The organism is Bacillus sp. JZ34 (genome assembly GCF_053903205.1).
This window is the reverse complement of the sequence record NZ_CP096403.1, coordinates 3,445,460-3,501,945: the sequence shown is the minus strand read 5'-3', so window position 1 is coordinate 3,501,945 and position 56,486 is coordinate 3,445,460. Positions and strand designations below refer to the sequence as shown.

57 protein-coding genes (2 of these 57 running past the window's edge) are annotated in these 56,486 nt (G+C 47.7%); 39 read left to right on the top strand and 18 right to left on the bottom strand.

The features are described 5' to 3' along the window. Positions 1 to 76: the beginning of a multifunctional 2',3'-cyclic-nucleotide 2'-phosphodiesterase/3'-nucleotidase/5'-nucleotidase gene (locus tag M1D90_RS17935; RefSeq protein ID WP_456282935.1), read on the bottom strand. It extends 4,262 nt beyond the left edge of the window; only the first 76 of its 4,338 coding nucleotides appear in the window; its start codon is at positions 74 to 76; the stop codon falls past the left edge of the window. Between the two features lie 229 nt (positions 77 to 305). Here M1D90_RS17935 and M1D90_RS17930 point away from each other — a divergent pair, with 229 nt between their 5' ends. After that, entirely contained in the window at positions 306 to 821 is a 516-nt protein-coding gene (locus tag M1D90_RS17930) for a type 1 glutamine amidotransferase domain-containing protein (protein WP_020450564.1), read from the top strand. 38 nt (positions 822 to 859) lie between these two features. On the opposite strand, the gene M1D90_RS17925 is transcribed toward M1D90_RS17930, so the two are convergent. After that, positions 860 to 1,042, bottom strand: coding sequence for a DUF1128 domain-containing protein (locus tag M1D90_RS17925; protein ID WP_031304963.1), 183 nt, complete (start codon positions 1,040 to 1,042; stop codon positions 860 to 862). 124 nt (positions 1,043 to 1,166) lie between these two features. Beyond that, positions 1,167 to 2,525, bottom strand: a complete 1,359-nt coding sequence (locus M1D90_RS17920; protein WP_023855866.1) for an alanine/glycine:cation symporter family protein — start codon at positions 2,523 to 2,525, stop codon at positions 1,167 to 1,169. A 183-nt stretch (positions 2,526 to 2,708) separates the two neighbouring features. On the opposite strand from M1D90_RS17920, the gene M1D90_RS17915 reads away from it, so the two are divergent. From M1D90_RS17915 to M1D90_RS17905, 3 genes are read left to right on the top strand one after another with little or no spacing between them, the layout of a single operon-like run. Next, complete coding sequence (locus tag M1D90_RS17915) at positions 2,709 to 3,179, top strand: low molecular weight protein-tyrosine-phosphatase (RefSeq protein WP_025810251.1); 471 nt, start codon at positions 2,709 to 2,711, stop codon at positions 3,177 to 3,179. A 23-nt stretch (positions 3,180 to 3,202) separates the two neighbouring features. Next, positions 3,203 to 3,553 (top strand): hypothetical protein, encoded by a 351-nt coding sequence (locus tag M1D90_RS17910; protein WP_026580656.1) that lies wholly within the window; start codon positions 3,203 to 3,205, stop codon positions 3,551 to 3,553. Continuing rightward, entirely contained in the window at positions 3,550 to 4,365 is an 816-nt protein-coding gene (locus M1D90_RS17905; protein WP_020450569.1) for a YihY/virulence factor BrkB family protein, read from the top strand. The genes M1D90_RS17910 and M1D90_RS17905 overlap by 4 nt, the downstream gene beginning before the upstream one ends. 211 nt (positions 4,366 to 4,576) lie before the next feature. Here M1D90_RS17905 and M1D90_RS17900 read toward each other — a convergent pair whose 3' ends face one another. Next, positions 4,577 to 5,755, bottom strand: coding sequence for an MFS transporter (locus tag M1D90_RS17900; protein ID WP_026580655.1), 1,179 nt, complete (start codon positions 5,753 to 5,755; stop codon positions 4,577 to 4,579). A 100-nt stretch (positions 5,756 to 5,855) separates the two neighbouring features. Here M1D90_RS17900 and M1D90_RS17895 point away from each other — a divergent pair, with 100 nt between their 5' ends. The 3 genes from M1D90_RS17895 (at position 5,856) to M1D90_RS17885 (ending at position 8,254) form a co-directional block, all read left to right on the top strand. Then, on the top strand, positions 5,856 to 6,236 hold the full coding sequence (locus M1D90_RS17895) for an OsmC family protein (RefSeq protein WP_026580654.1): 381 nt from the start codon (positions 5,856 to 5,858) through the stop codon (positions 6,234 to 6,236). 104 nt (positions 6,237 to 6,340) lie between these two features. Next, the gene (cax, locus tag M1D90_RS17890) at positions 6,341 to 7,396 is read left to right on the top strand and encodes a calcium/proton exchanger (protein ID WP_020450572.1); all 1,056 of its coding nucleotides are present in this window, start codon (positions 6,341 to 6,343) and stop codon (positions 7,394 to 7,396) included. A 66-nt stretch (positions 7,397 to 7,462) separates the two neighbouring features. Continuing rightward, positions 7,463 to 8,254: a YfkD famly protein gene (locus M1D90_RS17885; RefSeq protein ID WP_020450573.1), complete on the top strand. Its 792-nt coding sequence runs from the start codon at positions 7,463 to 7,465 to the stop codon at positions 8,252 to 8,254. A 28-nt stretch (positions 8,255 to 8,282) separates the two neighbouring features. Here the strand turns inward: M1D90_RS17885 and yfkAB are convergent, their stop codons facing one another. Next, positions 8,283 to 9,404 (bottom strand): radical SAM/CxCxxxxC motif protein YfkAB, encoded by a 1,122-nt coding sequence (gene yfkAB / locus M1D90_RS17880; protein WP_020450574.1) that lies wholly within the window; start codon positions 9,402 to 9,404, stop codon positions 8,283 to 8,285. Positions 9,405 to 9,547: 143 nt separating this feature from the next. Here yfkAB and M1D90_RS17875 point away from each other — a divergent pair, with 143 nt between their 5' ends. The 3 genes from M1D90_RS17875 to M1D90_RS17865 all read left to right on the top strand — a co-directional run bounded on the left by M1D90_RS17875 (position 9,548) and on the right by M1D90_RS17865 (position 11,912). Continuing rightward, positions 9,548 to 9,733 carry an SE1561 family protein gene (locus M1D90_RS17875; protein WP_003179806.1) on the top strand — a complete coding sequence of 62 codons (186 nt, stop codon included), beginning with the start codon at positions 9,548 to 9,550 and terminating at the stop codon, positions 9,731 to 9,733. A 109-nt stretch (positions 9,734 to 9,842) separates the two neighbouring features. Then, positions 9,843 to 10,634, top strand: coding sequence for a delta-lactam-biosynthetic de-N-acetylase (gene pdaA / locus M1D90_RS17870; RefSeq protein ID WP_026580652.1), 792 nt, complete (start codon positions 9,843 to 9,845; stop codon positions 10,632 to 10,634). Between the two features lie 174 nt (positions 10,635 to 10,808). Then, positions 10,809 to 11,912, top strand: coding sequence for a glycerol dehydrogenase (locus M1D90_RS17865; protein WP_026580651.1), 1,104 nt, complete (start codon positions 10,809 to 10,811; stop codon positions 11,910 to 11,912). 178 nt (positions 11,913 to 12,090) lie between these two features. Here M1D90_RS17865 and M1D90_RS17860 read toward each other — a convergent pair whose 3' ends face one another. Together M1D90_RS17860 and corA are read right to left on the bottom strand one after the other, a co-directional pair. Then, entirely contained in the window at positions 12,091 to 12,687 is a 597-nt protein-coding gene (locus M1D90_RS17860) for a hypothetical protein (protein ID WP_026580650.1), read from the bottom strand. Between the two features lie 58 nt (positions 12,688 to 12,745). Then, on the bottom strand, positions 12,746 to 13,708 hold the full coding sequence (corA, locus tag M1D90_RS17855; RefSeq protein ID WP_026580649.1) for a magnesium/cobalt transporter CorA: 963 nt from the start codon (positions 13,706 to 13,708) through the stop codon (positions 12,746 to 12,748). 134 nt (positions 13,709 to 13,842) lie between these two features. Here corA and M1D90_RS17850 point away from each other — a divergent pair, with 134 nt between their 5' ends. The 6 genes from M1D90_RS17850 to M1D90_RS17825 all read left to right on the top strand — a co-directional run bounded on the left by M1D90_RS17850 (position 13,843) and on the right by M1D90_RS17825 (position 18,627). After that, positions 13,843 to 14,706: a DNA-3-methyladenine glycosylase family protein gene (locus tag M1D90_RS17850; RefSeq protein WP_026580648.1), complete on the top strand. Its 864-nt coding sequence runs from the start codon at positions 13,843 to 13,845 to the stop codon at positions 14,704 to 14,706. A gap of 2 nt (positions 14,707 to 14,708) precedes the next feature. After that, positions 14,709 to 16,115, top strand: coding sequence for a 23S rRNA (uracil(1939)-C(5))-methyltransferase RlmD (gene rlmD / locus M1D90_RS17845; RefSeq protein ID WP_206761258.1), 1,407 nt, complete (start codon positions 14,709 to 14,711; stop codon positions 16,113 to 16,115). Positions 16,116 to 16,165: 50 nt separating this feature from the next. Then, entirely contained in the window at positions 16,166 to 16,636 is a 471-nt protein-coding gene (locus M1D90_RS17840; RefSeq protein WP_026580647.1) for a DUF6884 domain-containing protein, read from the top strand. 216 nt (positions 16,637 to 16,852) lie between these two features. Beyond that, a complete protein-coding gene (locus tag M1D90_RS17835; RefSeq protein ID WP_026580646.1) occupies positions 16,853 to 17,347 on the top strand; it encodes an RNA polymerase sigma factor in 495 nt (164 codons plus the stop codon). Then, positions 17,337 to 17,900, top strand: coding sequence for a hypothetical protein (locus M1D90_RS17830; protein ID WP_039073327.1), 564 nt, complete (start codon positions 17,337 to 17,339; stop codon positions 17,898 to 17,900). Before M1D90_RS17835 ends, M1D90_RS17830 begins: the two co-directional genes overlap by 11 nt. Before the next feature lies 1 nt (position 17,901). Beyond that, positions 17,902 to 18,627 carry a YfjL-like protein gene (locus M1D90_RS17825; RefSeq protein ID WP_020450584.1) on the top strand — a complete coding sequence of 242 codons (726 nt, stop codon included), beginning with the start codon at positions 17,902 to 17,904 and terminating at the stop codon, positions 18,625 to 18,627. 29 nt (positions 18,628 to 18,656) lie between these two features. Here the strand turns inward: M1D90_RS17825 and M1D90_RS17820 are convergent, their stop codons facing one another. Next, positions 18,657 to 19,232: a TetR/AcrR family transcriptional regulator gene (locus tag M1D90_RS17820; protein WP_025810226.1), complete on the bottom strand. Its 576-nt coding sequence runs from the start codon at positions 19,230 to 19,232 to the stop codon at positions 18,657 to 18,659. Between the two features lie 107 nt (positions 19,233 to 19,339). On the opposite strand from M1D90_RS17820, the gene M1D90_RS17815 reads away from it, so the two are divergent. The 6 genes from M1D90_RS17815 to M1D90_RS17790 all read left to right on the top strand — a co-directional run bounded on the left by M1D90_RS17815 (position 19,340) and on the right by M1D90_RS17790 (position 25,762). Next, positions 19,340 to 20,533 carry a macrolide family glycosyltransferase gene (locus M1D90_RS17815; RefSeq protein ID WP_026580645.1) on the top strand — a complete coding sequence of 398 codons (1,194 nt, stop codon included), beginning with the start codon at positions 19,340 to 19,342 and terminating at the stop codon, positions 20,531 to 20,533. Positions 20,534 to 20,833: 300 nt separating this feature from the next. Then, positions 20,834 to 21,154, top strand: a complete 321-nt coding sequence (locus M1D90_RS17810) for a YckD family protein (protein ID WP_023855883.1) — start codon at positions 20,834 to 20,836, stop codon at positions 21,152 to 21,154. Between the two features lie 103 nt (positions 21,155 to 21,257). After that, positions 21,258 to 22,463 carry an MFS transporter gene (locus M1D90_RS17805; RefSeq protein WP_026580644.1) on the top strand — a complete coding sequence of 402 codons (1,206 nt, stop codon included), beginning with the start codon at positions 21,258 to 21,260 and terminating at the stop codon, positions 22,461 to 22,463. 207 nt (positions 22,464 to 22,670) lie between these two features. After that, positions 22,671 to 23,186 carry a hypothetical protein gene (locus M1D90_RS17800; protein ID WP_026580642.1) on the top strand — a complete coding sequence of 172 codons (516 nt, stop codon included), beginning with the start codon at positions 22,671 to 22,673 and terminating at the stop codon, positions 23,184 to 23,186. Between the two features lie 314 nt (positions 23,187 to 23,500). Next, positions 23,501 to 24,877: a sucrose-specific PTS transporter subunit IIBC gene (locus M1D90_RS17795; RefSeq protein WP_020450590.1), complete on the top strand. Its 1,377-nt coding sequence runs from the start codon at positions 23,501 to 23,503 to the stop codon at positions 24,875 to 24,877. Between the two features lie 42 nt (positions 24,878 to 24,919). Continuing rightward, on the top strand, positions 24,920 to 25,762 hold the full coding sequence (locus M1D90_RS17790; protein WP_020450591.1) for a PRD domain-containing protein: 843 nt from the start codon (positions 24,920 to 24,922) through the stop codon (positions 25,760 to 25,762). Positions 25,763 to 25,796: 34 nt separating this feature from the next. Here M1D90_RS17790 and M1D90_RS17785 read toward each other — a convergent pair whose 3' ends face one another. From M1D90_RS17785 to M1D90_RS17765, 5 genes are all read right to left on the bottom strand, one after another. Then, positions 25,797 to 26,303 (bottom strand): carbonic anhydrase, encoded by a 507-nt coding sequence (locus M1D90_RS17785; protein ID WP_026580640.1) that lies wholly within the window; start codon positions 26,301 to 26,303, stop codon positions 25,797 to 25,799. 11 nt (positions 26,304 to 26,314) lie between these two features. Beyond that, positions 26,315 to 28,936, bottom strand: coding sequence for a DUF2309 domain-containing protein (locus M1D90_RS17780; protein WP_026580639.1), 2,622 nt, complete (start codon positions 28,934 to 28,936; stop codon positions 26,315 to 26,317). Beyond that, positions 28,933 to 30,465: an NADH dehydrogenase subunit 5 gene (locus M1D90_RS17775; RefSeq protein ID WP_095293037.1), complete on the bottom strand. Its 1,533-nt coding sequence runs from the start codon at positions 30,463 to 30,465 to the stop codon at positions 28,933 to 28,935. Before M1D90_RS17775 ends, M1D90_RS17780 begins: the two co-directional genes overlap by 4 nt. Positions 30,466 to 30,640: 175 nt before the next feature. Beyond that, the gene (locus M1D90_RS17770) at positions 30,641 to 31,015 is read right to left on the bottom strand and encodes a DUF2294 domain-containing protein (RefSeq protein WP_016886253.1); all 375 of its coding nucleotides are present in this window, start codon (positions 31,013 to 31,015) and stop codon (positions 30,641 to 30,643) included. Between the two features lie 267 nt (positions 31,016 to 31,282). Next, a complete protein-coding gene (locus tag M1D90_RS17765) occupies positions 31,283 to 31,834 on the bottom strand; it encodes a DJ-1 family glyoxalase III (RefSeq protein WP_016886252.1) in 552 nt (183 codons plus the stop codon). Positions 31,835 to 32,045: 211 nt separating this feature from the next. On the opposite strand from M1D90_RS17765, the gene M1D90_RS17760 reads away from it, so the two are divergent. The 5 genes from M1D90_RS17760 (at position 32,046) to M1D90_RS17740 (ending at position 38,559) form a co-directional block, all read left to right on the top strand. After that, positions 32,046 to 33,020: a thiamine pyrophosphate-dependent dehydrogenase E1 component subunit alpha gene (locus M1D90_RS17760; protein WP_016886251.1), complete on the top strand. Its 975-nt coding sequence runs from the start codon at positions 32,046 to 32,048 to the stop codon at positions 33,018 to 33,020. 21 nt (positions 33,021 to 33,041) lie between these two features. Continuing rightward, a complete protein-coding gene (locus M1D90_RS17755; protein WP_023855891.1) occupies positions 33,042 to 34,076 on the top strand; it encodes an alpha-ketoacid dehydrogenase subunit beta in 1,035 nt (344 codons plus the stop codon). Positions 34,077 to 34,098: 22 nt separating this feature from the next. Beyond that, the gene (locus tag M1D90_RS17750) at positions 34,099 to 35,226 is read left to right on the top strand and encodes a dihydrolipoamide acetyltransferase family protein (protein ID WP_020450596.1); all 1,128 of its coding nucleotides are present in this window, start codon (positions 34,099 to 34,101) and stop codon (positions 35,224 to 35,226) included. Positions 35,227 to 35,244: 18 nt separating this feature from the next. Further along, positions 35,245 to 36,621: a dihydrolipoyl dehydrogenase gene (gene lpdA, locus M1D90_RS17745; RefSeq protein WP_456282934.1), complete on the top strand. Its 1,377-nt coding sequence runs from the start codon at positions 35,245 to 35,247 to the stop codon at positions 36,619 to 36,621. A 102-nt stretch (positions 36,622 to 36,723) separates the two neighbouring features. After that, complete coding sequence (locus tag M1D90_RS17740) at positions 36,724 to 38,559, top strand: sigma-54-dependent Fis family transcriptional regulator (protein WP_023855893.1); 1,836 nt, start codon at positions 36,724 to 36,726, stop codon at positions 38,557 to 38,559. Here the strand turns inward: M1D90_RS17740 and M1D90_RS17735 are convergent. Next, positions 38,556 to 38,885, bottom strand: coding sequence for a YnfA family protein (locus M1D90_RS17735; protein WP_161513128.1), 330 nt, complete (start codon positions 38,883 to 38,885; stop codon positions 38,556 to 38,558). The two genes, M1D90_RS17740 and M1D90_RS17735, sit on opposite strands and share 4 nt — an antisense overlap. A gap of 182 nt (positions 38,886 to 39,067) precedes the next feature. On the opposite strand from M1D90_RS17735, the gene glvA reads away from it, so the two are divergent. The 3 genes from glvA (at position 39,068) to M1D90_RS17720 (ending at position 42,903) form a co-directional block, all read left to right on the top strand. Then, on the top strand, positions 39,068 to 40,417 hold the full coding sequence (glvA, locus tag M1D90_RS17730; protein ID WP_224146580.1) for a maltose-6'-phosphate glucosidase: 1,350 nt from the start codon (positions 39,068 to 39,070) through the stop codon (positions 40,415 to 40,417). A gap of 107 nt (positions 40,418 to 40,524) precedes the next feature. Beyond that, entirely contained in the window at positions 40,525 to 41,295 is a 771-nt protein-coding gene (locus tag M1D90_RS17725) for a MurR/RpiR family transcriptional regulator (protein WP_020450601.1), read from the top strand. A gap of 15 nt (positions 41,296 to 41,310) precedes the next feature. Beyond that, entirely contained in the window at positions 41,311 to 42,903 is a 1,593-nt protein-coding gene (locus M1D90_RS17720; RefSeq protein ID WP_026580632.1) for an alpha-glucoside-specific PTS transporter subunit IIBC, read from the top strand. Between the two features lie 149 nt (positions 42,904 to 43,052). On the opposite strand, the gene M1D90_RS17715 is transcribed toward M1D90_RS17720, so the two are convergent. From M1D90_RS17715 to M1D90_RS17705, 3 genes are all read right to left on the bottom strand, one after another. Then, complete coding sequence (locus M1D90_RS17715; protein WP_026580631.1) at positions 43,053 to 43,631, bottom strand: class I SAM-dependent methyltransferase; 579 nt, start codon at positions 43,629 to 43,631, stop codon at positions 43,053 to 43,055. Positions 43,632 to 43,737: 106 nt separating this feature from the next. Next, the gene (locus M1D90_RS17710) at positions 43,738 to 44,715 is read right to left on the bottom strand and encodes a glycosyltransferase family protein (RefSeq protein ID WP_456282933.1); all 978 of its coding nucleotides are present in this window, start codon (positions 44,713 to 44,715) and stop codon (positions 43,738 to 43,740) included. A 153-nt stretch (positions 44,716 to 44,868) separates the two neighbouring features. Further along, positions 44,869 to 45,207 carry a winged helix-turn-helix transcriptional regulator gene (locus M1D90_RS17705; RefSeq protein WP_020450605.1) on the bottom strand — a complete coding sequence of 113 codons (339 nt, stop codon included), beginning with the start codon at positions 45,205 to 45,207 and terminating at the stop codon, positions 44,869 to 44,871. 230 nt (positions 45,208 to 45,437) lie between these two features. Between M1D90_RS17705 and M1D90_RS17700 the strand changes: the two genes are divergently transcribed. From M1D90_RS17700 to M1D90_RS17685, 4 genes are all read left to right on the top strand, one after another. After that, a complete protein-coding gene (locus M1D90_RS17700; RefSeq protein ID WP_048350624.1) occupies positions 45,438 to 45,896 on the top strand; it encodes a DoxX family protein in 459 nt (152 codons plus the stop codon). Beyond that, positions 45,868 to 46,728, top strand: a complete 861-nt coding sequence (locus M1D90_RS17695; RefSeq protein ID WP_456282932.1) for a VOC family protein — start codon at positions 45,868 to 45,870, stop codon at positions 46,726 to 46,728. The genes M1D90_RS17700 and M1D90_RS17695 overlap by 29 nt, the downstream gene beginning before the upstream one ends. A 160-nt stretch (positions 46,729 to 46,888) precedes the next feature. Next, positions 46,889 to 48,487 (top strand): glycoside hydrolase family 43 protein, encoded by a 1,599-nt coding sequence (locus M1D90_RS17690; protein WP_095293027.1) that lies wholly within the window; start codon positions 46,889 to 46,891, stop codon positions 48,485 to 48,487. Then, a complete protein-coding gene (locus tag M1D90_RS17685) occupies positions 48,477 to 50,024 on the top strand; it encodes a glycoside hydrolase family 43 protein (protein ID WP_456282931.1) in 1,548 nt (515 codons plus the stop codon). Before M1D90_RS17690 ends, M1D90_RS17685 begins: the two co-directional genes overlap by 11 nt. Here the strand turns inward: M1D90_RS17685 and M1D90_RS17680 are convergent. Further along, positions 50,021 to 50,866, bottom strand: coding sequence for a helix-turn-helix transcriptional regulator (locus M1D90_RS17680; protein ID WP_020450610.1), 846 nt, complete (start codon positions 50,864 to 50,866; stop codon positions 50,021 to 50,023). The genes M1D90_RS17685 and M1D90_RS17680 overlap by 4 nt on opposite strands. Before the next feature lie 50 nt (positions 50,867 to 50,916). Here M1D90_RS17680 and M1D90_RS17675 point away from each other — a divergent pair, with 50 nt between their 5' ends. The 5 genes from M1D90_RS17675 to mprF all read left to right on the top strand — a co-directional run. Continuing rightward, entirely contained in the window at positions 50,917 to 52,389 is a 1,473-nt protein-coding gene (locus tag M1D90_RS17675; protein WP_145625014.1) for an extracellular solute-binding protein, read from the top strand. Positions 52,390 to 52,517: 128 nt separating this feature from the next. Continuing rightward, positions 52,518 to 53,111, top strand: coding sequence for an NAD(P)H-dependent oxidoreductase (locus tag M1D90_RS17670; RefSeq protein ID WP_145625012.1), 594 nt, complete (start codon positions 52,518 to 52,520; stop codon positions 53,109 to 53,111). Then, positions 53,108 to 53,719, top strand: coding sequence for an NUDIX hydrolase (locus M1D90_RS17665; RefSeq protein ID WP_048350617.1), 612 nt, complete (start codon positions 53,108 to 53,110; stop codon positions 53,717 to 53,719). Before M1D90_RS17670 ends, M1D90_RS17665 begins: the two co-directional genes overlap by 4 nt. Positions 53,720 to 53,733: 14 nt before the next feature. Next, positions 53,734 to 54,264, top strand: coding sequence for a YfiT family bacillithiol transferase (locus M1D90_RS17660; RefSeq protein ID WP_020450614.1), 531 nt, complete (start codon positions 53,734 to 53,736; stop codon positions 54,262 to 54,264). Between the two features lie 180 nt (positions 54,265 to 54,444). After that, positions 54,445 to 56,486 carry the 5' portion of a bifunctional lysylphosphatidylglycerol flippase/synthetase MprF gene (gene mprF, locus M1D90_RS17655; protein ID WP_023856445.1) on the top strand. 511 nt of this gene lie beyond the right edge of the window, so only the first 2,042 of its 2,553 coding nucleotides appear in the window; the start codon lies at positions 54,445 to 54,447; its stop codon lies off the right edge, out of view.

Below are 56,486 nucleotides of genomic sequence, written 5' to 3'. Positions count from 1 at the left end.
TGAGTATCATCACTGAGGTTAGCAGAATACGGAGAATGTTTTTCCTTGAAAACCGTCTTTTCTGTATTCCCACCATTTCTCCACCTTTCAGATTAGAGTAACAATTTCTATTGTAAGAACTTTTTGTAAAGTTTTGTAGAACTTTCGTTGCGAATATTGTAAACACTCAGAAAATGATTCCAAAGTCTGTCCCTGTCTGCCGGGTGACTTAGGTACTTTGTCGCGAGGAACGTGCGGATGTTTTATTTAGTGTGGCAGGGGGAAATGGATTTATGTAGACAGAAGCTTTTGGGAGGGTGATCAATATGAGCAAAAACATTGCAGTTGTTCTGACAGATTACTTTGAGGATTCGGAGTATACCGAGCCTGCGAAAGCGTTCAAAGACGCAGGGCACCAGCTTACGGTTATTGAAAAAGAGAAAGGCAAAACGCTGAAAGGCAAGCAAGGCGAGGCGCAAGTGGAAACAGATGCGTCCATTGATGAAGTCAGCCCGGCCGATTTTGACGCGCTGTTGATTCCGGGCGGATTTTCGCCGGATATTCTCAGAGCCGACCAGCGTTTCGTATCGTTTGCGAAATCCTTTATGGATGACAAAAAACCGGTGTTTGCGATCTGCCACGGCCCGCAGCTTTTAATCACCGCCAAGGCTCTGGACGGACGCAGTGCAACAGGCTACACATCGATTCAAGTCGATTTGGAAAACGCCGGGGTTCAATTTAAGGACGAGGAAGTTGTCGTCTGCCAGAACCAGCTTGTCACAAGCCGGACGCCTGACGACATCCCTGCGTTTACACGCGAATCTTTGAAGCTGCTCGGCTAATGAAAAAGACCGGAATAGATTTCCGGTCTTTTTTATGTTTATTTTCGGAGTGCAGCCAGTTCCTCTGCGATTGCCTGCATTTCGCTCGGACTGAAAGATTTCTTTTTCATCACCATTTTGTGCAGGTATTCAAGATCTTCAAGCTTTTCATTGCTGAAGGCTTCAGCTTTGATGACGCCGATGTTCAGCATGTTTAGTTTTTGCGAGATCTCTTCGATCATTTTGTTAAGCTCGGCTGTTTTCTGCTCTGACAAGAAGGCACATCCTTTCTCACTGATTTTGTAGTCTTTATTGTAACAGAATTAAGCGAGAAGAAAAGGACGGCTGTCAAAAAGCATCTCCGGCTTAAACGGATACGCTGTTTTGCTTTTCCGCTTTTTCGGCTTTGATTTTGGCAAGGATCTGTTTGGACTCATAGATGACAATCCCTGTCAAACCGAGCAGGCCAATCAGGTTCGGTATCGCCATCAGACCGTTCAGCATATCGGCGAGCGCCCAGACAAAGTCATTTTTAAAGACCGCTCCGAAAAAGACGGCGATCACAAAGATGACACGATAGACGATCGCATATTTTTCATTCAGCAGGTAGGTGAAGCATTTCTCTCCGTAGTACGACCAGCCCAAAATCGTCGAATAAGCGAACAGCAGCAGACCGATCGCAACGATTGTCGATCCCGCAGGGCCGAGAAAATGTGCGAATGTCATCGATGTCAGCGCGTCGTTTTTTTCTGTCAGATACATGTTTCCCATGACAATCGATATCCCCGTAATCGAGCAGACAATCAATGTGTCGATGAAAACCTGGGTCATAGAGACAAGTGCTTGGCGAGCCGGCATATCAGTTTTTGCCGCGGCTGCCGCGATCGGCGCCGAGCCGAGCCCTGCTTCATTTGAAAATACGCCCCGCGCCACGCCCCAGCGGATCACGGTTCCGATCGCGCCTCCTGCCACGGCCTGGCCGGTAAACGCGTCAGAAAAAATTAAACCGACCGCGCCTGGGACAAGTTCAAAGTTTGTGACAAGAATGATCAACCCGGCGATGACATAAAATAAAGCCATGATCGGCACGAACAGCGAGGTGACTTTGCCGATGCTTTTAATCCCACCGAGAATGACAAGTGCTGTAAAAATCGTGACAATGATTCCGGTTACCCAGGCAGGCACGGAAAATGTGGAGCTCATGACTCCGGATACAGAATTTGACTGAACCATATTGCCTATTCCGAAAGCGGCAAGCGCCCCGAATATGGCAAATAACACACCAAGCCACTTTTGCTTGAGGCCGTGTTCCAAATAATACATCGGGCCGCCTGACATTTCGCCGTTTTTGTCTTTCACGCGGAATCTGACAGCAAGCACCGCTTCGGCATATTTCGTGGCCATTCCGAAAAAGGCGGCGAGCCACATCCAAAACACGGCGCCAGGCCCTCCGGCAATGACCGCTGAGGCGACACCGACGATATTCCCGGTACCGACCGTAGCGGCAAGGGCAGTCATCAACGCCTGAAAGTGGGAAATATCGCCTTCGGAGGATTTATCCTGACGTCTTGAAAAGGCAAGCTTTAATGAGTAAGGCAAAAGTCTGATCTGCAAAAAAGCCAGCCTGAAAGTCAAATAAATACCTGTTCCAACAATGAGGATCAAAAGCGGAGGTCCCCATAAAAAACCGTTCATTGTATCTACAATATGTGAAATAAAATCCATAGGCGAAATATCCCCCTTTAATTTTGTGTCTAACTAGAATATTCTGAAAGTTTGTTAGATTTGTCAATAGCATTGTCATCTTTTCTTCCCAAAGTTGAAAAAAACAAAAAAATCTTTAGTATAAAAGCAAAAGTGTTTTTTCTTTCTGAAATGTGGGGAAAGAATAGAGGAGGCTCTTGTTTGATGATCAAAGTGCTATTTGTCTGCCTCGGCAATATTTGCCGCTCTCCGATGGCAGAAGCTGTATTTAACGACATGCTCAAAAAAAGCGGACTGGAGGACCGAATTGAAGCCGATTCGGCGGGGACGGGGAACTGGCATGTCGGAAAACCGCCTCATGAAGGCACACGGTCGCTGCTATCTGCAAAAAAGATAAGCTGCGAAGGCCTTTACGCGAGGCAGATTACCGACAAAGACCCGGAAGCGTTCGATTATATCATCGCGATGGATGCCGAAAACGCTGGCCATGTGAGAAGCCTTGCCGGCTACGGGAGCAAAGCCGTCATCCGGAGGCTGCTCGACTATGTCGAGGACTGTGAGACGGCAGATGTTCCTGATCCATACTACACCGGGAACTTTGATGAGGTGTACGAACTCGTCGCGAAAGGATGCAGCGAATTGCTAAAGGACATTCGAAAAGAACACAAATTATAAAAAAACGAAGGGAGAGATTTTTTATGAAAAACGACCGCGTTTTCATCAGAAATATCCTCCTCGGCGCTTCGGTCGGGGCGGTTATGTCACTGCTGCACAAACCGACCAGAGAAGCGTGCGGCGCAAAGCTTGACGCGTGCAAAAACAAAGTCCGCCTTTACCGCGCAAATCCCGGAATGTTCACCGAATGCGTGAAAGAAAAAATGGACGAAGCCAAAAAACTGACCGCTTCCATATCGGACGATTTAAGCTTCTTAAATCAACAGATGAAAGAACTGAAAGAGACGACGCCAAAAGTGATCGGTCTGATCGAGGAAACGAGGGATCACTTCACAGCTAAATCCAAAGGGCTTACGGAGCCGGAAAAAGAATGAGCTTTTTGAAAGAGCTGGCTTGGCGTTTTTTCCTTCATGAAGGGCCGAGCAAATCGGCGGAACTTGCCTACTTTTTCCTGCTGTCCCTGTTTCCGTTTATGATTTTCCTATTGACTTTGATCGGCTACCTGCCTGTCAAAACGGGCGATGTCATCGGGCTGATTGAACAGTATGCTCCAGAAGACACGATGTCCGTTATTGAAGAGACGCTCAATACAGGAAACAGGGGCCTGCTTTCTTTCGGGATCATCGCGGCGCTCTGGTCTGCGTCAAACGGATTGAACGCGATTGTCAGGGCCTTTAATCATGCTTATGAAGTGGAGGAAAACCGCTCATTCATCATGGTTCGGCTGACATCACTCCTCCTGACCGCCGCGATGGTTTTCACCATATTGGTCGCGCTTCTTCTTCCGGTATTCGGGAGGGCCATCGGCCATTTCATCGCCAATCTGGACGGTACGCCGGAAATGTTTCTAGCGGCATGGTCAGCGCTCCGCTGGGGAATCAGCCCGCTTGTGCTGCTGATCGTCTTTACGGCTTTATACTTTTTTGCCCCGAATAAGCGGCTGTCATTTAAATTCGTGCTTCCGGGAGCCGTTGCAGCGACAGCCGGCTGGATCCTCGTCAGCATGCTGTTTTCATACTACGTCAGTGAATTTGCAAACTACAGCGCAACATACGGAAGCCTCGGCGGCATCATCGTCCTGATGATCTGGTTTTATTTAAGCGGAATGATGATTATTCTTGGAGGGGAGATCAATGCCCTTTTACATAAACGTAAAATCATTCCTGAAGAAAATCCGCGGAAATGAGCAATCTATAAAAGAACGTTTCATGAGTTCAAAAGCGGAGGGATCATCATGACAAAACACACGAAAAAAGGCGGCAGCCATAATAAACAAAATTCAAAGCAAAGTTCGAAAAACAAAACGAGCGGAAGCGCCAACGGACAAAACGGATATCATTAAAACTGCCTGACGTTTTCGAAAAGGCCGGCTGCCTATAGTAAGCAGCCGGCCTTTTTTACATTGGCGCCGCCTCAGATTGTTCGAGAGCGCCGTTTTTCTTCGTTCTGCCAAAGAGCACCCCGATCCAGATCAACACCATCACGATTGTAATCAAATAAAACAGATTGCTGTTATGAAATGTCTGCATATACCAGCCGCCGGCAACCGGGCCGAAAATGCTTCCGAAGCTGAAGGTGATTCCGCACATCAAGTTTCCGGCCGGGAGAAGGCGTTTTGGAAGCAGGTCGGCCATAAAGCTGATGCCGAGTGAAAAAGTTGATCCAACAGCCATTCCGGCTATGAAAAAACATGCCGCAAGCAAGGGGACGGAATCGGAAAAGCCCGCCGCAAAGAAGCAGCCTGCCCCGACAGCCAATATAACAAGGAGCACATTTCGTCTTCCATACTTGTCGCTCAACACGCCGAGCGGATACTGAAAGACGATGCTTCCGATCGCAAAAGCCGGAAGAATAATTGATAGGCCTTCGACGGAAATGCCCGAGCGGAGCGCGTAGACGGGAAAATTGCCGTTCAGGGCGGTTTCCAAAAAGCCGTAGCCGAATGTCGGCAAAAACGCGACCCATCCTAGCAGAAAGGCTTGGACGAAGCGCTTCAAGCTGTTATCGCTGCGGCTTTCAGAGCCGCTTTTCTCAGGAAAATCGTTTTGAAGGCAAAAAATAAACAGCCACGCCAGCAGGCTGAATGCACCTGAGACGATAAACGGCAATGACGGGGCAATGTTGACAAGCGGCGTTAAAAAAGGACCGGCAGCAAATCCCAAACCAAACGAAAGGCCGTACAAAGAGATATTGCGGCCGCGGTTTTTTTCAGACGATAATGTGGTCACCCAAGTTTGCGTTGAAAAGTGCAGCATATGATCCCCGATTCCAATCAAGAGCCGTAAAAAGAACCAGACGATAAACGACTGAATAAAAACAAAGGCGAACAAACTCGCGCACACCATCAACCCGCCGATGACGATCAGCGGTTTAAAACCGAGCCTGCGAAGCGGTGCTTCCATAAACGGCGAAGCGATCAGGACGCCGATGTAGAGGCCTGTCGCATGTAGACCGTTCAGCGCAGCCGAATGGCCTTCCTGTTCGAAAATAACAGAGATGACAGGAAGGAGCATCCCTTGCGAAAAACCTGATATACTGACAATCAAAACGAGAATGAAAAAGTGAAATCTAGTCATCGGCCGATTCTCCTTATCCGTAATCCTTCTTTGATCGTACAACTTTCACAAGTTTTTAGGCAAGGCAATTTTTCTTTTTCTGTCAAAAGAGGTGTGAATCATGGAAATCGTGTGGAATCAGAACGGCTTTGAGGCTGATCTGGAATATGGAAAGCTTAAGATATCAGGCAATGAAGAAGCAGGATTCAGGCCTTATCAATTGCTGGCCGCTTCGATTGCGGCATGCAGCGGTACCGTTCTTCATAACATATTGGAAAAGAAAAGGATACAGCTGAAAGATATGACCATCGAGACAAAAGAAGAACGCATTTCCGAAGAGGCGGGCCGCATCAAAAGCATTCATCTTCACTTCATATTGAAGGGAGAAAACCTCGGTGCAGAACAAATTCAAAAGGCGCTGAAAGTAGCGATGAAAAATTGTGCCATGGTGAGGTCTGTTGAAAACAACATCAAGATCATCGAAACATTTCAGATTCGCTGATGTTTAAAAACCTGCGTTAATGCGGAATAGATCAGTATGCTGTATATAAACTGAAAAGTTCGCACAAAAATAACCTACACCAAAAAAGAAAAGAGGAATGAAAAATGGGCCGTTTTTTCTTTTGGATGATGGCTGCGGGAGTTCCCCTTTCTGTCGCAGGGAGCATGTTGCATTGGCCGCAGGTTTTATTGTTCATCATATACTGCCTGACGATTATCGCGCTTGCAAGCTATATGGGAAGAGCCACCGAAAGCCTTGCGATTATTGCGGGTCCGAGGATCGGGGGCCTTTTAAATGCGACGTTCGGAAACGCCGTTGAGCTGATCATTTCGATCTTCGCGTTGCGGGAAGGACTGACCGGCATTGTGCTCGCATCGCTGACAGGATCTGTCCTCGGCAACCTTCTTCTGGTCGCCGGCCTGTCGTTTTTCATCGGGGGCCTGAAATATAAGCGCCAGGAATTCAACGTGTATGATGCGAGACACAATTCAGGTTTGCTCATGTTCGCAGTGATTGTCGCTTTCGTCATCCCAGAAGTATTTTCAGCCGAAATGACAGAGCCGAGGAAGCTGTCGATGAGCGTCGGCATCAGCATCATCATGATTTTGCTTTACCTGGCAGCGCTTTATTTCAAGCTTGTCAGCCACCGCGGGGTTTACCAGACGAATCAAAATGAGCGGGAAGAATCGCATGAAGAACCGGAATGGTCGGGAAAGAGGGCAACATTGATTTTATTTTTGGCGACCGTTGCCGTTGCCTACATTTCCGAGCACCTCGTCCACACATTTGATACGGTGGCCGAACAATTCGGCTGGTCGGAGCTTTTCATCGGGGTCATCATTGTCGCGATCGTCGGAAACGCGGCAGAGCATGCTTCCGCCGTCATTATGGCCTATAAGGACAAAATGGATGTCGCAGTTGAAATTGCGATCGGATCAACGCTGCAGATCGCGATGTTTGTCGCACCCGTTCTTGTGATCAGCTCTTTGTTTTTTCCAGTGAGCATGCCGCTCGTCTTTACCTTGCCGGAACTCGTCGCCATGGCTTCCGCCGTCCTTTTGATGATCGTCATTTCAAACGACGGGGATACGAACTGGTTTGAGGGCGCGACATTGCTGGCTGCTTATATCATCATGGGAATCGGTTTTTTCCTTCTTTAAAAAAATTGGGATAAACGGAGAGCATCCGGAAAACAATAAGGGAAAAGAAACAGAAAGAGTGATAGTATGAAAAAGCTTTTGTGTTTTACGCTAACTGCGTTTTTATCCTTTAGTTTTTTCGCTGTACAGGAAGCAGATGCAGCCAAGCCGATCAAGATTCCAAGCTCTGTCACGAATATTTCCAAAGAGAACACATACCCTAACGCCTCCCAGGATCAGCCGAGGCTGCAGCCGAGCGAACTGGCCGAAGAGCTGCTGAAAACAACCGATATCGCAATTGAAAATCCGCATCTCATCAAAATGCTGAATGAGTCAAGCATTTCCGGCACACCGCTGGCAATCGGCTACAGAGCGACGATCTATTTGGGCAGATGGGCGCTCGGGTATACCTCGAATGAAACCGTTGCGAACTGGGAATACCGCAAAATCAACACGAACCGCTTTGACAACCGGGGCGGGAAAGCACCTGCCGAACTCACGTATTCCCAGGAACAGACGAGCAAAATCAAAGGCGGCTTAACAGCGAAAGTCCCGAAAGCGGACGATGTCAAAAACATGATGATGCTTGAAGCCATGGAAAAAACAAAGCTGCCGCTCGCCTTTGAAACAGTCGTCGGCGCCGGCACAAAACGCGATCAGATTTATAAAGTGCAGCCGAAAAAGCTGGGGAATTTACACGCCTATGCACCTGCCGTCAATGAAAAAGGGAAGGTCACCTACGGTGAAGTGTACATTGTATTAAAAGGCAACAAAAGAAAGCTGGTCGTCAAAAATATCACCTCGCAAGGAATCGGCGCCTGGATTCCTGTACAGGATCACCTCACATTCGGCTTTCAGCTCAGCCATCAGCCGAAATAAAAAAGCAAGCCTTTTGCGGCTTGCTTTTTCATACTCTTGCTGTTCTGGAAGTAAAATCAACATCTTGATAATAGCTGTTTTTGACGAGCACATTCGGCCCGAGGCATCGGACGTGCGGGCAGTGGCAGTTGAGCTCCTTGGCAAGCTCTGTTTTTCTCCACTTCGCATAGGCGCTTGGCAGGCTGTCGGTTTGAATGTTGCCGAGCGGCGGAGTATCTCCGAAATCGGTCACGATGATATTGCCGTCAAAAATATTGACGTTCAGGCGCGATCTGCCGTCAGGGTCGTTTCTGACCGTGACATTTTTCGCTTCGCGCAGCCGCTGTAAAAGAGCGTGGTCTTCAGGATCAGGGCTGCACGCGTAAAACGGCAGGGTGCCGAACAGCATCCACGTATTTTCGTCGCGAATGTCAAGAAGGCGGTGGATCGCTTTCCTCATGTCTTGTAAGCTTAAAGATTCAAGCGCGCTTGCAAAATCGCTCGGATACATCGGGTGAACCTCATGGCGCTGGCATTTCATGTCTTCGACAATTTGCCGGTGAATATGCTCGATGTGAGGAAGCGTCCGTTTGTTGAGCATCGTCTCGGCGGATACCATAACCCCTTCATCAACAAGCGTCCGGCTGTTTTCGATCATTTTTTCGAAATAGCGCGCCCGCTGGGCAAACGTCGGCTTTTTATCCATCATGGCGAAGCCGATTTCTGCAAAGTCTTCGACTGTTCCCCAGTTGTGGGAAATATGAAGCACATCAAGGTAGGGGATGATCAGCTCGTAGCGCCCGATATCGAGCGTCAAGTTTGAGTTGATCTGCGTCCGCACGCCGCGTTCATGAGCGTATTTTAATAAAGGAACGACATATTCCTTTACGGATTTTAATGAAAGCATTGGCTCGCCGCCCGTAATGCTTAAAGAACGAAGGCGGGGAATCTCATCAAGCCGTTTCAACAGAAGGCTGACGGGCAGCGCGTCCGGGTCCTTCGTCTGGAGCGTATACCCGACGGCGCAGTGCTCGCAGCGCATATTGCAAAGAGTCGTCGTCGTAAATTCAACGTTCGTCAGCTGTATATCTCCATATTGGTCAACGTCCATGTAGGCTTCCCAAGGGTCATATTCCGGGGTAATCGGACGAACCTGCGTTTTTTCTGTCATGACATATCTAACTCCTTTATGATAGGACATACTAATATAGCCCAACTATTCATTTTAGACCTGATCCTTGAGGCGTGCAAGTCATGGATGATTGAAAAAAGGCCGTTTATAGGCTACGATAAAGGAACAAAAGGAGGAGAATCATGGGTAACGCAGTACATGACAAAGAACAGCAAGTCAATTATTTAAAAAACAGATTGGATATGTTTATGTCAGTCATCGATTCTTTAGACCCGGAATCGACCGACCTTGAAGATATTGACAGACTGATCAGCATGCTCGACGACTTGGAAGCCAAATACGAGCGCTTTAAAAAAGACTGGAAATAAAACCGCCGCATTCTTTGCCGCGGTTTTTTTGTTTTCCAAGTGTTGCTTGGTATGAAAAGCTCAGCCCTTCTGCACAATAAGAAAAAATAAAACTGGGAGCGAGAAGATGATGAAACGATTCTATGCCTTATGCTGCGGATTCCTGCTGATGCTGGCCTTCAGCGGCAATGCTGAAGCGATTTCCAACAAGGCGATCCATTGGGGCTTTTCAAAAAGCAAAAACCATCGGCCGGCAGATGCGGGACAAGAGCTGAACAGCCTTTTGCAGCAGTACGACGCCTTTTATTTGGGCAACACAAAGGAAAAAACGATCTATTTGACCTTTGATAACGGCTATGAAAACGGCTACACCCCTAAGGTGCTTGATGTTCTGAAAAAACAAAACGTCAAAGCTGCCTTTTTTGTAACGGGCCATTTTGTCAAAGATCAGCCGGAGCTGATCAAGCGAATGGCCGAGGAAGGACATATCATCGGGAATCATTCCTATCACCATCCGGATCTCACGACGAAAACAAGCCGCGTGATACAAGAGGAATTGGAATCGGTCGATGAGGAGGTTTACAAAATCACAGGCGAAAAAAACAACCTCTACCTGAGGCCGCCTCGGGGCGTTTTCAGCGAGCGGGTGCTTGCAGAAACGAAAAAGCTCGGTTATCAAACGGTATTCTGGTCTGTTGCTTTTGTCGATTGGAAAATCAATGCCCAAAAAGGGTGGCGCTATGCGTACGACAATATGATGAAACAGGCCCATCCCGGCGCCGTCTATTTGCTTCACACCGTCTCGAAAGACAATGCCGAAGCGCTTGATCAGGCGATCACCGACTTAAAAAAAGAAGGCTATACATTTAAAAGCCTTGATGACCTGATGTTTGAAAAATCTATGATGCTAAAGCCCTTTTGAAAGAAATGCCCCGGACGCTGAGACGGGGTTTTTGCTTTGAGCGGAAAAGTTGATGGTTCAGGCTCTTTTATTTCCCCTAGTCAATTCCATAGAATAAAAATCCATTCTATATACATATATTACTAGATTTAAAAAGAAAATAGGTATATCATTGATAGTGAAGGGGGAATTACCATGTCAAAATTAGTAAAATCAGTCACATCGCCTAAAAAATTTATTACAGGAAAACGACTCCTTGAGAACTTGAACGATTACATTGAAGATTATGGTGATCACGCATATATCATTTGCGATGAATTCATTTTGGGACGCGCTCAAAAAGAAGCGGGGAATTCGATTCAGAAAGCCGGCAATCAAGCTGTTTTTGAAAAATTCAATTACGAATGCACACAGGAAGAAATCGATCGTAACCGGGAGCTTGCACGCAATGCAGGCGCTAATATCATCGTTGGGATCGGCGGGGGAAAAACGCTTGATACAGCAAAGGCCACCGCTTATTACGAGAAGCTGCCGGTTGTGATTTTCCCGACAATTGCTTCAACAGATGCTCCATGTACGGCCCTTGCTGTCATTTATAAACATGACGGATCGTTTGATCGATATCTGTTTTTGCCGACGAACCCAGATGTCGTTCTCGCGGATTCTGACATTTTGGCATCCGCGCCGCCGCGCTTTTTCGCAGCCGGTATCGGAGACGCCTTGGCGACGTATTTTGAAGCGCGCGCCTGCTTTAAAGCAAACGGCGACAACCTCGTGCTGATGAAGCCTTCAACAACTGGATTGGGACTTGCCCGCCTTTGCTATGATACGCTATTGGAAAACGGCGTAAAAGCGATGCAGGCGATCAAGCATGGCGTTTCTACACGCGCCGTTGAAGACACAATTGAAGCGACCATCTATTTAAGCGGCGTCGGCGCCGAATCAGGCGGTCTTGCCGCCGCACATGCGATCCACAATGGAATGACAGCCGTTCCTTCTCTGCACAGAGCTCAGCACGGCGAAAAAGTCACGTTCGGCCTTTTGGCACAGCTCGTTCTTGAAAACGCGCCGGCCGAAGAGCTGGAGACCGTGATTGACTTTATTAAAGGCGTCGGTCTGCCGTTGACATTAAAAGACCTCGGAGTCGACGAATTTGTCGAAGAAGAATGGCGCCAAGTCGCTCAAAGCGCTTGCGCAGAAGGCGACACAATGGGCAACATGCCGTTCCCAGTCACCCCTGACGATGTCTACAATGCGATCGTCGCCGCCAACGCGATTGCAGAATCTTATCGCGATTAATAGACGAAAAGCCGCTTCCGTGAAGGAGCGGCTTTTTTCTTTGAGGTTTGTCTATTAGTTTGTGAAGCGGCTGTTTGCAGTTCGTTTTTTCTGTATACCTTTTACTTCTAAACCTTCTCTTCCATGTAATATTTTTAAAAGTTTCCAAAAGCGTGCTGCTTGACTCGAGTGAAGTCGCTCATTTCACCACTTCAACCTTCATCCTCGGCTCTTCTTCTATCCCTGATTCATACACATCCTCATTTCCCGGAGCCTTAAAGGTGACGCTGTACGTCTCTTGTGAATGCGGAGACAGTTCCAGCTCTTCCGGCTGAAAGTCAAATTCGCTCGTTATATCAGGGATGAGCTGGATGCGTTCGGTCTTTTTTCCGTAATTGTTCACTTTCACCTCACAGTCCATGTTTCCTTCCTCCATATCGCTCTGATAGCTGCAAGTGCTTCTCTTTTTCATATATTCCACGGCATCATCGCCTTGTGCATTCCATTTTTGAAAGAGCATCAGCTGTTCTGTGACCAGCGGGTAAAATACTGAAATGCCGATAATAAACAAAAACAGCTTAAAGCGGATCCACGGTACTTCATAATAATGGCGCCACGCCATAATGAAGCCGATGATGAGCATCAACATGCAGATCAGAACCACTAAATTGCGGAAAGGCAGTCTGAAAAAGTCCGAAAGCGCGTCTGCAGCAGACACGCTTTGATGATTCTCGGCGCTAATCAACAAGCCGAGAACGATCAAGAAGATGCCGACAAGCCCTGTATGTACCTTCATTTCTTTCCCCCCCTCAGTTATAGAAATAGTCGAATAGAGAGGAAAAAGGTTTCCGGTTTTACTTGAAAATGTCAAACCATCCTTTATGCCGGAACCAGAAGATCATGCCGGCGACAACGGCTCCCATCATGCCGAGGATGAAAAAATAGCCGTAGCGCCAATGCAGTTCAGGCATGTTGTCAAAGTTCATGCCGTACACACCGGCAATGAAGGTGAGCGGAATAAAAATCGTTGAGACGATCGTCAGCGTCATCATAATGGCGTTCATCCGGTTGGAGTTGAGCGTCTGGTAGCTGTCCCTTAAATCGGCGGTCATGTCGCGGTTGTTTTCGACGATTTCGGTCAGCTTCAAGAGGTGGTCGTAAATGTCGCTGTAATACGCTTTTCGTTCGCGGTTTTCTTTTGAGATTTCAATGTTTAAAATCCGGTAAAGCAAATCCCGCATCGGAATGATTGTTTTCCTAAGCTTTAGAAGGTCGCTCCGGATATCAAACACTTCATTCATCAGCGTTCCATACGTTTTTCTGCTGTCGCTTTCAGCAATTTCATTGAGGCGGTCTTCTATTTTGTAAAGAATCGGGAAATATTCGTCCACAAGCAGATCCATGACCATATAGGCGATATGGCTCGGTCCTTTTTTCCACAACTCGCTGTTTTCCGAAAGCTGTCTTCTTACTTTTTCAATAACGTCTGAACGATGAAAGTGAAATGTGACGATAAAATCTTTTCCAACGAATAAGTCAACTTCTTCAGACGCCAGCGTCCTTTGATTCAACGCGTGTATGACGAAAAAAAGATATTCTTCGTATTGATCAAGCTTCGGACGCTGCAAATGATGAACGCAGTCCTCAACTGCTAAAGGGTGAAAGTGAAACTGGCTTTTGAGTAAAGAGACTTCTTCATCCGAAGGCTGATCGAAGTCCGTCCAGTACCACTCAATATCTTGATCTGTCAGCCTTTCTGCTTTGATGTCGGTAGATAAAAGTTTTCCGTCCTTTGTCATCGCAAAATGTTTAATCATCGGCACCCCTCCGCTTCCATAGGATGCTGCGATGCCCTGTGATTCATTCGGTGAAAAAATAAAATGTTGTTCTTTTTTAAGAGAATTTGAAACATGGTATACTGTGGACAAAGAAGAAAAAGGGATGGGAAGCGATGTGGAAGGAAACTGTAAGCGTATCACCGCCGTATCATTTTGACCGCGTCTTGGACAGGCTTTCGCTTGATCCGCTCAATGCGGTCAACCTCGACAAAAGGGAGGTCAAGCTGCCGCTCCGCAATCAAAACAAAGAGCCCCGGATTGTCGCTGTGCAGGCGACGGGAACTGTCGAAGCCCCGGCGTTTGCCGTCAGCGGTACAGACGATCGAGACGCCATGATGAAAGAAGTGAAACGGATCTTCAGATGGGAGGAAAGTCTTCAGCCTGTACTGGATCACTTTTCACAATCAAGCTTGTCATCAATTTTCGCAGAGCATGCCGGAACGCCGCTGGTGCTCGATTTTCATTTGTATCATTGCTTGATGAAATGCATGATCCACCAGCAGCTTAATCTGTCTTTTGCTTATACGCTCACAGAGCGGTTCGTTCACACTTTTGGAGAGCAAAAGGACGGGGTCTGGTTTTATCCGCTTCCCGAAACGATTGCACAGCTCGACTATAACGACTTGCGCGAACTTCAGTTCAGCATGCGGAAGGCTGAATACGTCATCGATACATCAAGAATGATCGCAGACGGCCGTTTAAATCTTGATGAGCTTGATCAATTATCAGATGAAGATATTATGGAAAAGCTGGTGAAAATAAGAGGCATCGGCCCGTGGACCGTCCAAAACGTTCTGCTGTTCGGACTCGGCCGTCCCAATCTGTTTCCGGCCGCCGATATCGGCATCCAAAATGCCATCAAACGCCATTTTGGCTTAAACGATAAACCGACAAAAGAACAAATGCTTGAAATGAGCAAAGAATGGCACCCTTATTTAAGCTATGCTTCCTTGTATTTATGGAGGAGCATTGAGTAGAAATGGAGAGAACATCAGTGAAACGTGACAAAAAAGGATCATCAGCAGAATTAAAAGTCGGACAGCAATTTCCGCTGACGATCAAGCGCCTCGGCATCAATGGCGAAGGCGTCGGCTACTTCAAGAAAAAAGTCGTCTTCGTCCCCGGCGCACTGCCGGGTGAAGAAGTCGTCGTCGAGGCGACAAAGGTTCATCCGAAATTTTCCGAAGGGCGGGTCAAAAAGGTGCGCAAGCGTTCAGAGCACCGCGTCAAGCCGCCCTGCATCATCTATGAGCAATGCGGGGGCTGCCAGCTCCAGCATCTGGCTTATGAAGAGCAGCTGAAAGGAAAACGGGACATCGTCATTCAATCGCTCGAACGGCACACCCGTTTTGACATCGGCAAAATGGACATCAGGCCGACGATCGGCATGGAAAACCCGTGGCACTACCGGAATAAAAGCCAGTTTCAACTCGGGCTTTCGAAAAATGGAAAGATGGTAGCAGGGTTGTACGGCCTTGACTCACACCGGCTTGTCCCGATTACGGAATGCATCGTTCAGCATCCGGCGACGAACAAAACGACACAAACCGTCAAGCAGATTCTTGAAGACTTCGGCATTTCCGTCTACAACGAACGGAAGCGAACGGGCGACGTCCGCACGATCGTGACGAGGGTCGGCTTTGAGACGGGGGAAGTGCAGGTTGTCATTGTCACGTCAAAAGAAGACCTGCCGCGCAAGGAGCTCATTGCAGAAGAAATCAAAAAGCGTCTGCCTGAAGTGACATCCGTGATTCAAAACGTCAACAAAGCCAAGACATCGGTTATCTTCGGCGATGATACAAGGCTCCTAGCCGGCAATATGGTCATTCAGGAATTTCTCGGCGAGGTTACGTTTGAGCTGAGCGCCCGCGCTTTTTTTCAGCTTAATCCGATCCAGACGGTCAAGCTGTATGACGAAGTGAAAAAAGCGGCGAAACTGAGCGGGCGCGAAAAAGTCGTCGATGCCTACTGCGGCGTCGGCACAATCGGAATGTGGATCGCCGACGGAGCAAAAGAAATCCGCGGCATGGACGTTATCAAAGAATCGATCGATGACGCCAACCAAAATGCCAAAAAGCACGGAATTGATAATGCGCGTTATGTCACAGGAACGGCGGAGCACTGGCTGCCGAAATGGACTAAAGAAGGCTTCAGGCCTGACGTCGTCATCGTCGATCCGCCAAGAACTGGCTGTGACCGCACCTTCCTTGATACGATCAGGCAGGTTAAGCCGAAGCGGTTCGTTTATGTCTCATGCAATCCGTCAACACTTGCGAAAGATTTGCAGTACTTAGCGAAGGATTACCATGTCGAATACATTCAGCCTGTCGATATGTTTCCGCAGACGGCGCACGTCGAATCGGTCGTATCGCTGAAGCTGAAATAAAACGCCTTTTTAAAGGCGTTTTTTAGCGGAACCAAAAGGGGGGACATATGATGAAAAGACTCTGCATCATCCCGTGCGGGGCGAAGAAAATCTGGGATGTCGATCCGGGCATCGGCCCGTCCGCCGCAAAGGATGTCTATCTGAGTCCGTTTCATCGGGCGTGCGGCGCATATGCGCAGACGTTTTTTGCGGATTGGGTGATTCTTTCAGCAAAACACGGTTTTTTAAAACCGGAAGATATCGTTCCTGAAAACTATGATGTCACATTCGGGATGGACCACCCGGAGATTATGGCGGATGATGAGCTGAAGGCGCAAGGTGAACGGAAAAACTTGATGGATTATGACGAAATCGTTATGCTCGGCGGGAAAAAATACAGGCCTGTTTTGAGGAACGTGTTTGGCAGCCGCCAGCAGATCACTTACCCGCTGGCGGGCTATCGGGGAATCGGCTATATGCTGCAGGCGCTGAAGCGGGCTGTCGATGAAGGCCGGGAGCTTAGTGAACCTGAAAACAACTGAAGAGAAAGTGAGTTTTTTAAAATCGCTGGCGGGTTTGCCTAAATAAGGGCAGGGCATGATCTGGAAGGCATTTGTTTGGCGGCTGGGATATCTGGAGGCAAAATGAAATATTCATTTTTGCCTCTTTTTTTATGCAATTTTTTGTAACAAAAAGAGGTTCAGCGGTACTAATAAGTGAATGGAAAAATAGCGGCAGCCCAGCCGGGGAGGGGCTTTATGAAGCTTGAGGAAGTCTACAAGAGTATTCAGCCTTCCGTTTATGCCTTTTTCTACGTTAAGACATTTCATAAAGAAACAGCGGAAGATTTAACACAGGAAGTATTTTATCAGGCTGTGAAAGGCTATCATACATTTTCGGGAAAGTCGACAATCAAAACATGGGTGTTTGCGATTGCTAAAAATGTGTTGAAAAAACACTTTCGTTCAGGAGCGTCAAAAGCCGGGACAAACACGATATTTCAGCATGAGGAAGCGGCTTGCTTATCTCCTGAAGAACACCTTCTGAAAACCGAGAAAGAGCGGCGGCTTCTCGAGGAAATCAACCGGCTTGATGAGACTTCAAAGGAAATTGTCACCCTCCGTATCTACGGAGAATTATCATTTAAAGAAATCGGCATGCTCACAGGCAAAACCGAAAACTATGCCAGGGTCGGGTTTCACAGAGCAAAGCTCAAGCTACAGCAAGAAATGGAGGGCTATGATGAAGGATAAGGAACGCAGTGTATTCAAAGATTTGCTTCCTTTATACCATGAGGGGCTGTTAAGCAAAGAGTCGGCTGAATGGATTGAGGAAGCGGCCGAAAACGATGAAGAGCTTCAAAAGCTTTTGAAGATGACGGAGGCCGAGCTTCCGAAGGAGCATATCGAATCGACTGTTCATGAAAGTCAAATGTTTAAAAAAATCAATCGGAAGCTCTCCTTGTACCAATTGATGTTTACAGCCATTTCGTTTTTTCTCGCGATTCACACATCCCTGTTAAATGAGAGCTTCGGCTTTATTTTGTGGTACGCCGTGCTTGGGCTTGCGGTGTACTTGTTTTACCGGGATATGAAACTTGTGATGCTCCTCTCCTTTGCGCCGATTTTCATTTGGGGGATGGGGGATATTCTGGCCGGCTGGGATGCAGCCGACGGTACAGGGGTTGTGGAGCACCTGCTGTATTCTGTCTTTGGCGCTTTCATGCTTGCTGTTATTCACTGTTTTTTCGCCGCGGCCGGGATGATGATCGGATGGCTGTTCTTAAAGCTGAAAGAAAGTAGTTGATATGATGAAAAAGAAAATCTTGTATAGCGTATTGATCGTGCTGCTCGTTTCTTTTGTGCTTGCCGCATATAACGCCTTCAACGGAAATCCCGTAAGCAAGAAGCTGTCTCAAACGGCGCTTGAGCATTATTTGACTGACCGCTATCCTGAAAAAGACTTGCGGATCGACAGCGGGCTTTATAATTTCAAGTTCTCCGAATATGTATTTGAAGTCACTGATACCGGCGATCAAAAGCGCAAAGATCCCTATCTGTTTTCTTTGAGAGGGTTTGTTCAACCAGAAGTACACACGGACGGTATCTATGAAGAGAACCTCAACGAACCGCTGATGGAGCGGCTTGGAGAAGAAGCCGGAAAAGAAATCAAAACGTTTTTATCGAAAAGCATAAACCATCTGAAAGACGTTGACGTGCATGTGGAAGTATTAAAAGGAAAGCTGAAAGAGGACGCAAAATGGGAGAAAAGCCTCCGCTTAGAGCGGCCGATGGAGATTCATATTTTACTTGATGCCGCAAATGCCGACCGAAAAGACGTATACAAAACGGCGCAAAAGATTCAGCGCCTGTTGAATGAAGAAAGGTACGACTATGAAAGCGTGACGATTAATGCCAACATTTTTGAGGGGGAAGATATCAAAGACGACGAGACCGGCTATGTCAAATACAGCACCTTCTTTGAAAAAAATACGGATACCAGGCTGAAGGATGTTGAGGAGCTAAATGAGTAGCGATCCATCCTTCAGTCTGAAAGGTTTGATCAGATGTGCAAACCGCCGCAGAAAGCGGCGGTTATCTGTTTAATATAAGTGTCTTTAGCGACTTTTTGAAACCGGCCGTCAGCCAATGCGCCAGAAGAGAAGTATCCGTATAAAGATGACAGAAAAGCGAAGGCCTGTGAATCCGCATCTCCCTTTTTCATCAGGCTTTTGTCCTGCATCGTTTGAAAGTAGTCTGTTAAATAACGAAGGAGTTCTTCCATATGCTTTAACAGAGAACCGAAAAGATCAGTCATCCTTCCGCCGTCTTGAACAGCGATAAGGTAGAGGGGCTTGTTTTTTTCCATATGAAGCAAATACGATTCTGCAATCAATGTTAAGTCATTCTCCAGGTTCCAAGTGATATCATTTTCAAATACGCGCTGAAAGGCTGGTATATAAGAAAATTGCTGAACGGCCGCTTCCAAAAGTCCGAGCTTTGTGTTGAAGTGGCGATAGACCGTCATCTCGCTGACGCCTGAATGGAGCGCGATATCCTTTACCGTCACCGACTTGAAACCGTATTTTTGCATTAAGTCTAAAGCAGCAGATATGATCCGTTCGTTCGTCTCTTGCAAAGGTGTTTACCCCCATTTTATGATAGTTAGTAGTAACTAACACCAGTCTAATCAGGCGCTGAATTGATGTCAACCCGTTTCAAAAAGGATAAAAAGGAGTTTTAATCATGAAAAATATTTTAATCGTCAATTTTCCGGCGGAAGGGCATGTCAATCCTACATTAGGGATCACCAAAGCATTTGCTGACAGAGGCGACAATGTGCACTATCTTTCAACAGAAAAGTATAAAGACAGGCTGGAGGGCGTCGGGGCTACCGTCCATTTATACGAAGATCTGGTGAGAAACGCGCATATTGATCCGAATTCACCGTCCGGCCTTCTTGAATTTTTAAAAATTCATCTCAAAACCTCGCTGTATATTTTAGACATTGTAAAAGAGCTGTCCAAAAGCATTTCGTTCGATGCCGTGTATTATGACACATTCGGTGCGGGTGAATTGGTCAGGGATTATTTGAACATTTCGGGAATCGCTTCGTCGGCTTCATTTCTCTTCGGACAAGAACATATGAAGATTCTGCCGCTGCATCCGGATTCAGGCGCGGAGCTGCAATTGGATAAAGAATGTGAAGACATGCTTAGTGAACTGAAAGAAAAGTACGGCGTCTCACCTAGGCATACAGGACAGTTTATGAGCAATCAGGCGGAGCTGACGGTTGTGTATACAAGCCGGTATTTTCAGCCTGACAGCGACCGTTTTGGGGATGATGTGCTGTTTATCGGTCCACGTTTTCCGAAGCGTCTGGACAAGACCGATTTTCCGATAGAATCGTTAAAGAATGAGAAAGTCATTTATATTTCAATGGGAACCGTACTTGGTAAAACTGAGGATTTTTTCAATATGTGCATCGATGCATTCCGTGATTTCGACGGCAAGGTTGTCATCGCCGCCGGCGAAAAGTCGAACTACGCGGATATAAAAGAAGTGCCGGAGCATTTTATCATTGCACCGTATGTGCCGCAATTAGAAGTGCTTAAAGAAGCCGATGTGTTCATCACCCACGGCGGCATGAACAGCGTCAATGAAGGCATTCATTACCGTGTCCCGATGGTCGTGCTCCCGCATGATAAAGATCAGCCGATGATCGCCCAGCGCCTGAAAGAACTGAATGCTGGATATCCGCTGTTTACAGAAGAGGTCAATGCTGAAAGATTAAGAGATGCAGCAGAACAAGTACTCACTGACGAAAAATATCAGGAAGGTATTCAAAAAATTGATGAAAGCTTCAGCAACTGCATGGACATGAAAGACGCATTAGCGCGCATTGATGAATATACTGCGCGGAAATCGCTGCAGCCTTAATAGAAAGCCCAGCCGCTTTACCAAGCGGCTTCAGCGTGTCGACAAACCCTCGCATTCGTTGTCAGGCCTGCGCGTCGGTGCTCACGAATTCCAACATTCGCTGTGCTCCGATGCTCGGCCTTCCTAGACTGCAAGGGTTTTCAATCACGCTGAAAGGATGACAAAATCCCAAAACTAAAAGTCGTTTTGGGATTTTGTCAACAATCTGAAGCCGCTTTACCAAGCGGCTTTTTTTTATGCATAAACTCCGCAAAACAGATAAAAATAGAATGAATCATAGATCAGAAAGGATGTTGCATGATGCGCAAACTGTGCGTTTGCCTGCTTCTCGTCATTCCGCTGTCATGTACGGCTGTCATGTCTTCTGCCTACGGGGAAACACGCGTTTATCAAGAGTTGACCGACAAGCAAAAAAATGAACTGGCTTCTTTGCAAAAGGACATTGTGGAAAAGAAAAAACAGCTGATCAATAAGTATGTGGAGTACGGAATCCTTGATCAGGAGAGGGGTAAAGAAATCAAATCTCATATTGAGAAGCGCTATGAAAAAGAGCGGGAAAACGGGTTTCTGCCAAAGTTGAGGCACCAAGAAGAAAAGTTTCACAAGCATCATATTCATTAAACTGAAATAGACGGCGCCTCATTTTCTTCGTGACAAAAGTGTAAAGACAGGTGTAAACTAATACTCATGTAAACTGCTAAGAGAGTAAAGAGGTGTAGTGAGTATGAAGAAGAACCGTCCTGTTTCAGAGCGCAGACTGCTTGGCATCGCCGGTCTCGGCTGGCTTTTTGATGCTATGGACGTTGGCATATTATCGTTTATTATCGCCGCTTTGCACGTGGAATGGAAGTTGACGCCGCAGGAGATGAGCTGGATCGGCAGCGTCAACTCAATCGGCATGGCAGTCGGGGCGTTTGTCTTTGGCCTTTTGGCTGACCGTGTCGGAAGAAAATACGTTTTTATGATTACGCTGCTGTTTTTCTCGATCGGCAGCGGGTTATCCGCTTTGACGACGACATTGTGGGCATTTTTAGTCCTGCGCTTTTTCGTCGGTATGGGGCTTGGCGGAGAGCTTCCAGTCGCATCTACGCTCGTATCCGAAACGGTTGCGCCGGAGCGGAGGGGAAGAGTCGTCGTCCTGCTCGAAAGTTTCTGGGCATTCGGCTGGCTGGCCGCAGCGCTCATTTCGTATTTTATTATTCCGGCCTACGGCTGGCAGGTTGCTTTATTAATAACCGCGATACCGGCTATTTACGCCTTATATTTGCGGATCGCCCTGCCGGATTCTCCGAAATATGAGAAGCTTTCGCAGGAAAGGAAGCCGACCGTCGTGGAAAATGTGAAAAACGTCTGGTCCCGCAAATATGCCCGGCCTACGGCCATGCTGTGGATTGTCTGGTTTTGCGTTGTCTTTTCCTACTACGGCATGTTTCTTTGGCTGCCGAGCGTCATGGTGATGAAAGGATTCAGCATGATCCAGAGCTTTGAGTACGTCTTGATCATGACGCTGGCTCAACTGCCCGGCTATTTCTCCGCGGCATGGCTGATTGAAAAAGCCGGCCGGAAAATGGTGCTTACCGTCTACTTGTTAGGGACGGCTGTCAGCGCCTACTTCTTCGGATCGGCTGAATCGCTGGCGCTTCTGCTTGCGTCAGGTATGTTTTTATCGTTTTTCAACCTTGGTGCCTGGGGCGCGCTTTATGCTTATACGCCTGAACAATACCCGACATCAATCAGGGGGACCGGCGCAGGAATGGCAGCCGGCTTTGGCCGAATCGGCGGCATCCTGGGCCCGCTTCTTGTCGGCTATCTCGTCGCCCGGGGAACAGAGATTTCAATGATCTTTTTGATCTTCTGCGTCGCCGTTATTGCGGCTGTCGCGGCGATCTTCTTTTTGGGGACGGAGACGAAGCAGAAAGAGCTTGCCTAATGTCCGAATTCTCCTTCATAATGGACGGGACGCGAGAATTTGGAAAGAGTTGATTGAATTGAAAAAGAAAGCCATCATTACTGGTCTCTCGTTGTTGATTCTTGTGACAGGCTGTTATGTGTATAACGCCTTTTACGGAAATCCGTTCAGGCTGAACAAAAGCTATCGGCATACTTGCAGGAAGCACACGCCGGTGAAACCTTAAATATGAAAGGGAGCTCCTATAATTTCAAGTTTGCTGAATACCTTTTTCGTGTGTCAGATGAGCGGAATGATGAGTACATTTTCAGCGTGAAAGGCGGATTGCACCCGGCTGTCACAAACGATGGCATCAAAGAAGCCAGACAGGAAAAGACGAGAGCCAGAATAAGCAAAGAAGCCTCAAATGAGATCAAGAGAGAGCTTGAAAAAAAGCTGAAAAACGTAATTGACGTCCAAGTTTCTCTATCAGGAAACTATGATGTCAATACAAATTGGAAAAAACTGAAGCAAACAGAACCGATCGCTGTTACAGTTACCTTGAATTCAGGCCGGGACGGCCGGAGGCAGGTCTATGACCAGGCAAAAGTGGTGAAAAAGTTATTGAGCGGCTACCATTATGAAAACATTGAGATTGACAGTATGGGCTTAGACGGGGAAGACCGGCCAGGCTATGTGAAGTACAGTGTGCATGTTTTAAAGGACCGTGCGATAGCCATTGAAGATGTAGAGAAGACGCTTTAACGCCTTCTCTTTTTTTATACGGGGGATATATAGGCGGTTTGCACTATTGATGTCCAAGGCCGAAGCGAATAGAATCATATTAAGAACAAATATTGACGGGATTGTTACTGGTAAGGCAGGCAAGACCTAAAATGTGCTAAAGGAACTACAGACCTTAGTGTGCTTTTTTTGCGCCTATCGGCTGATGCTTTCGCATGTTTTAGGTCTTTTTTTATTCCTTTCGCCGGGGGTCTTTGGATGTGATGGCACATTTTTCATTTTGATCGTCTTCTGTTGATTTGATAGGATAGAAAAATTGGAGGAGGTAGATCCGGGTGCTGCATAAAGAGATTGCAAGAGTTCTCTTGCCCCTCATTGGAGGCGCGGAGAATATCATCAGCATCAGCCATTGTACGACAAGGCTGCGCTTCAATGTCAGAGATGAAGAAAAAATCGATATAGCTGCTATTGAAAAGATGGAGTCTGTGCAGGGGACTTTTTTCAGATACGGTTTGTTTCAGATCATTTTCGGTACAGGTGTAGTCAATAAGATTTATAAGGAAATGATTCAATACAGCGATCCGGCTCCTCTTGAAGAAGCCCGGCGGGAGGCGCCGCCAAACATGAACGTATTGACGCGATTTGCCAAAACGCTGTCAGACATCTTTGTGCCGATCATTCCGGCAATCGTTGCGAGCGGATTGCTCATGGGTCTCATCAGTGTGCTTAAAGAATTCAGCCTCGGCGCTTATGGCGGCCCGCTGATGAAAATGCTCGATATTTTTTCAAGCTCAGCGTTTGTCATTTTGCCTGTGCTGATCGGGTTCAGTGCGGCTAAACAGTTTGGAGCGAATCCGTTTTTAGGCGCTGTCATCGGCGGAATTCTGACCCATCCCGATTTACTCGATCCTTCATTGCTCGGCAGCCAAAAGCCGGAATCCGTCGAAGTATTCGGCCTTGAAGTCCCTTTGATCGGATACCAGGGGACAGTCATACCGATTCTCTTATCCGTCTACATAATGAGCAAAATCGAAAAATTCTTAAAAAGAATCGTCCCCCGTTCTTTAGATTTGCTTGTCGCACCGTTTATTACAGTTATGGCTTCCGGATTTGCCGCGCTGTTTATCATGGGGCCGCTCTCACTGATCATCGCTCATTTCGTAAGCGACTGTCTCGGGTTTGTTTATCATTTTGCGGGGGCCTGCGCCGGATTTTTATTTGGCGGGCTTTACTCCTTACTCGTTTTGAGCGGCCTGCACCATAGTTTTTATGTGATTGAAGCGTCGCTGCTTGCAGATCCCGAATATGGGGTCAATTTTCTGCTTCCAATATGGTCGATGGCCAATGTCGCGCAGGGAGGAGCGGGGCTCGCCGTATTTTTGAAAACAAAGAATGCCGCTATCAGAAAGATTGCGATTCCGGCTTCTCTCACCGCTTTTTTGGGAATCGTCGAACCTGTCATGTTTGGCGTCAATCTGAAGCTCGCGAGACCGTTTATCGGCGCATCGATCGGAGGCGCCATCGGAGGGGCATACGCCGTCTTCACACACGTTGCGGCAAACTCTTACGGATTGTCCGGCATCCCGATGATTTCAATCATTCTCCCTCTTGGCACCGCCAATCTCATTCATTATTTAATCGCTTTTGCGATTGCGGTGATTTCAGCATTCATTGCGACTTTGTGTCTTGGCTTTAAAGATGAAAAAGAATAATTCCGTTTTCATTCATTAAAACAGGATGAAAGGAAGGCAGCTATGAAAGTAAAAAAAATCTTAAATAACAATGCGCTCGTCGTCAAGGATGGCGGCGAGGAAAAGATCGTATTAGGTTCCGGAATCGCATTTCAAAAAAAGAAGAATGATATTGTCGATAGATCTAAAATTGAAAAAATATTTGTGATGAAAGATTCAACAGAATACCGCCAATTCGAGGAGATCTTAAAAACGTTGCCGGAAGATCATATTCAGGTGGCGGAGGACATTATTTCTCATGCGGAAAAAGAGCTCGGGATCAAAATCAATGAGCGAATCCATGTCGCTTTTTCAGATCATTTATCATTCGCGATAGAACGGTTAAGCAAGGGAATGGTCATTAAAAATCCGCTGCTTCAGGAAGTTAAAGTCCTCTATACGAAAGAATTTCAAATCGGCCGCTGGGCAAAGGCCCTCATTAAAGATAAGCTGAAGATCGATATTCCGGAGGATGAAGTCGCCAATATTGCGCTTCATATTCATACAGCGAAAACAAACGCGGGAGATATGACAAAAACGCTCGATCTCACAACGATGATCAAGGATATTATCGAGATTATCGAAGATAAACTCAACATTAAAATAAAGGATGAGACGATTTCGTATGAGCGGCTTGTCAACCATCTCCGTTTCGCCATTCAGCATATTGAATCGGGAGAGACATTTTACGAAATGGATGGTGAAATGATCAGCCTCATTAAAAAGAAGTTTGGACAAGCGTTTATGTGCGCAGAAGAAATCGGGGCATTTGTGAAGCGGGAGTATGGCTTTGAATTTCCGGAAAAAGAGCTGTGCTATATTACCATGCATATTCAGAGATTTTATCAGCGGTCTGCTGTTGTGTAAAGAATGCCTGTGTTTAAGACAAAACGGAGCCCTGTTATCGGGCTCCGTTTTTGTTTAAGGTTTCAATTTCCGTTAAAACCGAATTTTCGATTAGAAATCCTTTTACATTGACGTGCGAAGGGATTAACGGGTGCTGTCGGATGGAGGCGACGCTTTTTTGGACGCCTTCGGCCGCATTTTCGCTCGGTGACAGCCATTCATCGATGCTGCCGTACGGAAATTCCGGACTGCAGTTTTGGAAAAGGTACTCTAAAGTTTGCATTCTATCGCTTAAATCTTTGTTTCTATTTAAAAGGTCAGAAATATCTTTATCTGCCGTTTGCTCGTATTTATCGCGGACAATCCAAATTTCTTCCGCTTTGTTCCGGTGGACAAGGGTAATGATATCCCTCATCATATCACCGTAGGGCTGTGAAATATCAGGGAAGACGCTTTTTAAAACAAGGGCGTTCTCAGGCTGAATATTCCCTGCCCGGCAGATGGTCTGTTCAAGCTGTTTCTCCATTCCGATAATCATCAGTATTTTTTTGTTTTCTTCCATGACATTTCACCTCATTCATTTATCGTGTTTGTCCAGTTCTTCCATTTTCCCTCCGGGTTAATAGATGCCAGGTGGATCCATCCGTTCTCCGCCTTTTGCCGGAAGCTGTGATCGCGGTCAAGGAGACGTTCGATAGCATCATCCGGTGCTTCGATCACGATCAGGAGTCTGAGAGGCGCATGATATATTTCGTCATCCGACCGCATGACGGACTGCCACGGGAGACCGGCCAAAAGATCGCTTGCATTTCCTTGCATGACGCCGAGGCCTGAAGTGACGGTTTGAGTTGCCTTATTTCCGCTTCCATAATAATGCGGTGCGACGGTTGACGCGTAATATTGCAGATTGATCCATTGGGCTACTGTTCCAGGCCCTGAAATGATGCCGCTGAGGATGGAGCCGTCCTCGTCATTCCGCCAGTCATAGCTGTGCAGAAAAGCTCTTCCTTCAAGATCAGCTTCGCGTGTAAGCCGGCGTGTGCCGATGATGAATGAAGCATTTCGGGCCAGCCCCCATTCTGGACGGATTTCGCTCCAATCTTCGGCGAAGCGCTCAACTTCATTCCGCGGATTTTGGTAGCCGAGCTGCGGCAGCTCTTCTAAGCGTTCGGCTCCGACAGTACGGCTCACATCAGGAAGCACCGAGTTGATGCGGTCGAACGCTTGTTGAGCTTTAGCCGGAAGCTCAGGTACATAGAGCCACTGCAGTTCATCCAATGTTGTAATGTGCTCTGCGGCGGCGAATACCGTATCTTCCGGAATAAAAATGCCGTCGGAGCGGAGCCTCTGTCTGACGCTCGGAAGGTTGCATAAAGCGGCTAGGACGCGTGCGTTAAAAGCGCCTGATGCGCCTCCGCAGGCGCCGCAGTCCAATGCCGATGCATAAGGGTTATTCGTGCTTCTGCTGGCGTGCCCGCAAATGACAACCAGCGGAGCGAACCGATCTGTGATCCCCATCATCTTTAATGCCTGTCTGGCATAGGCGGCTTTTTCTTCATCCGTAAATCCGACCGGAATACCGGCATCAGATGTTTCCATACGATCAAGCGAGAGCTTTGCCTGAGGCTTTTTCAGCCATGTTTTCCGCGCATTCCGGAAAGTTTGCCCGGCTGTGCGGGGGACCAGGCTGCGCGCGGCCATTTGCAGGCTCAGCCATGGCCCGCTCACTTCGGGAAGGAGCATACCCGCCAATAGATTCTGTTTCATCTTTTTAAAGGCGGAGCTCAGCGAAGCTGCTGCTTTTTTATGTTCTTGATACGATTTAAAGCTTGATTCATCGGCCGTTTCATTTACTCGATGCTGAGGTTTAAGGATGACCGGCAGAGAGCTGTGAGTGTGCTTAGTGCCAAGTTCGCACGTTTCGATTGCCAGATTGAAAAAGCCCGCTGTTCCATACGTTTCAAAAGGGCCTGACTTTTCCAATGCCCGTCGGAACGGCTCTGAACGGACATCAATACAAAATGCAAGCTGGGCCAGCGCCGCTTCACTTTTGGCGGCAGCGGCAGGTTTGTTTGCCGTGATGAGGTTCCTTACCTCAGCAGCGTATGATTGTTCCCATGCTTCCAGCCAGATGCGCCTGCGCGTTAGATCATCAAAGCGGCGGGCGAGTGTTAATCTCGCTTTTTGCTCTGCTGCTGAAAGTTTGAGCCATTCGTCAGGCGTCAGGCCGCCCCAATGCAGCCAGGCCGCAATCAAAGGAACGACCTGCATCTCTTTTTCAGGTTTTGGCTTAGACAGCGGCAAATAAGGTTCAATAAGCATCCATTCCATTGAAAGCCGGATGGCCAAATACTCGAGAAGCAGCCCTTGTTCGTCCTGCGATTGCTGGGAACGCCAAAGCATCATCCCGGCCCATCCCGGAAGAGAGAGCAAATGAGCTTCAAGGTATGCCTGAACGTCTCCATCAGAAATATCAAGCGCTCGGAGTGCTCTTTTCATCGCGTCCCGAGGCTCTTCCGGCCACCCTTTCAGTCGTTGGCGTTCCGCTCGCGCCAGGGCGGGATCATGTTCAACAAGCTGCCGCCAAGCGCTGTAAAACCCTTTCTCACGATGCGGAAGCCGCCATGCCGATTGTGATTCATCGAGAAACAGCTTGCACCATTTAATCACATGATGATCAAGAAGGTGAGCGGTTTTTTGTCCGGCAAAAACGCTGAGCGGTTTGATCAAGCGTGTTTTTTGATCATCGATTGTCCCGCGCGCTGCTTGTTTGGCAAGCTTTTCGACTTGCCGGGATCTCAAGAGCTGTTCAGGGATTTCATCCAGCTTGAGCGCGGCTTTGCAAAACGCTTCCGCTGTTTCCCTCTGCATGCCGGGCTGATGTGAATCGAGCCAATGCGTCAGCTTTTTTTCAAGAATGGCCTCATCGATTTCTCCCCTTTGTTTTGCGGAGCGGAAAATGGAGGACTTTGGGTATATATCAACCTGAAGCTGCTGTTTAAGCTGCCGGGCCGTCTGTTCAAATGTCTGTTCTTCAAGACCCATCCACGGATGGCGCGCGGCAAAGGTTTCAATCGGCCAAAGCGGCGCAATGACTCGTGCTGCTGATTGAACCGATTCATCAATATTAAAGTCCGCTGTCTGATGTTCATATTTGAAGATCAATTGTTTAGACAATGTGGGTGCTGCTTTCATGATTGACGACCTCCTTGAGTAAGATATTGGTCAAGATAATTCGGCCGTTCTTCGACCGATTCAAAATGAGGCTCACCCGTTTTTACAAGACGCAGATAAAGTGCGCCGGACCATGCAAACCGCTGCCGAACGATCAAGGCGCCGGCCGCAGTGCCAGCTAACAAAACGACTACCGTTAAAACGGCCGCCATGACGGGTGGTTGCGCCCCCTGTACAACAGCTTCCTTCAGGAGCCCGTGTAAACCGGAATGAATGATGGCAAACGCGAGTGAAGCCCCCGTTAAAATGAAAAGCCCGGCCATTCGTGTGACGCGACCGTCATTGGCTGTGACAAGCTGTCTCCAAGCAATGAACAATGCCCAGCCTAAAACAAGGGCGCTGATCAATTGATAGCCATCGTCCGCAGCTGAGACCCAGATTCCGATGACGACAGTAAGAGCAAAGGCGCCGCCTATCATGTCCCAGAAAAGAGCCGGTCTGCCCCGTTTAGAGGCGAACGATTCATAACGGCGCACCGCTGATCCGGCTTGCAGGAAAAGGGCGGCTTTGAACAGGCCGTGCAAAATGAGGTGAATAACAGCCGCAATATAGGCTCCTAATGCGCATTGGACGAGCATAAAACCCATCTGCGCGACCGTTGAAGCTGCGAGCTGCCGCTTGTAGTCCGTCTGGACGATCATCATGCCCGTTCCGAGCAAGACGGAAAAGACGGCGGGAACAAGCAGAATAAGCTGCAGACCATCACCGCTGAACATCGGTGCGAAACGGGTCAGCATGACGCCGCCTACATTTACGAGTCCGGCGTGCATGACCGCGGAAACGGGAGTCGGCGCGATTGCCGAATCGAGCAGCCAGCGATGAAACGGCCACTGTGCCGCAGGAATCATCACCGTTAAAATGATAAGGAGGCCAATCCCGGTTTTCTCCCATGAGCTGAGCTGTACAAGGCTTTCCTCCGCTATGGCGGATGATAGCTGCCAGTGTCCTGTCGCGAGAGACAGCCAAAGAGCGGCTGCTGCTATCGCCAGCCAGCTGAGTGCAAAGATTCGGCCCGCATACAAAGCGGCATTTTTGGCCGGTTGCCACGCGCTGTTTAAGCCGATTAGCGCGGTCAAGCCGAAAAGCGTGATACCCCAGCATAAGAGGAGCCAGCGAAGATCATCGTTCAGCCAGGCGCATGAAGCGCCTCCTGTTGTAAGCGTCAGCAGCACAAAAAATTTACGGTAGGAGCGGTCGCCGAACAAATACCGGACAGAGTAGCGCTGGACGATGAAGCCGATTGTCAAGACAAACAAGGCGATCAGCCAAGCCAGCGAATCCAAGCGCCAAGGAGCTCCAGCTTGCCCGGGATTTGCCGTTATCAATGCTGCCAGCGCGGCAAGCGGCGGCAGGGCGATGATCTTGGCGTGAATCCGTACATATGCCAATGGAACCTTTCGATTCAGGACGAGCAGTGCGCTGAACAAACAAAGCGTAAGCGACGCGAAAAATATTTTCAGCCAAAATAAAGAATCTAGCAGATCAAACATCCGGCATCCCTCCGTCGGGATGATGGAAAAGAACATACTGTTTCATGTCTTGCCTTCCTTTCTGAAAACGTAAAAAAAGCCGGTATATTCAGGATCGGCCCATTTCAGCCAATCTTTCTGAATAATACCGGCTTATCTTTAACTCATGTTCATGCTTTAAAGATCTTCCGTTTTTCTATGCCAATTTTTTTTGCAGGTCGTTTGCCAATTTAAATACCATGATCCGCTCGCCAGTGCGGGTGCTGATATCCGTGTGAAAGCTGATCGTCTCTTCACCGGTCAGCTCCTTCATTATGCGGCTCAGTTGTTCTATACCCGATTCCACCAAACCGGAGCGGGTTCTTTTAATTGACAGCAGGCCTTCTTTTGTACTGCAAAGTTCGTATTCGGCGGGTGTCAAAATACCGTTCAGGGAAATGATGACCATATTTCTGAGAATGTCTGTTTTAACAGACACGGAGCCGCGGCCCAAATAGTCTTTTTCCCATTGGGTTAAGGTTTTGCTGATCTCCGCCTCCAGAGACCCCTTTGTCACTTTCTGTTTTTTCAATGTTATATCCTCCTGAAAAACGGTATATTTCTTTTCCTTATACATGAGTATAGGGAAAATGAAATATACCGTCCTATCAAAATGTTAATGTCATACATGGTAAAGGGTGCTTTTTCACGCGACCATAGGGATTATAGCCGAATGCTAAAGCTCTTTTGCATGAGATTACAATTATTGATTTTACGGAATTACTTTTTAAATATCATATCTTTTAAGATTTATGATGTCAATACCGTTCTTTTATGGATAAAAAAGAGGAATACCGTCTTAGCAGACGAGCATTCCCTTGGCAACTGCATCGGCTTTTTCTTTGCCGTTCAGCAATTCGGCAAGCTTGAGGGCAAATGGAATCGTGGTCGCCGGGCCTCTGGAAGTAATGATGTTTCCATCTACGACAACATTTTCATTTGCAGTGACATCCGCTCCTGTTAAATGTTCTTCAACCCCGGGATAGCAGGTCGCTTTTTTCCCGCTGACAAGCCCCGTTTTTCCGAGCGTCATCGTTGCGGCGCAGATAGCGGCGACATATTTTCCTGCATCCGCCGCTTCTGTCAGCGTCTTGTGCAAAGCTTGGTGTTCCAGCATTTTTTTGCTGCCTACATTTCCGCCCGGAAGTATCAGCATATCCGCTTTTTGAAAATCAGCATCCTCAAACATGACGTCTGCCTCGACGACAATGTCATGCCCGCCTTTCACGCTGCGCGATGGATCAAGCGAGACGGTGACGGTCTCGACTTCAGCTCTCCGTAAAATATCAATCGTTGCTATCGCTTCGATTTCTTCAAATCCGCCGATTAAAAAAACATACGCTTTCTTCATGAAAAAAACCTCCTTCGTCTCTACCGTTCATTCTAACTGCGGCAAAGACATTTCCGCAACTGATGAAGTAGACAAATTGAGACACCCGTCTCGTTTTGTCTCTTGTTTTGGAAGGATGTTCGTCTGAAAAGAGCTTCATGTTCGCGTCGGAGAGCTGGCACGATTTTTGCATCATAACGTGTGAGTAAAAAAAGACAGGAGGTTTTTTCATATGGAAGAGGCACTGACAAAGGAAAAGGCGGTATGGATGTATCAAAAAATGCTGGAAATCCGCTATTTCGAAGATCGGGTTCATCAGCTGTTTGCTAAAGGGATACTGCCGGGTTTTGTCCATCTTTACGCCGGGGAAGAAGCGGTCGCTGCGGGCGTCTGCGCCCATCTGAATGATGAAGACACCATCACGAGCACACATCGCGGCCATGGGCACTGCATTGCAAAAGGGTGCGACTTGAAAGGGATGATGGCCGAGATATACGGGAAATCTGCAGGACTTTGCAAAGGAAAAGGCGGATCGATGCATATCGCAGACTTTGACAAAGGGATGCTAGGCGCAAACGGAATCGTCGGCGGGGGATTTCCCTTGGCCTGCGGAGCTGCCCTCACTGCAAAGTATAAAAAGACTAAAAATGTAAGCGTTTGCTTTTTTGGCGACGGCGCCAACAACCAGGGGACGTTTCACGAAGGGATCAACCTTGCCGCCATCTGGAAGCTCCCTGTCATATTTGTCGCCGAAAACAACGGGTATGGCGAAGCGACGCCGTTTTCCTATGCGTCAAGCTGCGAGTCGATCGCAGATCGTGCGGCCGCCTACGGGATTCCGGGCATTCGCGTGGATGGAAAAGATGCAGCCGCGGTTTTCCAGGCTGCGGGCCGGGCGATAGAGCGTGCCAAAAACGGTGAAGGACCGACGCTTATTGAGTGTATGACATACCGGAACTACGGCCATTTTGAAGGAGATGCCCAGCGCTACAAAACAAATGACGAAAAAGCGGTGCATCAGGAAGAAAAAGATGCCATTGCCGTGTTCAAAAGCGAATTGCTGGCAAAAGGGCTGATGAGTGAAGAAGAGCAGTCACGGATTGAAAAAGAAGTTGAAGAAGCGGTCGAGCAAGCGGTCGCATTCAGCGAAAAAAGCGCTTATCCGGAAGAAACCGAACTGCTGACAGATGTATATGTATCCTATTAATTCATGAAGGGGGAAGGAAACATGACGAGGGAAATCAGCATGTCAGCCGCATTGAATGAAGCGATCAAACTTGCGATGAGAAAGGACGATCACGTCATTTTAATGGGGGAAGATGTCGCAGGAGGAGCGAATGTCGATCATCTGCAGGATGATGAAGCATGGGGCGGTGTGCTTGGCGTCACGAAAGGGATTGTTCAGGAATTTGGACGGGAGCGCGTCCTTGATACGCCGATCAGTGAAGCGGGGTACATCGGCGCAGCCATGGCGGCGGCTTCAACAGGTTTAAGGCCGATCGCGGAATTGATGTTTAACGATTTTATCGGCACGTGTCTGGACCAGGTGCTGAACCAGGGAGCGAAGTTCCGCTACATGTTTGGCGGAAAAGCGGAAGTTCCGATTACGATCCGGACGACCCACGGAGCCGGCTTTAGGGCAGCCGCCCAGCATTCGCAAAGCTTGTATGCCCTATTTACAAGCATTCCCGGCTTGAAAGTGATTGTGCCGTCGACCCCGTACGATGCGAAAGGCTTATTGCTCGCTGCGATTGAGGATCAGGACCCGGTTATCTTTTTTGAAGACAAAACGCTGTACAACATGACAGGCGATGTGCCGGAAGAATATTACACGCTTCCGATCGGAAAAGCCGATATCAAGCGGGAAGGCGCTGATGTAACGATTGTCGCAGTCGGCAAACAGGTTCATACGGCGCTTCAAGCGGCGGAACAGCTCTCACTGCGGGGAATCGAAGCCGAAGTCCTTGATCCGAGGAGTCTTTCACCGCTTGATGAGGAGGCCGTCCTTACATCTGTTGAAAAAACAAACAGACTTGTGATCGTCGATGAAGCCAATCCGAGATGCAGCATCGCCGCGGATATCGCATCATTGGCGGCAGATAAAGGATTTGATTCGCTTGATGCACCGGTTAAAAAGGTAACGGCTCCACATACGCCGGTGCCATTTTCACCGCCTCTTGAAGACCTGTATTTGCCGACGCCGGAAAAAGTGGTGAACACCGTGCTGGAGATGCTCGGAGAAATCTCAACACATACGGTATAAAGATTGGAAAGGAGAGGAGAACATGGCTGTCGAGGTTGTCATGCCGAAATTGGGAATGGCGATGAAAGAAGGTACGGTTTCCGTCTGGAATAAAAAAGTCGGTGAAGCCGTTGAAAAAGGAGAAAGCATTGCCAGCATCAATTCCGAAAAAATCGAAATGGAAATCGAATCTCCGGCAAACGGAACCGTGTTGGACATCAAAGTGTCCGAAGGAGAGGGAGTGCCGCCGGGAACGGTCATCTGCCAGATCGGGAATGAAAACGAACAAACGCCGGAAAGTCAAACAAAACAGCCGGATTCCCCGAAAGAACGGATTAAAATTTCTCCGGCTGCACGCAAAATCGCGCAAAGCGCAAATATAGACATCAAAACGCTGAAAGGCACGGGGCCCGGAGGGAGAATTACGAAAGCGGATGTGCTGCAGGCGCTTCCCGACAGGCCGAACAAGCAGGCGGATAAGGCTGAAGATCGTCCGCCGGCAAGCCCGATGAGGAAAACGATTGCCGCAAGAATGACGGAAAGCCTGCAAAACAGCGCCCAGCTGACGATTACGATGAAGGCGGACATCACGAAATTAACAGCCCTGCAAAAACAGCTTAATGAAACAGCTCAATCCAGGTATGATACAAAGCTGACGATCACTGATTTTGCCGCCAGGGCAGCTGTTTTTTCGCTTTTGGATCATCCGGCCATGAACAGCGTTTATCAAGACGGAAGGCTTGCGACCTTTGATCATGTTCATTTAGGAGTGGCGGCGGCTTTGGACGAAGGCCTGGCCGTTCCCGTCATCCGTCATGCCGAGCGGCTTCCGCTGATCGAACTGGCCAAGAAAATCAAATGGTACGCCAAAAAAGCGCGGGAAGGTAGGCTTCTGCACGACGAAATAGAAGGATCGACATTTACGATTACAAATCTCGGCGCATATGGTGTCGAGCACTTTACACCGATCTTAAATCCGCCAGAAACCGGGATACTTGGAATCGGCCAAATGTATTCGGCCCCCGTCTATCAAGACGGAGAACTGACAAAGGGCGCCATTCTGCCGCTCAGTCTGACTTTTGATCACCGCGCGCTTGATGGTGCGCCTGCTGCAGCATTCCTTTCAGATGTAAAAAAATATTTGGAAGATCCTGCATCGATTCTTTTATAGAGAGAAGGTGGATAGACTGTGACACTCGCGATTATAGGAGGGGGACCTGCGGGTTACGTAGCGGCAATAACAGCCGCCAAGAATAGCAGAGAAGTCATCCTGATTGAAGATGGCCCCCTCGGAGGGACGTGTTTAAATGAAGGGTGCATACCGACAAAAGCGCTTCTTGAGAGCGCCGATATGTTCGAGAAAGTAAAGTCCGCCGGTGCATTCGGCATCGGGCTGGCAGGCGAAAGCCCGACGGTTCAGTGGGAGGCCGTCCAGAGCCGTAAGAGAGAGATTATTCAGCGGCTCGCCGGGGGTATTAAATATTTGATGAATAAAAACAAAATCAAGGTGCTGCAAGGAAAAGCATCGTTCTTGTCGGAACACGACATAATTGTTGAAAAGGACGGAAAACAGGAGGTCATCAATGCCGGGCATGTGATTATAGCGGCAGGAGCGGAACCTGCCGCACTGCCTTTAGCGTCTTTTGACGGGAGCTGGATCATCGACAGCGGAGATGCCATGTCATTGCCATCCATTCCTGAAACAATTTTTATTATCGGCGGAGGAATCATCGGTTGTGAATTTGCCAGTATATACAGCAGGTTGGGAGCAAACGTAGTGATAGCCGAGCAAGCGGAACAGATTTTGCCTGAGGAAGATCCGGATATTGCCGCCTTTCTGCACACAAGTCTCGAAGAGTCCGGCGTCCGTGTTTTCACATCTGTACAAGTGGAGCGTCTTGATCCTGCCCGGCAGCGCGTCTTTCTGAAAAATGGCGATGACAGCTTTAATATTCAAGCGGATCGATGTCTGGTCGCCGTCGGCCGAAAACCGAGAACTGCTGATTTGAAGCTTGAGCATATCGGAGTCCGATATGACAGGAAAGGGATTCAAGTCAACAAGCATATGCAGACAAACATTCCGCATATTTATGCGTGCGGGGATATCACAGGCGGAGTTCAGCTAGCGCATGCCGCCTTTCACGAAGGAATCGTCGCCGCATCCCATGCCTCGGGCAAAGACATGAAGGTCAACAGTGAAATCATTCCGCGCTGCATCTATACCTCGCCTGAGATCGCAAGCGTCGGCTTAAATGAAAAAAAGGCGAGGGAGCGCTACGGGGATGTTCGTATCGGTGAGTTTCCGTTTTCTTCAAACGGAAAAGCACTTATTTTAAATGAGGCTGCCGGAAAGGTCAAAATCATCACAGAGCCGGAGTATCAGGAAATTGTCGGGGTTTCGATCGTGGGTCCGGGAGCAACCGAACTGATCGGCCAGGCAGCCGTGATGATGCACGCTGAGCTGACGGCAGACGCAATGGAGCACTTCATCGCGGCCCATCCGACTCTTTCGGAAACGATTCACGAAGCTTTGCTGCAAGTCGCAGGCCAGGCGGTTCATTGCTGAATAATGGAAAACTTCGCACAGCAGGTAAGTGCGGAGTTTTTTTTATCGATATTGAAAGCGCTTTTATAATATAATGAGGAAAAAGCATTAGGAGAGGATGGAATGAATCCGACGCCCTGCTATTTAAATACGTGGAAACGTTTTGTTCAGGAGGGGCTCCTTGACCAGGCCCGCTTGAACAAAAGAGTCATGGAATCATGGTACCGCTGCAAAAGCCGAAATGTAAATCCGTATTTAGATAAAGGACAGTCAATTTTAAAAAAGGATTTATTCAACGCTCAAAAAAAGAAACATTCGTTATTCCTCGATATCGCCCTGCCTTATTTACACAATATCAGCCGTGAATTAAAAGAGTCGGAAATGATGGCGCTCTTGATCGATGCCGACGGGTACGTATTGAGTTTGGCCGGATGCCTGAGGACGCTTGAAGAGGCGAAAAAAATCAATTTTGTTGAGGGTGTGCGCTGGACGGAAACAGAAGTCGGTACGAACGCCATCGGAACCGCACTTGAAATCGGCGAAGCTGTCACCATTCACGGGACCGAGCATTTTTCGGTGGCATCCCATCATTGGAGCTGTTCTGCTGCACCGATTCGCGATGAAGACGGCACCGTTATGGGTTTGATTGATATTTCCTGTCTCACGGATAGAAGGCATCCCTTTATGCTTGGGATGGCTGCTACTGCCGCACACGCCATCGAGCGCGAGGTCAGCGTACACACGAAAAAAAACGAAGCCGAGCTCATCAGCCATTGTCTTGAAAAAATCGATTCGGATCAGCCGTTTATCGTCTGCAATGAAAAAGACAAAATCGTAGCTGCGAGCAGATCGGTGCGGGAACGTTTTTCCGACTGGAGGAGAATGGATGTCAATGATCTGTATGAGCGCGGGTTTGCCGGCGTGCACAAGCAGACGATTTTCTCCGCAAAAGACGGGAGGCCCCTCGGAAAGTCGATGGCACTGGCTGAAGTCTCCCGCAAAAAAACAGCTCCATCACTCGCATCCGGTTTCATCTATCCAGGAGAAACCGGAACAAGCCGGGCGTTTCAGCAGGCGCTTAACGACATGAGGCTTGCGGCTCAGACTGATGCGAATGTATACATATGGGGGGAGACAGGCTCCGGAAAGGAACTTGCCGCAAGGGCCATTCATCAGGCAAGCGCCCGGAGAAACGGGCCTTTTATCGCCGTCAACTGCGGCGCCATTCCTGAAAGCCTGATGGAGAGCGAATTGTTCGGCTATGCCGAAGGTGCATTTACAGGAGCAAAGCGCCGCGGTTCAAAAGGGAAGTTTGAACAGGCTCACCGCGGTACGATTTTTCTCGATGAAATCGGTGAGATCCCTTATCAGATGCAAGTGGCGCTCTTAAGGATCATCGAAGAGCGGAAGGTCACCCCGATCGGCGGAACCCGTGAAGTTCCCCTCGACATCAGAATCATCACAGCAACACACCGTGATCTGAAAGATCTTCTCCAAAAAGGAAAGATACGTGAAGATCTGTATTACCGCCTTCATGTTTATCCGGTAAAAGTACCGCCGCTCAGAGAGCGCAAAGAGGACATACCTGATTTGTTCCGCCACTATCAGCAGCAACACGGGTGGAAGGCCGATTTTCCGCCGGTTTTTTTCAATCGGCTTCAAGAATATCACTGGCCGGGAAACGTCCGTGAGCTCTTTAATACGTTTGAAAGGCTCAGGGTTTTATTTCCGGACGGCGGGCTGATCGCCCCGTCCCAATACAGCGCGGTGCTGGACGGACTCCATTGGAAAAGCGGCGCACCTTCTGAAGAAGACCGGCTCACATTCAGAGAACGTGTCCAAAAACAAACGATGATGGAAGCTTTGCAAAAAACGAAAGGAAATGTGTCCGAAGCGGCTAAGCAGGCCGGAATTCCAAGAAGCACATTTTACAAGCGGCTTCGAAAGTATAACCTTTAACCTCTCGGCGCCCAAAGCATGACGCTGACACCGGCTAAACAGATCACGGCCCCGGCCCAATCATAGAGGTCGGGGGTTTTTTTGTCCACCAGCCAACCCCAAAGCACAGCCAGAATAATAAATACGCCCCCGTACGCGGCATAGACGCGCCCGAACGATGGAAACGCCTGAAAAGCCGGGATTATGCCGTAAATGATTAAAGTCAGCCCTCCGGCTACCCCGTACCACAGCGGTTTGGCTTCCCTCAGCCACAGCCATACGAGATAGCCCCCGCCGATTTCAGCCAAGCCCGCCAGCAAAAATAAACCGATTGCGATCAGCATCAACAACACACTCCAATTCAGTGAATTGCCTTTATTCTACACGACATAAAACGGCCGGGAAAGTTCCCGTTTTTCGGGAAAATAAACAGAACGCGAGTATAGGAACTGTCTTTCCCGAACCTGTTGGAACGGCTCCTTCAGCATGATATAAGTAAATTGTAAACGCTTATAAGGGGGCTTTAAAAATGGATAAAACGTATTCGATTGTCATTGCAGGCGGAGGAAGCACATTTACCCCGGGGATTGTATTGATGCTCTTGGACAATTTGGATGATTTCCCGATCCGACAGCTGAAATTGTATGACAATGATGGGGAGCGGCAAGACAAGATAGCCGGCGCCTGTGAAGTGTTGGTTCGAGAAAGGGCTCCGCACATTCAATTTTTAGCGACAACCGATCCGGAAGAGGCGTTTTCCGATGTTGATTTTGTCATGGCTCATATCAGAGTGGGCAAATATGCGATGCGCGAGCTCGATGAAAAGATCCCTCTGAAATACGGAGTCGTCGGCCAGGAGACGTGCGGACCCGGAGGGATTGCGTACGGAATGAGGTCGATTGGCGGCGTCCTTGAGCTCATTGATTATATGGAAACTTATTCACCTGATGCGTGGATGCTGAACTATTCAAACCCGGCTGCAATCGTTGCCGAAGCGACGAGAAGGCTGCGGCCGACATCAAAAGTGCTGAACATTTGCGATATGCCGATCGGTATCGAAGACAGGATGGCTCAAATTCTCGGGCTGTCATCACGAAAAGAGATGGTCGTCCGTTATTACGGTCTTAATCATTTTGGCTGGTGGACGTCAATTTGTGATAAAAACGGCAATGATCTGATGCCGGAGATCAAGGAGCACGTCGGGAAGTTCGGCTATATTCCTGAACACGAACATGAAAAGGCTGAGGCCAGCTGGAACGACACGTTCAAAAAAGCGAGGGAAGTATATGAACTCGATCCTGAGACGCTTCCAAATACGTATTTGCAATATTATTTTTATCCCGATGACATGGTGAAAAAATCAAACCCTGAATTCACGCGGGCGAACGAAGTAATGGAAGGGCGGGAAAAATTCATTTTCGGCGAGTGTGAAAAAATCGCAAAAGCCCAATCCAGCGCCGGCAGCAAAATCAAAATTGATGATCATGCTTCATATATTGTCGACCTTGCGCGCGCCCTTGCTTTTAATACCGGTGAACGGATGCTTTTAATTGTTGAAAATAACGGAGCGATCCAAAACTTCGATTCATCGGCGATGGTTGAGGTGCCTTGCATTGTCGGCAAAAACGGTCCGGAGCCGATCACAATCGGCAAGATACCGCAGTTCCAAAAAGGGCTGATGGAACAGCAGGTGTCTGTTGAAAAGCTTGTCGTTGAAGCCTGGATTGAAAAATCGTATCAAAAGCTTTGGCAGGCTCTGATTTTGTCGCGCACCGTGCCGAATGCAAGAACAGCCAAACTGATTCTCGATGATCTGATTGAAGCGAACAAAGCATATTGGCCGGAGCTCTCCGGGGAACATCTTCAGCCGTCGCTTTAAGGATAAAAGCGCCTGGGCTCCTGAGCCATACCGGCCAGCCCAGGCATATCTCCCATTTATTCTCGTATTTTATATAATAGAGACAGAGAATAAATGGGGTGAAAATGATGCAGTTGGAAGAATTAATGAACAAGCATTATAAAAAATTGAACGAAAACGACTTTCATGTTTTGAAATATATTTTGAACCATCAAGACACTTGCTACAAGCTGGGCATCAACGAATTAGCAAAGAAATGCAACGTATCCCGCACATCGATTTTAAGGCTTTCTCAAAAATTGGATTTCAGCGGGTACAGTGAGTTCAGGGTGTTTCTGAAATGGGAGGCCGAGAAACGGGAAGAAGAGCGGGAAGATTGCCGTTCCTTTGAATGCCTCATGAGGGATATGGAAGCAAGCATGAAGTATTTGAAAAATACGGATTTGCGCAAGATGTGTCAGCTCATTGACGAAGCAGACCGCATTTTTGTCTATGGTTCAGGTACCGCTCAGACCACGTGCGCTTATGAGCTGCAGCGAATGTTTGTTTCTCAGCACCGTTATTTGACGGTGATCAAAGATCAAATCGATTTCGACCTCATGTTTCCTGATTTTAGCCCGGCCGATCTGATCATCATCATTTCGCTGTCAGGAGAAACCCCGTCGCTGATTCCGCAGGCACAGTCTCTGTCGGCAAAAGGCATTCCTTTTATCTCTTTGACTAATTTGAAAAATAATCTGCTCGCCCAGCTCACGCCTTACAATCTCTATGCGCCGAGCCAGACGGTGACGGTTTATCCAAAAACGGAGCTGACAGCTTTTGCGCCCTTTTTTCTCGTTGGGGAAGCGCTGTTTCGCAGCTATGTCGACTATGCTGAAGAAAAGAAAAATCAGGAATAACAGGGGGGATTCGCATTGATGCAAAAAGTACAGCGATTCGGAAGCGCCATGTTTGTGCCGGTTTTGCTATTTGCCTTTGCCGGGATCGTCGTGGGCCTCAGCACATTATTTAAAAATGAGCAGCTGATGGGAGCGCTTGCCCGTCAGGACACCTTTTGGTATCAATTCTGGTATATCCTTGAAGAAGGCGGCTGGACTGTCTTCAGGCAAATGCCGCTGCTGTTTGCGGTCGGAATTCCGATCGCACTGGCGAAAAAAGCGCAGGCGAGGGCATGTTTGGAAGCGCTTACTACCTATCTGACCTTCAATTATTTTGTCAGCGCCATTTTGACAGTATGGGGCGATTTTTTCGGTGTTGATATGACACAGGAAGCCGGAGGAACAAGCGGACTTGCGGAAATCGCCGGCATCAAAACCCTTGATACGAACATTATCGGGGCGATTCTGATTTCATCGATTGTCGTTTATATCCACAATCGCTACTTTGATAAGAAGCTGCCCGATTTTTTAGGAATATTTCAAGGCTCTTCATTTGTCGTTATCATTTCATTTGCGATCATGCTTCCGGTAGCGCTTGCGACCGCGTGGATTTGGCCGATGGTGCAGGGCGGCATTGCGTCGCTGCAAAGCTTCCTTGTCGCCTCAGGAGCATTCGGTGTATGGGTTTACACATTTTTGGAAAGAATTTTGATCCCTACAGGCCTGCATCACTTCATCTACACGCCATTTGTTTTCGGCCCGGCCGTAGTTGAAGGCGGAATTGTCACCTATTGGGCGCAGCATCTCAGCGAGTTCTCGGCAAGCTCTGAGCCGTTGAAAGAGCTCTTTCCTCAAGGCGGATTCGCGCTCCACGGAAACTCTAAAATCTTCGGAATTCTGGGGATCGCGCTCGCGATCTATGTAACAGCCAGAAAAGAAAAGAAGAAAATCGTTGCCGGTCTGCTGATTCCGATCACGCTGACAGCGGTGATTGCGGGGATCACGGAGCCGATCGAATTTACGTTTTTGTTCATTTCGCCGCTGCTGTTTTTCGTACACAGTCTCTTGGCCGCGACGATGGCAACCTTGATGTATGCTGCAGGGGTTGTCGGAAATATGGGCGGCGGTTTAATCGAGATTTTAACGCTCAACTGGATCCCTCTGTTTCATCAGCATGGCAGCACTTATATTTTTCAAATTTTGATCGGCTTGTCTTTCACCGCCATTTACTTCTTCGTATTCAGGTTCTTGATTGTAAAATTGGATATCGCCACACCGGGGCGTGAAAAAGACCAGCAGCAGGAGACCAAATTTTATTCGAAAAAAGAATACAAGGCGAAAAAAGAGTCCGAAAAAGAGGTTTCTGCTGCGCAGGAAATGGATGAAACCGATCAGGCGGTTCTTTGCATCAAAGCGCTCGGCGGAAAAGAAAACATAGCTGAAGTGACGAATTGTGCGACAAGACTGAGAGTCAGCGTGTATGATGAATCGAAAGTGGAGCCGGACAGTACGTTTAAGTCATTTGGCGTTCACGGTGTCGTCAGAAACGGAAAAGCCTTGCAAATTATCATCGGTCTTTCGGTTCCGCAAGTCCGTGAAAGGGTTGAGAAGCTGCTGGATCAATCATAATTGTGCCGGGGAAAATAGCATCTCCTGAAACGACAAATGCAAGTTGCGGAGACTTGCATGTACGATTGGGGGATGCTCTTTTGATGCAGAGACAAGCTAACGCTTCACAGGTTATCCGCATTAGCTCGCTGCATGCCAATTCCCGTTTATTATCTTTTTTTGCAGTTCAGCACGTAAATTTCATTCTTCAGCTGTTCAGATGTTTTAATGACGACTTTTTCGCTGCCCTGAAAATCCAATATGCCGTCGTATCTTTCGATGACTTCGTCAATATGTTTGAAGTGGCGGACATGGGCGCGAGAATCATAGTTAGGCACAGAAATCACCATATCGCTCCCTTGAGGAAGACTTGATAAAAACGCCTTGTCTTTCTCGATATGCTCTAACACTTCCAGCAAAACAAAAACATTGTATTTTTGCAGCATCCGGACGATCGCCTCGTCATATACATTCCCTTCGATGAAAGTAAACGAGGGATTATACCTTTTGGCTTCTTCAAGCATTCCTTTGGAAAAATCGATGCCTAAATATTTTCTGTATCCTTTGTCATATAAAAGCTTTGCGAATCTCCCTGTGCCGCAGCCAATATCAACAATCGTTTCATCTTTGGATTCCGGCAATAGACGTGCAGCTTCTTCATACACCTTTTTCCAAGGACTTTTTTCAAGCGGAATCAGATGTCGGTCAATAAATTGATCATAAAACTCAGCGGGCATTTCCGTTCCCATGTTTTTCACCTCGAAATCTTTTAAATCATCAGTAATAGAAATATATGTCCGAAAAGAAAATGCGTGCGGGAACAATCCCGCCGGATAAGAAAAATGGATCCATTCATCACCGTTTCCGCTGCTCCAAAAAATCTATTATCGCGTCTGCTATTTCTTGTGCGCGCGCATGATAGGTATGCCGCGAATGAACGAGACGGTAGCCGTTGTCTGTGATACGCTGCCTTTCTTTTTCGTTTTGAAGATAGTATTTTACTTTATCATAAAAGTCTTCAACTTCACAAGCAATGAAATGGGTGCCGTCTTTAAAACCAAGATCGTAAATATCTTGATTTGGTTCCGCCAGCAACAACGTTCTGCAGGCAGGAGCTTCAAAAAATTTCAACAACGGGTAGCGAAGGGTGCTTCCGCACGTGAAAAATATCTTGGCCCTGTTCAGTTCCTGGGCATACTTTTCATTCAAAAAAGCCTGCTTGATTTCTTCTTCATCAGTTATGACATTGCCGGGATGGGGGTGGTGAACAAACCCTTCTTCATGCTTCATGGTCTGCAGTACAGCCTCCCTAAAAAGGTATTTTCCTTTTGGGGGGTATCTTTTGTTTCCTTCATGCACGAGTCCCATGAGCAAATAGTCTATCGTTTTTTTCAACTTCCAGTCCTTGAATATTTCTGGATCAACTGCCCATGGAACCCATCTGAATTTTTCTTCATACTGGGGATATTCATTTAAAAAATGCTCTTTTGTCACTGAAAAAATTAAATCAATTTGGTTTTCTTCGAAATAGCTGCTTCTGATCTGTTGATTAAAATGAGAATCGATCACAAACGCGCCGGTGGGGATGTTTGTATCCTTGAGCCCCCTTATGTTTGGGGATAATGAGAAGCCGTAGGCAATGTCGTAGTGGAAAATGAAATCAGGGCGAAATTGGATTTTGTCCAAAATATCCGGAAGATAGCCGTCTGTATGCCAGTACATGACTTCGGCAAACTCCTCCAGAGATTTCATCATTTTATACTTTACTTCATGTTTGGGCATGGTCTTCCAAAACGTTTTAATCAGAACTAATATTTTCAAGCATCTCCGCATTTCTTTCTCCTCTCAGGAAGTAATCTTTCCCTATTTAATATATGAGGATTAAAAATTGATGTTCAGGCAAGCATGAAAAAGGCGGGGATCTGAAAAATATGCGGAATAAAACGGCAAAACAAAAAGGCGATGCACCTGAGATGCACGCCTTTTTTAATGATTTTCCCGTTCATTGGCGCCGTCCGGATCGATCCATTCCTGCGACCATTTTTCCATTCCTTTAAGGACCGATTCGAGCGCCTGTCCTTTTTCAGTCAGGGAGTATTCGATCCGTACCGGAGTTTCTGGATACACGTGCCGGTGGATGATGCCTTCGTGTTCGAGTTCTTTTAATCTTTCGGATAACAGCCTTCCGCTGATGGGAAGGGAAGATTCTATATGGCAAAACCGCTGCGGGCCGTTAAGAAGCTGGTGAATGATGAATCCATTCCAGCGCTGACTTATCATTTTCATTCCTTTTTCGAATTTCGGACATAAAGATGATAGGCTCATATTTCTCACCTCTCTAGGTCTATTATAACGGTATATCAATGAATGAGCAAAGCTCATAAAATGTCTTGACGTAAGTTTCTTATTTATATATACTAACTTACACAAAGTAAGTAACGAACGAAAAAAGGAGGACACTGCAGACTTCTTATGCGGATGATATGTTGATAGATGGATAAAGTTGGTGTACGTCATTGGTCTTTTAAATAAAAAATAAACTAGAGGAGAAAATAATGAACAACAAATACGAATTAGGTGCATTTATTTTACGTTTGGTTACCGGTCTTACATTTTTGCTTCACGGTCTTTCAAAATTTCAAGGCGGGATTGAAAATACTGTAGGATTTTTCAGCAGTGTCGGAATTCCGGGCTTTCTCGCCTATATCGTAGCGATTATCGAATTGGCCGGAGGGGCTTTAATGATTCTCGGGCTCGGTACGCGTGTGATTGGCCTTTTATTTGCGATTGTCATGCTGGGGGCCATTTTCACTGTTAAGCTATCCGCCGGATTCATGGGAACGGATGGAGGCGCAGGCTATGAATTTGATGTAGCGCTTCTTGCAATGTCTATATACTTGGGCTTGAGCGGAAGCCGCATGCTGTCTCTTGATGGTTTATTCCGTTCCAAAGGGCAGGAGAAACCAAGGAAAGAAGGAAAAACAGATGACGCAGCAAATCCACCCGGGCACTGAGCTCGGATATGTGAAGCTGAAGGTGAGCCGTCTTGAAAGATCGGTTTCTTTTTACAGGGATGTGATCGGTTTTCAAGTATTAAAACGTGACGGAAAAACGGCGGAGTTCACAGTTGACGGGAAAAATCCGCTTCTGATTATTGAGGAAATTCCAAATGCTGTTGTGCTGCCTGAAAGATCGGCAGCAGGCCTTTATCATTTTGCCATTTTGCTTCCAAATCGCAAGCAGCTCGGCATGGCTGTGAAGCATTTGCTCCGCTCCGGCATTGAACTCGGCCAGGGAGATCACCTTGTCAGCGAGGCGCTTTACTTGTCAGATCCTGATCAAAACGGAATTGAAATCTACCGGGACCGCCCGTGCGAGGGCTGGAAGCGTGATGAACAGGGGAACTACGTGATGGGTACGGAGCCGGTTGATGTCCAAGGTCTTCTTGAAGAAGCCGATGGTCACGAATGGCAAGGTCTTCCCCCTGAAACAAAAATCGGACACGTCCATTTTCACGTCAAGGATTTAAAGCTGGCGAAAGAATTTTACCACTCTGTGCTGGGATTTGATATTACAGGAGATTATCAACACATGTCAGCGCTTTTCGTCTCTGCCGGAGGCTACCATCACCATATCGGCTTAAACATCTGGGCCGGACAACATGCGCCATTTGCTCCACTTAATGCGGCAGGCATGGCATATTACACGGTTCTTCTCCCGAGTCAGGCGGAATTGGACCGCATCGTGAAAAAACTGAAAAGCTCAGGTTATGCCGTTGAGCATCAAGAAAACGCATGGTTTGTTAAAGACCCGGCTTCAGGCATTGATATCAGGTTGACTGCTTGAAAAGGCGAAACTTTAGTTTCGCCTTTTTTTTATGCCATTCAATCAAAGGACAACAATAGCAAAGAATGAGAATAAACAGACATTAATAACAAAGATTCAGGGGCGGCAGCTGTGCTAACATGAATTTGAAAAATTGGAAATGAAACAGGGGTGAAGGTTGATGGCAAAAAGCCTGACTGGCAAGGCGAAACATCCGCCTGTCTGGAATCCGAATGTTGACGGCGGGCGGTTTTGCAATCCCGTTCTTTTCATGGACTACTCAGATCCCGATGTCGTTCGGAAAGGCAGCGACTTTTTTATGGCGGCCTCGAGTTTTTCCTGTTTTCCCGGAATTCCCGTTTTGCACTCGACAGATTTGGTGAATTGGTCTTTGATCAGCCATGTGTTTGACGAGCTCCCCTTCGGCGAATACGAGGCCCCTGCTCACGGCAAAGGAGCATGGGCGCCGAGCATTCGGTACCATAACGGGGAATTCCTGGTGTATTTCGCTACGCCTGATGAGGGAATCTTTATGAGCAAAACATCAGATCCGTTTAAAGGATGGGAGCCTCTCATACACGTCAAAAAGACAAAGGGCTGGATTGATCCTTGTCCATTTTGGGATGACGACGGAAATGCCTATTTGATCCACGCCTATGCCAACAGCAGAATCGGAATCAAGAGCAAGCTGAATCTCTGCCGAATGAAAAAAGACGGAACGGCATTGGAAGACGATGGCGAGATCGTCTTTGACGGTACGCTGAACCACCCTACCATTGAAGGGCCGAAACTGTATAAAAAAGACGGCTATTATTATATCTTTGCCCCGGCTGGAGGGGTGAAGACAGGCTGGCAGACGGTTTTGCGGAGCAAGCAGATTTACGGTCCCTATGAAGATAAGGTTGTCCTCCACCAAGGAAATACAGCGATTAACGGTCCGCACCAGGGAGGCTGGATTGAGCTTGATTCCGAAGAATCATGGTTTATCCACTTTCAAGATCGCGGAGCATTCGGCAGAGTAGTGCACCTTCAACCTGTCCGGTGGATCGACGGCTGGCCGTTGATGGGCGAAGACATAGACGGCGACGGGATCGGCGAACCTGTTTTGCAATGGGAAAAGCCGAAGACAAACGCCAAAGAAGTGAAACAGCCCTTTGACCATGCCAATGATGATTTTTCTTCAGATCGCCTAGCGCTTCATTGGGAATGGGAAGCGAATCCGAAGCAAGACTGGTACTCTCTCAGCGCCAGTCCCGGCCGGCTTCGCTTGTACAGCCGCGGCATCCCGCATCCGTTCAAACTGAGCCGTCTGCCGAACCTTCTGATGCAGAAATTTTCGGGCCCAAGCTTTACAGCAACGGTCAAATTGTCGCTAATCGCCTTCTCGGACACTATGCTGGCCGGCTTGGCTGTAATGGGAAGGGAATACGCCTATCTCGGCTTTTCGAAATCGGAAAACGGCTATCGGCTTTCTGTATACAAAGGCCGTATGGAAGGTGAGCAGGAAGATGTCAAAACAGAAGAGCACGGTGTACAGGCGGAAACGGTCTATTTGCGCGTGACTGTTGATGAACAGGCGGTGTGCCGTTTCAGCTACAGCATGGATCAGCGTCATTTCACACAGATTGGGGATTCGTTTCAGGCTGTTCCCGGGCGATGGACGGGTGCCAAGGCAGGTGTATATTGCACGGATACCGGAGGAGCAGACGGACAGGACGGCTGGTGCGATATCGATTGGTTCAGGGTCGAACCGGCAGGAGGGGAATGTCATGAATGGTGAACACACATATACGAACCCGGTGTTGACCGGTTTTCACCCAGATCCTTCAATTATCAGAGTCGGGGAAGATTTTTACATGGTGAACTCAACGTTTCAGTATTTCCCGGCAATCGTTATTTCCCACTCTAAAGATTTAGTCCATTGGAAGATCATCGGCCACGGAATTACGGAGAATGACGGATTGGATCTGTCTGATATCAATGATTCACACGGCATTTGGGCGCCCGATATCTCGTATCATGACGGAACCTTCTACATTTTCGCGACACACAGGCTGAACGGACCGACCGTCATCAATGGACGAGAGCTGATCCGCAGACAGATCATGATCAAGTCCAGCCGTCCTGAAGGCCCTTATTCAAAGCCCGTTTTCATTGATGAAGGAAGCGGCATCGATCCGTCTCACTTTGTTAATGACGACGGGAAACACTATATGCTGCTCAGTCCTGCTTGCACGCTCTTTCCTTTAAATGACGAGTGCACAGAAGTTTCCGGCGAGCCGGTTCAGATTTGGGAAGGGACCGGGAGAAGGGCGCCTGAAGGGCCGCATGTGCTGAAAAAAGACGGGTATTACTACGCGATATTGGCGGAAGGAGGCACCGGATATTCCCACTCGATCACGACAGCCCGCTCGACGCATTTGTACGGTCCTTATGAGCCCTGCCCGTATAACCCGATATTAACGCAGACAGACCCGGATGCTCCGATTCAAAGAGTGGGGCACGGCAAGCTCGTTGAAACCCAGAATGGAGAATGGTGGGCGGTGTATCTATGCGGGCGGCCCAATGAGGGAAACTATACAACGGTTGGCAGAGAGACCGCTTTGGATCCCGTCGAATGGAAGGATGACGGCTGGTTTGTCATCAACGGCTTGAACGGCCCGAGTCTGATCCAGCGCGCTCCCAACCTTCCTCCGGTCAAATGGGATGAAAAGACTTTCGACGATTTTGACGATGATACGCTCGGTCTTGACTGGCAGTTTGTCAGAAATCCCGACCATTCAGGCTGGTCTTTGACCGAAAGACCGGGATATCTCAGGCTATGGACAGGTGATTGGGATTTACACGACATCCGCGCAAAAAATACGGTCGTCAGAAGGGAAAAGCACCACCAATACAGCGCCGGCGTGAAACTCGACTTTTCACCTGCGGCGTCCGGCGAGCAAGCGGGGATCGTCTGCTACTACAGCACGCATAATTATTTGAAATGCTGTCTGACCTATGAAGAAGGATTAAAGATCAAGGTCATGGAAAATCGCTCCGGCTTCCAAAAAACGCTTGGGGAAAAACATGCCGAAGCCGGCCCGCTGTATTTAAAAGCCGTCATCAATAAGCAAAAGAGGGATTTTTACTACAGTTATGAAGGGAAGCATTGGCATCACGCAGGCGGTACTTATGATGCCCGTTTCTTAAGCGATGAGGGGGCGCGTGACGCAAAAGGACATACGGGAACGATGGTGGGGGTATTCGCCAATAATGGCGGAAGCGGCAGAAAGGCCGTCGCTGATTTTGACTGGTTCCGTTATACCGCATATTAAATGTCTCTGCTTTTTTTCCTGTATTGAAGCGGCGGGATGCCGACGATTTCTTTAAATACTTTATTAAAGTGGCTGATATGCTTAAAACCGGTATCCGCGGCGATGTCCAATATTTTCTCGTCTGTATCACGAAGCCGTTTTTTCGCTTCGCGGATTCTGATATGCCGGATATACTCCTGAAGATGAAAGCCGGTCACTTTTTTAAACACTCTGCTTAAATATGATGGGCTGATATAAAATTGTCCGGCCAGCCCGTTTAATGTCATCGTTTCTTGAAAGCTGCCATTGATATATGAAGCGATTTCCGAGATTTTTTCATCCATCGGGTGAAGCGGCCGTGTTTGATTGCGTCCGCCTCCCGCAAGGCTCCGGTAAATGGTAAAAAGCAGCTGAAACAATAGCGCCCTCACGACATCTTCGTGTCCTTCTTTTTTCAGCTTGCACTCCTTCTTCATCTCCATCAGCAGGTGTTCGACTGCCGCCTGTTCACGGAGGGAAAATGCGATGAAATTTTGATGTTCCGGAAACGGAAGCAGCCGATAATGGCTGCACTCAAGCAATGGTTCAATGAAATTGTGCGAGAAATTAATCAGGATGCGTTCGAACTCTTGAACTTCCGTGCTTGACGTTCGGTGGAGGTCGTGGGGGTTGATGATGATCATCGAGCCTTTTTCCGCGGTATAGACGCTTTGGTTAATAAAATACGTGCGTTCTCCGCTGAGCAGATAATACAGTTCATAGCCTTCATGAACATGCGGCGCGTTCATCTCGGTAAATCCTTTTCTCTGCATATATTGAATCGAAAAAGAATGCTCGGCTATGAAATATTTAGGATGGAGCATGTCGGGCATTCCTCCTTGAAAACGTTTTCTTATCAAGCGGGAGGGATCATATGAAAAAGTTATGTTGCCTGATCTTGATCTTGGTTTTTTCAGCGGGCTGCACGCAGCAAAAGGCGTCAACAGAAGAGGGCGGGGCGCTTGAAATCGATTGGCTCGTACCGCTCCACACGCCGCAGCCTCCGAAGGAGAAGGCGCTTGATATCATTGAAGACAAAACGAATACAAAGCTGAAGCTCATTTGGGTTCCGGATTCAACAAAAGAAGAGCGGATCAATACAACGCTTGCTGGCGGAAGCATGCCTAAAGTGATGACATTGCCTGATCTTGAAGATTCAGCGGTTGTCAGCGCGCTGCGTTCGGGAATGTTCTGGGAAATCGGTCCGTATTTAAAAGACTATCCGAATTTAAGAACGCTTGATAAAACCATTTTAAAAAATATCTCGGTTGATGGCAAAGTTTACGGGATCTATAGAGAAAGGCCGATGGCCAGACAGGGAGTCGTGATTCGGAAAGATTGGCTCGACAATCTCGGCTTGGAAATGCCGGAAACCGTTGATGACCTTTATAAAATAGCAAAAGCGTTCACAGAACAGGACCCCGATCAAAACGGAAAAGACGATACGATCGGTCTTGCCGACCGCAATGATCTCACCTTCGGAGCGTTTAAAACCTTGGCTTCGTACTTTGGCGCACCGAATGAATGGGGGACCGACAAAGACGAAAATCTGTTTCCTTATTTTAAGCATGAGGCCTATAAAGACACAATGGCATATATGAAAAAGTTTTATGAAGAAGGCCTGATGAACCGGGACTTCGCGGTGACAAGCAAAACGCAGCAGCAGGATTTAGTGATTCAGGGAAAAGCGGGAATCTACATCGGCGCAATGAGCGATGCCATGAACTTGCGTGATCAGGGACTCGCTTTGAATCCCGAATTTCAGCTTGAGATCGCAAACCGGATCAAAGGCCCCGACGGCAAGGAGCGCACATGGGCGCTCGGCGGTCATGGCGGGATGTTCGCCATTTCGAAATCAAGCGTCAAGACTGAAGAAGAGGTCAAAAAAATTCTCGCATTTTTTGACAGAATTGCTGAAGAAGACCTCAACAATTTAATGCTGTATGGAATAGAAGGCGTACACTATGAAAAGAAAGGCGACAGCGGCTATTTTCGAAAACAGGAATACTACCATCTGTGGGAAGCGGAAATTCAGCCGTTAAACCAGCTGATCGGCATCAATAAACAAGCTTTAAAAAGCGCTGAAGATCCACTGCGCGCCAAAAATGAAAAGCTTGAGGAGGACAACCGGGCAATCGCAGTCCAAAATCCGGCCGAACCGCTGTATTCCGCCGCACAGATGGACAGGGGAACAGAATTGAAGAAAATCATCGATGACGCCACATTCAAATTTATTCTCGGGGAAATCAATGAAAAAAGCTTTGACAAGGCAGTCGTAAAATGGGAGAAGCATGGCGGCGGAACGATGATGAAAGAGCTGAATGAAGATCTGAAAAAGGCAAACTAAACAGAAAAACCCTTTCCGTTTTTTCAAAAGGAAAGGGTTTTTCATCATATTTGCTCCAAGTTCATTTTCTTTAAATTCTGCAAAATAAACAATATAATTCCATCAAAGGACGAAAAGGAGGAAGCGGTATGCAGACTGCCGTTATATATGCACACCCAAATCCAAAGAGTTTCAACGGAGCCATTTTAAATCAAGTCATAAAGGCGCTTGAGGACGGTAAGCATTCTTATGACGTCATTGATTTGTATAGAGACCGGTTTGATCCCGTTCTATTATTTGATGAAAAGAAAAGGCGTTCTGATATGAAGCGCGACCCGGAAACCGCCGAATATCGAAGAATTGTCAAAAACGCCGACCATCTGATTTTCATTTATCCGCTTTGGTGGGGCGGGATGCCGGCGATCATGAAAGGATTTATTGACCGCGTTTTTGTAGCCGGAGAAGCTTATACATATCAAGGAAAGCTGCCAAAAGGCCTGCTGAAGGCGCCTACGGCTTCGGTTTACTACACGGCTGACGCCCCATCATGGTATTTGCGGTTTTGGCGGCGGGATGCCGACTGGGTGACGGTTAAAGATGTGATGTTGAAGTTTTGCGGCGTACGGCGGGTAAGGCGACTGCTGTTTGCCGGTGTGAAAGACAGCTCCGACGGAAAACGAACGCAATGGCTTGACCGTGTCTACCGGTCTATAGCTCCTGCAGATCGGGGGATCAGCGAATGAAAAAGGATCTGAAATGGCTGGATTGGGCAAAGGAAATTCAAGCCATCGCCCAGGCGGGGCTTGCCTATACAAAAGATGACTTTGATCGTGAACGTTTTGAGCGGCTTCGCGAGTTGAGCTGTGAAATTATCGCCGATTATGCGGAAACCGATTTCTCAAAAGTGAAAGAGCTTTTTGCCGGAGAATCGGGCTATCAAACACCTAAAGTCGATGTGAGAGCCGTGATTTTTAAAGATCATAAGCTCCTCCTTGTCCAGGAAAAAGCAGACGGTAAATGGGCGCTGCCAGGCGGATGGGCAGACATCGGCTTTACGCCGAAAGAAATTGCGGTTAAAGAAACGCTTGAAGAGACAGGTTTGAAAGTCAAGGCGCACAAACTTTTGGCGGTCATGGATAAAAAGCGCCATAACCACCCTCCTTCCGCCTTCCACATCTATAAGCTGTTTATTGCCTGTCAAATTGTCGGAGGCAAGGCGGAAGCGGGGATGGAAACGCAAAACCTTGGTTTTTTCCCATTGGAGAATCTGCCTGAATTATCTGAAGCAAGGAATACGTATGAACAGATCGAATACCTTTTTGGAAAGCATGATGCAGTGTATTGCGACTAGGGGAGGAACAGACAATGGATCAGTTGAAATATCCGATCGGCACTTTTTCAAAACCGCTTGAAGCGGAAGAAAGGGAACGGAAAAAATGGATCGGGGATCTGAAGCAAGCGCCGCATCTCCTGAGTAGCGCGGTGGCGGGACTAAATGAAGAACAGCTTGATACGCCGTACCGGACCGGAGGCTGGACTGTCCGGCAAGTCGTTCACCATCTTGCCGACAGCCATATGAACGGCTATATTCGAAGCAAATTGGCACTGACTGAGGAGGCGCCTTTGATCCGCACGTTTGACGAACAGAATTGGGCCGGACTTACCGATGCCAGAACGCTCGATCCGGCTTTGTCGCTGGCGCTTTTGAACACGCTGCATCTGCGCTGGACCGCTTTTTTTGAATCTTTAACAGAAGCGGATTTTGAAAAAGCGTACATTTATCCTGACACAGGAGAGGAAATGAAGCTGTATCAAGCGCTCGCTCTCTATGTGTGGCACTCACACCACCATATTGCCCATATTACAGAGCTTCGAAAAAGAATGGGTTGGAACTGAAAAAACGCGCCGCTGCGCGTTTTTTGTTTACCGTTTGTTTTCAGGGGGGATGGTTAACACTAACATAACAGCAGAATCGTTGGTTTTTGCTTTTTCTAGCCGGTAAATTAAGGTAAGATATATGAGTTATCACTCAAAACGTGATGGATTTATCCTGTGATTAGAGAGAAGTGGTTTTTCATGAAAAAAAATGCGCTGGCGATTTTAAGGATTGTAATTCCGGCGGCTGTTCTTTTGTTTGTCTTTTTTCAAGCGAAAAAAGAACTGGCCGGGCTGTCTTTTAAAGCAACATTTTTGATTATCGATCAAATTAATCGGGTTGACCTGTTTATCCTTGTTTTTCTCGGACTTGCCGCCATTTTGGCGATGACATTATACGATTTTGTTCTGGTTCGCTCACTCGGAATGAAGGTTTCGAAATGGAAGACGATCAAGGTGTCCTGGATCGCCAACTCGCTTAACAATGTTCTCGGGTTCGGCGGATTGTCCGGTGCAGGATTGAGAACGATCCTTTACAAAGAGCATGTTGATGATGTGAAGAAGCTGATCAGGGGGATCGCATGGCTTGCGTCTTCGATTCTTCTCGGGCTGTCTGTCCTCTGCCTTCTCGTCCTTGCCGGGATTCTGCCTGCCGGAGATCTGTTTACAGAAAAAGCGTGGGTGCTGCTGGCTGTTACCGGTACGGCGATAATCGCTCCCGGTACGGCCATCATTTTAATGATCAAAAAGAGGAGAAGCGCAGGAGCCGAAAAAGGCATGCGGCTTTCGGTCTTCTTTTCTTATTTGGGTGCATCTGTGATCGAGTGGTTTGCCGCTGCAGCGGTTATGTATTATTCCCTTGTAACGATGGGGGTCGATTTAGATGCGAAAACCGTTCTCGGCGTTTTTACAATTGCATCTGTAGCCGGAATGATCAGTCTCGTTCCCGGCGGATTCGGTTCGTTCGACCTGCTTTTTTTGGTGGGGATGAGCAAGCTTGGGGTTGATCAGGAAATCACTCTGACGGCGATTGTGCTTTACAGGCTTGCCTATTCGTTTATCCCTTTTGTATTCGGCCTTATTTTTGCAGCAGCCGATTTGACTGGGAATACAATGAAGAAGCTCGAAGAAAAGCCGATTATTGCCCCGGCAATAGAAACGACCAATATTCTGTTGATTTTACACAGAGCGCTGTTATTCAGACTGCTGAACGGTTCGCTTTCAGTCATCGCGTTTTGCAGCGGAGCGATTGTGATCGCATCCGTGGCGCTGCCGATTGACAGGATTACATTGATACCGAATATTCCGAAGTACATGCTGGTGTTTTTTAACGGCTTGTCCCTCAGTTTCGGCTTGATTTTGCTGATCCTGCCGCTGGAGCTTTATCGGAGGACAAAGAGATCTTATTATATGACGCTGACCGCTTTGGTTCTTGCCTTTCTGTTCACGCTTTTTAAAGGTTTTAATATTAGCGCGGTCTTCATGATTCCTGTGGTATTTGTCCTGTTTGTCCTGCTGAGGGGGCAGTTTACAAGGGAGCGGGCTGTCTACACATTCGGGCAAATCGCATGGGGAGCTTTTATCTTTCTCTTTACTTTGCTGAATTACAATATTATCGCTTCAAACATTTGGGAGGCGCTCGGCCATATTCTCGTAAAAGATTATTTCATTCACAGTGAACGCCATGTCGACTTCGCGACGTTTTTTGCATTATTTTTCGTTCCGCTGTATTTCGTTGTTTTCATCTGGACGTTTAACAGGAAAACGAAAGAGGTCGGTGAAGCTCCTGATCCGGAGAAACTGGAGGCATTCTTAAAAGAAAAAGGCGGAAACGCTTTGAGTCATTTGGGCTTTTTAGGTGACAAGCGGTTTTTTTATTCAAGCGACGGGAATGCGCTGATTCAATTCGCCAAAGTCGGCCAGCGTCTCGTTGTGCTCGGCGACCCGTCCGGCCTGGAAGGCTCGTTTCCGCTCGTGATCAAAGAATTTCTTCATACGGCTGACCAAAAAGGGTATCTTGTCATTTTCTATCAGATCGAACGAGAAGACATGGGGCTCTATCATGATTTCGGATACCGTTTTTTCAAGCTTGGAGAAGAGGCGATTGTCGACCTTGACACCTTTACAATCACCGGAAAAAAGCGGGCCGGGTTAAGGGCGATTCACAACCGCTTTGAACGGGAAGGGTATACATTTCATGTCGAACAGCCGCCGTTTTCGGCAGAATTCCTCAACGAGTTGAG

What these genes read in the sequence shown, in the direction of transcription:
- M1D90_RS17775 (WP_095293037.1), bottom strand. Translation starts at nt 30,465, where the DNA reads ATGTTTGATCTGCTAGATTCTTTATTTTGGCTGAAAATATTTTTCGCG.
- pdaA (WP_026580652.1), top strand. Translation starts at nt 9,843, where the DNA reads ATGAAACGATTCTATGCCTTATGCTGCGGATTCCTGCTGATGCTGGCC.
- M1D90_RS17755 (WP_023855891.1), top strand. Translation starts at nt 33,042, where the DNA reads ATGACGAGGGAAATCAGCATGTCAGCCGCATTGAATGAAGCGATCAAA.
- M1D90_RS17800 (WP_026580642.1), top strand. Translation starts at nt 22,671, where the DNA reads ATGAAAGGGAGCTCCTATAATTTCAAGTTTGCTGAATACCTTTTTCGT.
- M1D90_RS17860 (WP_026580650.1), bottom strand. Translation starts at nt 12,687, where the DNA reads ATGAAGGTACATACAGGGCTTGTCGGCATCTTCTTGATCGTTCTCGGC.
- M1D90_RS17680 (WP_020450610.1), bottom strand. Translation starts at nt 50,866, where the DNA reads ATGCTCCATCCTAAATATTTCATAGCCGAGCATTCTTTTTCGATTCAA.
- M1D90_RS17750 (WP_020450596.1), top strand. Translation starts at nt 34,099, where the DNA reads ATGGCTGTCGAGGTTGTCATGCCGAAATTGGGAATGGCGATGAAAGAA.
- M1D90_RS17810 (WP_023855883.1), top strand. Translation starts at nt 20,834, where the DNA reads ATGCGCAAACTGTGCGTTTGCCTGCTTCTCGTCATTCCGCTGTCATGT.
- M1D90_RS17925 (WP_031304963.1), bottom strand. Translation starts at nt 1,042, where the DNA reads ATGATCGAAGAGATCTCGCAAAAACTAAACATGCTGAACATCGGCGTC.
- M1D90_RS17710 (WP_456282933.1), bottom strand. Translation starts at nt 44,715, where the DNA reads ATGCGGAGATGCTTGAAAATATTAGTTCTGATTAAAACGTTTTGGAAG.
- M1D90_RS17700 (WP_048350624.1), top strand. Translation starts at nt 45,438, where the DNA reads ATGAACAACAAATACGAATTAGGTGCATTTATTTTACGTTTGGTTACC.
- glvA (WP_224146580.1), top strand. Translation starts at nt 39,068, where the DNA reads ATGGATAAAACGTATTCGATTGTCATTGCAGGCGGAGGAAGCACATTT.
- M1D90_RS17840 (WP_026580647.1), top strand. Translation starts at nt 16,166, where the DNA reads ATGAAAAGACTCTGCATCATCCCGTGCGGGGCGAAGAAAATCTGGGAT.
- M1D90_RS17915 (WP_025810251.1), top strand. Translation starts at nt 2,709, where the DNA reads ATGATCAAAGTGCTATTTGTCTGCCTCGGCAATATTTGCCGCTCTCCG.
- M1D90_RS17780 (WP_026580639.1), bottom strand. Translation starts at nt 28,936, where the DNA reads ATGAAAGCAGCACCCACATTGTCTAAACAATTGATCTTCAAATATGAA.
- yfkAB (WP_020450574.1), bottom strand. Translation starts at nt 9,404, where the DNA reads ATGACAGAAAAAACGCAGGTTCGTCCGATTACCCCGGAATATGACCCT.
- M1D90_RS17685 (WP_456282931.1), top strand. Translation starts at nt 48,477, where the DNA reads ATGAATGGTGAACACACATATACGAACCCGGTGTTGACCGGTTTTCAC.
- M1D90_RS17920 (WP_023855866.1), bottom strand. Translation starts at nt 2,525, where the DNA reads ATGGATTTTATTTCACATATTGTAGATACAATGAACGGTTTTTTATGG.
- cax (WP_020450572.1), top strand. Translation starts at nt 6,341, where the DNA reads ATGGGCCGTTTTTTCTTTTGGATGATGGCTGCGGGAGTTCCCCTTTCT.
- M1D90_RS17790 (WP_020450591.1), top strand. Translation starts at nt 24,920, where the DNA reads ATGAAAGTAAAAAAAATCTTAAATAACAATGCGCTCGTCGTCAAGGAT.
- M1D90_RS17675 (WP_145625014.1), top strand. Translation starts at nt 50,917, where the DNA reads ATGAAAAAGTTATGTTGCCTGATCTTGATCTTGGTTTTTTCAGCGGGC.
- M1D90_RS17930 (WP_020450564.1), top strand. Translation starts at nt 306, where the DNA reads ATGAGCAAAAACATTGCAGTTGTTCTGACAGATTACTTTGAGGATTCG.
- M1D90_RS17850 (WP_026580648.1), top strand. Translation starts at nt 13,843, where the DNA reads ATGTGGAAGGAAACTGTAAGCGTATCACCGCCGTATCATTTTGACCGC.
- M1D90_RS17805 (WP_026580644.1), top strand. Translation starts at nt 21,258, where the DNA reads ATGAAGAAGAACCGTCCTGTTTCAGAGCGCAGACTGCTTGGCATCGCC.
- M1D90_RS17910 (WP_026580656.1), top strand. Translation starts at nt 3,203, where the DNA reads ATGAAAAACGACCGCGTTTTCATCAGAAATATCCTCCTCGGCGCTTCG.
- M1D90_RS17835 (WP_026580646.1), top strand. Translation starts at nt 16,853, where the DNA reads ATGAAGCTTGAGGAAGTCTACAAGAGTATTCAGCCTTCCGTTTATGCC.
- M1D90_RS17865 (WP_026580651.1), top strand. Translation starts at nt 10,809, where the DNA reads ATGTCAAAATTAGTAAAATCAGTCACATCGCCTAAAAAATTTATTACA.
- M1D90_RS17715 (WP_026580631.1), bottom strand. Translation starts at nt 43,631, where the DNA reads ATGGGAACGGAAATGCCCGCTGAGTTTTATGATCAATTTATTGACCGA.
- M1D90_RS17705 (WP_020450605.1), bottom strand. Translation starts at nt 45,207, where the DNA reads ATGAGCCTATCATCTTTATGTCCGAAATTCGAAAAAGGAATGAAAATG.
- M1D90_RS17895 (WP_026580654.1), top strand. Translation starts at nt 5,856, where the DNA reads ATGGAAATCGTGTGGAATCAGAACGGCTTTGAGGCTGATCTGGAATAT.
- rlmD (WP_206761258.1), top strand. Translation starts at nt 14,709, where the DNA reads ATGGAGAGAACATCAGTGAAACGTGACAAAAAAGGATCATCAGCAGAA.
- M1D90_RS17760 (WP_016886251.1), top strand. Translation starts at nt 32,046, where the DNA reads ATGGAAGAGGCACTGACAAAGGAAAAGGCGGTATGGATGTATCAAAAA.
- M1D90_RS17690 (WP_095293027.1), top strand. Translation starts at nt 46,889, where the DNA reads ATGGCAAAAAGCCTGACTGGCAAGGCGAAACATCCGCCTGTCTGGAAT.
- M1D90_RS17825 (WP_020450584.1), top strand. Translation starts at nt 17,902, where the DNA reads ATGATGAAAAAGAAAATCTTGTATAGCGTATTGATCGTGCTGCTCGTT.
- M1D90_RS17740 (WP_023855893.1), top strand. Translation starts at nt 36,724, where the DNA reads ATGAATCCGACGCCCTGCTATTTAAATACGTGGAAACGTTTTGTTCAG.
- M1D90_RS17815 (WP_026580645.1), top strand. Translation starts at nt 19,340, where the DNA reads ATGAAAAATATTTTAATCGTCAATTTTCCGGCGGAAGGGCATGTCAAT.
- M1D90_RS17885 (WP_020450573.1), top strand. Translation starts at nt 7,463, where the DNA reads ATGAAAAAGCTTTTGTGTTTTACGCTAACTGCGTTTTTATCCTTTAGT.
- M1D90_RS17765 (WP_016886252.1), bottom strand. Translation starts at nt 31,834, where the DNA reads ATGAAGAAAGCGTATGTTTTTTTAATCGGCGGATTTGAAGAAATCGAA.
- M1D90_RS17725 (WP_020450601.1), top strand. Translation starts at nt 40,525, where the DNA reads ATGCAGTTGGAAGAATTAATGAACAAGCATTATAAAAAATTGAACGAA.
- M1D90_RS17905 (WP_020450569.1), top strand. Translation starts at nt 3,550, where the DNA reads ATGAGCTTTTTGAAAGAGCTGGCTTGGCGTTTTTTCCTTCATGAAGGG.
- M1D90_RS17695 (WP_456282932.1), top strand. Translation starts at nt 45,868, where the DNA reads ATGACGCAGCAAATCCACCCGGGCACTGAGCTCGGATATGTGAAGCTG.
- corA (WP_026580649.1), bottom strand. Translation starts at nt 13,708, where the DNA reads ATGATTAAACATTTTGCGATGACAAAGGACGGAAAACTTTTATCTACC.
- M1D90_RS17670 (WP_145625012.1), top strand. Translation starts at nt 52,518, where the DNA reads ATGCAGACTGCCGTTATATATGCACACCCAAATCCAAAGAGTTTCAAC.
- M1D90_RS17900 (WP_026580655.1), bottom strand. Translation starts at nt 5,755, where the DNA reads ATGACTAGATTTCACTTTTTCATTCTCGTTTTGATTGTCAGTATATCA.
- M1D90_RS17660 (WP_020450614.1), top strand. Translation starts at nt 53,734, where the DNA reads ATGGATCAGTTGAAATATCCGATCGGCACTTTTTCAAAACCGCTTGAA.
- M1D90_RS17785 (WP_026580640.1), bottom strand. Translation starts at nt 26,303, where the DNA reads ATGGAAGAAAACAAAAAAATACTGATGATTATCGGAATGGAGAAACAG.
- M1D90_RS17875 (WP_003179806.1), top strand. Translation starts at nt 9,548, where the DNA reads ATGGGTAACGCAGTACATGACAAAGAACAGCAAGTCAATTATTTAAAA.
- M1D90_RS17830 (WP_039073327.1), top strand. Translation starts at nt 17,337, where the DNA reads ATGAAGGATAAGGAACGCAGTGTATTCAAAGATTTGCTTCCTTTATAC.
- M1D90_RS17665 (WP_048350617.1), top strand. Translation starts at nt 53,108, where the DNA reads ATGAAAAAGGATCTGAAATGGCTGGATTGGGCAAAGGAAATTCAAGCC.